Origin of the sequence: Streptosporangium sp. NPDC023963 (genome assembly GCF_040639135.1) — a bacterium.
Lineage (GTDB): Bacteria > Actinomycetota > Actinomycetes > Streptosporangiales > Streptosporangiaceae > Streptosporangium.
The window spans coordinates 668,652-726,322 of the sequence record NZ_JBEZZK010000002.1 but is presented as its reverse complement, the minus strand read 5'-3'; the positions used below and the strand labels follow the sequence as shown (position 1 = coordinate 726,322).

The following is a 57,671-nucleotide window of genomic DNA, read 5'->3' as shown; positions in this document are numbered from 1 at the left end:
CTCGTCGGCACCGACATGCGGGTGGTCGCCGAGTCCGCCACCCTCGGCCTGTTCGAGGCCCGCCGCGCCCTCTTCCCGATGGGCGGCTCCGCGATCCGCCTGCCCCGCCAGATCCCGTACGCCTTCGCCATGGACATCCTGCTCACCGGCCGCGCCGTCACCGCCCATGAGGCGCTGGCCATGGGCCTGGTCAACCGGGTCGTCCCCGACGGCGAGGCGCTGACGGCCGCCCTGGAGATCGCCGCCCAGATCGCCGAGTGCGGCCCCCTCGCCGTCCAGGCCATCCTCCGCACCTACCGCGAGACCCTGGGCCTGCCCGAGGCCGAGGCGCTGAAGGTCTCCGACGCCATCGGCTGGCCGGTCATCGGCTCCGAGGACGCCAAGGAGGGCTCCCGCGCCTTCCGCGACAAGCGCCCGGCCGCCTACCGGGGCGAATGACCCTTCACGGTCTTCCGTACGGCGCGGCTCTGGACCATCTTCCGGAACCACACGTCGAAGACGCCTGTGGGCCGCCGAGAACATCTCCTGACGACGGCACCGTTTTCAGGTCGGTTTCAACGCGTGAACGAGATCAGCCGCCAGAAGGGATATCGACAAGGCGACGGTTTCGGGTTCGCCGCCCTGCGGTCGTGCGGCGGTATGCGAGCTCCACGTGTGGCTTTCGAACCGGGCCCGGCGAAGGCTTCGGGCACCATCAGGTCGACGGGAATCCCCTCGGAATTCAGCCACGCACCAGGCTGTCCTTCGACGGGGTCACGGTAGAAACCTGCGCTGCTCATGGATTTCTCCACGAGCGGATTATCGTTGAGCCTTCTGGGGTCCAGCGCGAGATCACTGTCCTTGGTCATCTCGGCGAGCGCGACAGGACTTCCCGCGGTGCGTAGGTAAATCGCCTGTGCGCCGATCACGATAACCGCGTCCCGGTGAGCGTCCAGCGCTCCCAAGGCATCGAGGAGGGCGGAACGAGACCTGGCGAGAAAGTCGTCTCTATCGCCGCCAGGAGGATTCATGCTGAACCATCCATTTGAGAAGTTCCTCAGCTTCAGATGGGCTACGTCCAGGTCCGGTCATCAGGTCAACGACGACCTGGGCCGGCGCCGCGATCGTTAGACCGGAATCAGTGGCAAGGGTACGGGTAAAGGGAATGTCAATGTCAGGTTCTGCCAACATCACGTTCGCTCCGGCGTCGGCGGCACGAAGATCCCACAGTCGCGCGGCCTGGCCGGCATCTGCCGTGTAGATCATCGCCGAGCGTGCGGGCGCGTAGGCGGCCCACTCGGCAGCGGCCAGGGTGCCCGTCACCGCGTATTTGACAGGACTACCTACGGCGCGCCTCACGAGGTCCGGCAAGCCTCTCGGCGCGATCCACCGCGTGACGCGACTGTTCCCGACGAATCCGTAGTCGCTGCTCCAACGACGTAGTAGCGCGCTCCAGTCGAGCACGGTCACCGCGCCCGAGGCGTCCCGCGTCGCCAGATCCTCGCTCTCCAGGAATTCGATCACCCGATAGGTCGCCCCCGTGGAAACGCCGGCGACATCGATCAGCCCGCGAACCGTCCATGACCTGTCGTGGTCGAGCAACGCACGCACGATCTTCGCGGCGGGAGCACCCTTCAGGGTTCCTCTCGGTCTGCCAGGACCTCGCCACGGGTCACGATCGGCTCCCCGGTCCGCGACGTATAGTCCGGGTCTGGGCACGTTCAGAAGCATGTTCCCCGTCACGTCGACATAAGAAAGATTCGCGTCGGAGAGGCGCTTGCGCACCGGTGCCGACAGATACCTGGCGACGATCACACCGTGGCTGCCGGGAATCCGGTGCGTGAAATGCCTCAGCCGGTCTCGTATCGCGGCGACGTCGCGTCCCTCCACCAGGGTTTTGACCTCCATCACCAAAGTGACCGAGGCTCCGTCCGGTGCCGTCACCGTCAGAAGTGCGTCGCTCTCACGATCGATGTTCGCCCCGCCCTCCGATCGCCGCGCCGTCCATCCAGCGGGTAGCCGGCCGACCAGGACTTCCATTCCTGCTCTCAGAACATCCGTCTCGCTCCGAGGCTGTGGTGATGTCGACACACCCTTCCACCTTTCCCGTGTTCGTGAAATACCCTATCTCCGATGACAGCGGAAACAACTGATTTCCCGAACGAAAGATCGTGGCGCAGTACCCGACACCGCTTCAGGTCTGGGAGCACGTCTTGTCCACATGGCCCTCTTCGAGCTTCGAGGGTGTCGCTTCAGCGAGGTGAGCCGGAAAGATGCGGCTACGGCGTGTGCCCAGCGTCGACGGATCCCGCCGTGACCTCCTCCTCGTACTCTGAAGCTCCGACTTAAGACGAACCCGTCGAAAACTAATGGGCATCACGATCCTGGAGGTCATGTGACATACGACGTGGCGGCCGTACGGGCGCACTTTCCCGCGCTGGACGAGGGCGCGGCGCACTTCGACGGGCCCGGGGGCTCGCAGGTGCCCGAGGCGGTCGCGGAGGCCGTGGCCGGGGCGCTGCGGTCCGCCGTCTCCAACCGGGGGGTCGAGACCGCCGCCGAGCGGCGCGCCGACGGGATCGTGGCCGGGGCGCGCCAGGCGATGGCCGACCTGCTCGGCGCCACGCCTGGCGGCGTCGTGTTCGGCCGCAGCATGACACAGCTCACCTACGACATGGCCCGCGCGCTCGCCAAGGAGTGGGGTCCCGGTGACGAGGTCGTGGTCACCACCCTGGACCACGACGCGAACATCCGGCCCTGGGTCCAGGCCGCCGAGACGCGCGGGGTCACGGTGCGCTGGGCCGACTTCGACCCGGCGAGCGGCGAGCTGGCCGTCGACGCGATCGCGAGCCTGCTCACCGGGCGCACCCGGCTGGTGGCCGTCACGGCCGCGTCGAACCTGCTGGGCACCCGCCCGGACGTCCCGGCGATCGCCGAGCGGGTGCACGAGGCCGGGGCGCTGCTCTACGTCGACGGCGTGCACCTGACGCCGCACAGCCTGGTCGACGTCGGACGGCTGGGAGCCGACTTCTACGCCTGCTCGCCGTACAAGTTCCTCGGCCCGCACCTGGGCGTGCTCGCCGCCGACCCCGGCCTGCTGGAGAGGGTCCACCCCGACAAGCTCCTGCCCTCCAGCGACGCGGTGCCCGAACGCTTCGAGCTGGGCACGCTGCCGTACGAGCTGCTCGCCGGCACGACGGCGGCGGTCGACTTCCTCGCCGCTCTCGTACCCGGCGGGGGGACCCGGCGCGAACGCCTGGCCCGCTCGATGACCGCGCTGGAGGAGCACGAGAGGGCGATGCTCGAACGGCTCGACGCCGGTCTGGCCGGGATCGCCGGGGTGACCTTCCACGGCGCGGCGTCGCGCCGCCGTACCCCCACGACGCTGTTCTCCGTCGGCCACGTCAGGCCCGCCGACGCCTACCGCTTCCTGGCCGGGCGCGGCGTCAACGCTCCCGCGAGCAGCTTCTACGCTCTGGAGTGCTCCCGGCGACTGGGCCTCGGCGACACCGGGGCGATCCGGGCCGGGATCGCGCCGTACACCGACGAGTCCGACGTGGACAGGCTCCTCAAGGGCGTCCAGGAGCTGGCCGGTTCACCCGGCGGGTAGATCGGGCACCGGAGCATTCGCCGCGCCGGGTTCGGGGTCTAGCGCGGGACCGGGCCGCCGAAGAGGCCGCCGGTGACGCAGACCTGGGTCTCGGCCGACAGGATCTCCAGCCGTACGGAGGTGCCGGGGGCCGTGAAGGGGATGTGGATCCTGCCGGTTCCCTGCTCGAAGACGACCTCGGTCTCCTGCTCCCCGACGCGCACGTAGGCCGCCGTCCTGGCGGTGGAGCTGTAGTCCAGGCCGAGGACGACCATGCCGCCCTTGTGCGTGAGGGGGACCGAGATCAGGCCGCCCCGCTGGGGGAAGCAGCCTCCGGGGGCGGCGACGTAGGGGCCGGTGAGGCGGGCCGGGACGAGACGGCGTCCGGTGCGGTCGAGCACGAGCGGGGCGGTGGCCGGCCGGGGGTTGCGCATGAGGGCGGCCAGCTCGGGCGGGGCCAGCGGGCTGAGGGTGAGATTGCTGAGGCCCTCGTCCCCGTACCCGAAGCCGAACTGGTCGTAGGGGGTCTGCTGGGGGTAGACGTCGCTGCCCGGCGGGGCGGCGGCCAGCGTGGCCCGCACCGAGGCGAGGTAGGAGCGGATCTCGGCCCGGCCCGGCTCCGTCCCCGTCACGTATCTGTGCGCGGAGTAGACGGAGCAGGCCGCGACCCCGGCCGCCAGCAGCGCGCAGGCGGTCCTGACGGCGGCGCGGGCCGGGATCCGCCTGCGGTACGGGCGCGCCTCGCCCAGCAGCGGGAGCATCGCCAGCGCCAGGCAGAGGGCGATCACCGGGGTCACGTCCGCGAGGTAGCGGGCCTCCTCCCCCAGGGCGCGGTCCAGGGAGCGTCCGGCCAGGATCGGCACCATGAGGAGGGGCGGGTAGACGGCGAGGATCAGCCACGCCTTCCAGGCCCCGCGCCGGAAGAACAGGGTGACGGCGACGACCACCGCGACGAGCGCCCAGGCCGCGACGATCATCAGCTGCGGCGGGACCGCGTAGAACTTGTACCACCAGGGCCCGGGGCCCCCGGCCGCGAGCACCGGGAGGGTGACGCCCAGCATCCGCGCCATGGCCCGGCCCGCCACCTCCGAGGCGGGCGCCCCGACGGTCTGGCCGTGCAGACGGTCGAGCTGCAGGACGAACAGGATCGAGTACGCGCCCGCCATGGCCGCGTACGCCCCGAACACCACGGCCAGGGAGCGCAGGCGCTCGCGGACCGGGAAGTACAGGACGGTGACCAGGACGAGCAGCAGGGGGATGGCGAAGACGGCCTTGAGGTGGAAGGAGCCGAGCCCGAACAGGAACCACAATCCCGTCACGACCGCGTCCGCCCCCCGCCCCGACCGCAGGAACGTCACGTGGGAGGCGACCGCCATCGCGATGGCGACCTGCAGCGGCAGAGCCTGGACCGCCGCCGCCCACCAGTAGAAGGCGGGCAGGGCGAGCGGCGTGAACAGGTAGAGGGACAGGGGCACCAGGATCGCCCAGCGGGCCCCGAACAGCACGCGCAGCATGCGGTACACGGCGAGCGAGGCGGCGAGCTGGAAGAGCAGCAGCGCCGCCGCGGTCACCGTCCAGTTGTACGCGCCGAGCGAGGTGACGACCTTGTTGGCGATCATCCCGACCGGCATCACGTGCGCGGAGTAGACGCCGAAGAGGTAGTCGAGCCCGAACGGCTCGGCCGCGGCCCGGCCCACCATGTTGAGGTCGTCGCCGAAGAAGCCTCCCCGGTTCAGGACCACGGCCCGCCAGACCAGCTGGGCCGCGACGAGAACGAGCGCGACGCCGAACACCCGCCGGCTCCCGGGGAGGGGCCGGGAAGCCCTCGCCAGAGGATCGGGGGCACGGTCGGTGACCTGGGGCGACGCCATCGTTCTCCAAACTCATCGGCTCTGATGAGTTCTTAGCCCATTCGTCCAGGTATGAGCTACCTACTCGCCGGTAATGCGGCCCAATCGTTCCATTGCCTCGACATACTGCTCGACCATGCCGAAGACGACGTCCCTGGTGGATCTGACCTGGTTCATCGTGCCGATGATCTGCCCGGCGGGGAAGGTCGCCAGCTCGGTCGCGTCGGAGCGGCCGATCCGGCGGAGCGCGTCGGAGATCAGCATGAACTGCAGCGGCATCGGGAGCGTGCCGGGCGACTCCTGGGACTCCCAGGCGTCGGTCCACTCGTTCTTGAGCAGCCGCGCGGGCTTGCCGGTCCAGGACCGCGAGCGCACGGTGTCGCGAGAGGTGGCCGCCAGGATGCGCCGCTTGACCACCTCGGAGGTGTCGGCCTCCTCCACGGCGAGCCAGATCGACCCCGTCCACACGCCCTCGGCGCCGAGCGCGAGCCCGGCCGCCATCTGGCGGCCGTCGCCGATGCCGCCCGCGGCCAGTACGGGGACGTCGACGGCGTCCACGACCTGCGGGATGAGCACCATCGTGGAGATCTCCCCGGTGTGCCCGCCCGCCTCGGTGCCCTGGGCCACGACGATGTCCACGCCGACCTCGACCTGCTTGATCGCGTGCCGGGGGGTGGAGGCGAGCGCGGCGACCTTCACCCCCTTGGCGTGGGCCTGCTCGACCACGTCGGCCGGGGGCGGGCCCAGCGCGTTGGCGAGCAGCGCGATCGGGTGCCGCAGGGCCACCTCGACCTGCGGGCGGGCGGTGGCGTCGGTCCAGCCGAGCAGCACCCTGCCGGCGTCCGCGTCGGCCGACAGCGGCGGCACGCCGTGCTCGGCGAGCAGGCCGTCGACGAAGTCCCGGTGCCCCTGGGGGATCATCCCCTGGAGCCGTCCCACGAGATCCTCGGGGGAGTCGACGCCGAGGTCGGAGCCCGCGTACGAGGCGGGCATGACCACGTCGACGCCGTACGGCTTGCCGTCGACGTGGTCGTCGATCCACTTGAGCTCCATCTCGAGCTCCTCGGGGGTGAAGTAGAGGGCGCCGAGCACGCCCATCCCCCCCGCGCGGCTGACCTCGGCGACGACGTCACGGCAGTGACTGAACGCGAAGATCGGCAACTCTATCCCGAGCATGTCGGTAACACGTGTCCGCATACCACGACTGTACGACCGGTCGGGAACAAACTGCAACGCGTTCTATTCCAGAACATTTCTTCTCGCTACAACCTCAAGCTACTCGCGAGTAATGAAGCGGAAAAAAGGTGGAACGCGTTCCAGTATTACCCCGCCGGGGAACGCGAAAAGAGGGAGGCCGCGGGCGTGTGCCCGCGGCCTCCCTCCGTGGTCCGTCAGTGGTCCGCCAGTGGCCCGTCAGATGCCCGGCCGTCTCTCAGACGTCCCTGCGGCGCCTCATGAGCAGGAAGCCGACGACGACCAGGACCAGGCCGCCCACCAGGAGCGCCACCGGGATCGTGGTCTTGAGCAGCGTGATGGTGTTCCTGCCGTCGACCGCGTTCTTGACCAGGTCGTCCTGGGTCTGCTGGGTCATTTTCGCGGTGGCGACGAAGGCGAGCGAGCGCTCGACCCCGTCCTGGGTCTTGAGCACGTCGTGACGCTGCTGCTCCTGCCGCACCGGCGATCCGGTGACCGGCTCGATCCAGTAGGTGTTGACGCCGTCGTAGATCCGGTCCACCTGCACGTCACCGGTGTCGTCCATGCCGAGGACGGAGGCCGGGGCGGTGATGGTGTCGATCTTGGTCGCCGGGACGGACTGCTCGAACCGGTAGACCGTGAGCCCTCCGACCTGCTCCTCGCCGACGAACTTGGCGTCGAACGCCTTGCCGGTGGTCGAGTTGAACACGCTGTACGTCTTCTTCTCGACGTCGAAGGGCCACTTGTAGATCTGGCCCTGGAGCTGCACGGGGGTCTTGTCGATGTTGACGTCGCAGCAGTTGACGCCCTCGCCGGTGTACTTGTTGAAGGCGCTGCGGCGCTCGGTGAAGTTGATGAGGGGGTTCTGGTTTGTGACGTCGTTGACCGCCATCGCCTCCTCCCAGACGACCCGGTCACCCTCGGCCGCGGCGACGTCGCCCCTGGTGGTGACGGTGATGTCGAGGTCGCCCGTCATCACCTTCAGGTCCCCGGGACTGAAGTACTGGGCGTCGACGGCCTCCAGCTTGCTGATGCCGTACTGGTCGGCGGGGGCGGCGATGAGGCTGGTCGCCACCTGGAACCGCACGAGCGGTGCGAGAACAACGAGGAATGCCCCGATTCCGATCAACACCAAACCGATGACGCGACGCATCGCTCCTCCAGGGGCCGTGCGCTATACAGGCGTCCCGATCGCCCTATAACAAGTTCCATTTCGCGATATGTTAGTGCCGGGAATCATCTACGTCACCAGGGATGCCAAAAAGTGACCGAAACAGGTTCTATGCCGGTTCACCGGGGGCCGGCCGGCGGGGACGTACGGGATCTCCCGGTGGTCGGCGGGCATCTCGACGCCATGGACGGCGTCCGCGCGGTCGCCTCCTTCGGCGTCCTGGTATACCACGTGGCGAGCACGACGGGCGCCTCCCTGCGGGAGGGGTTCCTCCCCGCCCTGCTCTCCCGGGGCGACATCGCGGTGCCGATCTTCTTCCTGCTCTCCGGCTTCCTCCTCTACCGGCCCTGGGCCCGGGAGGCCATGGAGGGCACGGAGGGCAAGGAGGGCACGGCGCCACCCGGCGTCGGCGACTACCTGTGGAAGCGGGCGCTGCGCATCCTGCCCGCGTACTGGCTCGTGGTCGCCGTCGCGCTGTCGCTGTGGTCGTGGCCGCGGGCCGCCGACCCGGTCAGCTGGCTGCCCTTCCTGCTTCTGGTGCAGAACTACGTCCCCGACCCGTGGTGGGCCGGGGCGAGCCCGCCGGGGCTCGGGCAGATGTGGAGCCTCTCGGTCGAGATGACCTTCTATCTCGCCCTCCCGCTGATCGCCGTCGCGCTGCGCGCCCTGGCACGGCGCGGCACGGGCCCGGCGGCGAGGGCCCGGCTGCTGCTCACCGGCATCTGCGCGCTCGCCCTGGTCTCCCCCCTCTGGGCGGTCTTCAGCCACTTCCCGGTGCACCGGCCCGAACTCGGGCTCTGGCTCCCCCGGTCGATGCTCTACTTCGCGACGGGCATGGCACTGGCCGTCGTCTCGCTGTGGGCGCACGCCGAGACCGACCCGGACGCCCCGGTGCGGCGGCTGACCAGGGGACTGCGCGAGTCGTGGGTGACCTGCTGGATCATCGCCGCCCTCGTCTACACCGTCGCGGCCAGCCCCGTCGCGGGAGGCCGCCTCTTCGAGGTCCAGGACCTGTGGACGGACATCTTCGAGATGACCCTCTACACGTTCTTCGTGCTGGCCCTGCTGGCTCCGGTGGCCCTGCAGACCCCCGAGCCCTCGCCGCTGCGCTCGCTGCTCGGCAACCGGGTGATGCGCTATCTCGGCCGCATCTCCTACGGCGTCTTCCTGTGGCAGTTCGTGGTGATCGTGGGCTGGTACGAGCTGACCGGACGGCAGAGTTTCACCGGTGGTCTGCTGACGACGCTGGTGGTGTGCACCGCGTTCACCGTGCTGCTCGCCGACCTCAGCCACCGGCTGGTCGAGGCTCCGGCGCTGCGCCTCCACCGGCTCCACCGGCTCCGCCGCCGCTGACTCCGTCTCCCTCCCCCTCGCCGGTGTCGTCCGTACCGTCCGCGCCTCCGCTCCCGGAGCCCGCGGGGACGGAGCCTCCCGGAACGGGATCCGCGGGAGTGGCGGCCGCGGGAGTGGCGGCCGCGGGAGTGGCGGCCGTGGGAGTGGCGGCCGTGGGAGTGGCGGCCGTGGGAGTGGAGGTGCGTGCCTGCACGCGCAGGCCCGCCACCAGCAGCAGCGCGCCGAGCACGGCGCACGACAGCGGGATCACCTGATTGACGAGCGTCGTCCAGCGGCGGAACTGCTCCGCCTCCCCGGCGTTCCATCGCTCGTCCCCCTCGCTGGTGCGCATGTCGGCGGCGAGCGCGACCAGCCGCCCCCGGCCGTCGGGGGTGCGCAGGGTCTTGACCAGGTTCTCCCTGAACCCGATCACCATGCCGCTCTCCGGTTCCACCCAGAAGGTACGGGTCCCCTCGAGGTAGGCGCTGACGGGGAACGGCTTCCCGCCGCCCAGGCCGAGGACCGACCCGGGCAGCTCCATGGCCTGCTGGACGAGCCGCTCGTTGACCAGGCGCTGCGCGTAGCGGTTGACCCGGACGCCGTGCAGGGTCTCGATCCCCTCGAAGCGGGCGGCCACCGGGCGCCGGGCGAGCGGGTCGTAGACCTGGTAGGCGACCGGCCGGGCGCCGAAGGGCCAGCGGAACACCAGCCCGCGCGGGGCGGGGTTCGCGTTCTCGTCGACGTAGTTCTCGCAGCAGTTGACCGCCAGCCCCGTACGGCGGTCGAAGGCCGCGCGCCGCTCGTGGTAGTCGACGCGCCGCCCGTCGCGGGTGGCGAGAGAGACGAACTCGGTCCACACGGCGACGTCCGGCGTGGACCTGACCGTGTCCCCGTACCTGGCCACGACCGTCTCCAGCGGGACGCCCCGGTGCGTGCGCAGGGTGGCGGTGTCGAAGTAGGAGCCGGACTCGGTGGTCAGCTTGGTGATGCGGTCCTGCTCGGCGGGCAGGAGCAGGCCGCTGGGGTAGATGTGGAGGCGCACCAGCGCGGCCAGCGTGATCAGGAAGGCACCGGCGACCAGGAGCAGCACGCCGCGCGACCTCTGGTCGTTCATCGTCGCTCCGCGGGTTGGAGGGGACCGTCCTGCGCCCGTGCCCGTACCGGCAGCCACGAGCGGGGCGGCGGCGGCACGCGCGCCGCGGCGAGCAGCAGGCCGAGTGCGACCAGGCAGAGGTACTGCGCCGCCACCGCCCCGGCGTCCCCGCCGTAGCCGAGCGCGAGACCGGCCGCGCCGAGCGCCGCCGCGACCGGGAACGGCGTGAGCAGCATCCGGCCGATCCGGTAGGGCAGGCCGCCCGCGCTGTGCCCGGCCCCGGCGACGCCCCGCAGCCACAGGGCGAGCGCCGCCACCAGACCGGTCAGCGCGGCACCGGCCCAGCCCTCGGCCAGGAGGCCCAGCGCGGGGGCGAGCGGCCACAGCCAGGCCGCCCGCGGCGACGCGGGCGGCGACGCGGGAAGCCTCCCGGCCGGGCGGGGGCGGGCCAGGGCGAGCGCGACGACCAGCGCGACCAGTGCCCAGCCCGCGATCAGCGACGTCCGGTAGAGGCCGTCGGGGGCGTACGTCATCACGACGGTCCCGTTCCCGGGGGGCAGCAGCCACGCCTGCCGCCAGCCGTCCAGCCGGGCCGGTTCCAGCACGCGCCCGCCGAACGACGCCTGCCAGCCCCGGTTGAAGTTCTCGCCGAGCGCCAGGTAGGAGGGCTCCGTCGTGGAGACCCTGACCCGGCGCTCCCCGGCGTCCCACCTCTCGACGTCCGCGGGCCGCAGGGTCACCCCCGCCGCGGTCGCGGTGCTCCCGGCTGTTCCGGTGCCCGTGGTGCCCCCACCGCTCCCGGCTCCCTTGGCGCTCCCGGCTCCCTTGGCGCTCCCGCCTCCGGTGGCGCGCAGGACCATCGAGTCCACCCGGAAGCCCTGGAGCGCGGCGGCACGCACCCGCAGCGTGCCGCCCCGGGACCACACCGCCTCGCAGGCCCGGTAGCCGACCGGGCGGCCGTTGAGCAGGTCGCCCAGGGTCCCGCTGTGGATCTCGGTGGGCGTCTCGACCCCGTTGACGGTGAGCGTCGGGCCGAACCCGCAGGGCATCCTCGCCGGCTGCGTGTCCGGGGTGGGCAGCGGCGCGACGCCCGGGACGGCCACCCCGAGCACCTCCATCCGCCAGGAGCCGAGGGCGGCGAAGGTGAGCTTCACCCGGCTCGCCCTCATCGGCGCGAAGCGGATCCACCCGTCCCTCGAGGCCCAGGCGTACCGGACGCCGCCGTCGGTCTCGACGGTGACCCGGACCGGCGGGGCGCCCAGCCTGGTGTCGGGGAAGTCCACGCGCAGCCGGGACAGGGTCACCTTCCTGCCCAGCTCCGCGGAGAGCGAGGGCGCCAGGTCCTTGTCCCCGGCGTACCAGATGGTCCTGCGGTCGTCGTCGAAGGCCGCGTAGGCGCCGGTGGCCGGGATGTCGCCCGCGGTGGAGGAGGCGGTGGCGCGCGGGAAGCTCCCGGCGGGCATCAGCAGGGTCTCCGCCACCCGCTGGTCGGTGAGCACCGCCCTGCCCTCCAGCACCCGCCTGCCGGTGGCGACGGGAACCGACCGGTCGAAGGCGTAACCGTCCTCGCCCACGAAGCGCAGCCTGTCCGAGCAGGTCCAGGCGTAGGAGCCGAGCATGCAGCCGGGGGCGGTGTCCGTCCGGCTGGTCACGACCGTCTGCCCCGGCGACGCGGGGTCCGCCGAGGAGGCCGGCGAGGAGGCCGGCCCCTGGGCGGGCACCACGAGCGTGCGCCCGGGGCGGACCCCGGGGATGGCCAGCTCGGTGATGCCGACCCGGGGGTTGGGGTCGCGCAGGACCCCGGTGACCCGGATCCGGATCCGGGACGTCTTGCCCGGCGGGACGTTCAGCCGCTCCCACAGCGCGCCGAGGCCGAGCCGGGTGCGCACCCTGCCGGTGTCGGTCTCGACCATGACCTCGGAGACCGTCACCGCGTTCTCCGAGCGTTCGAAGACGGCCTGCATCGAGGGCACCGAGATCGGCTCGGTGAACCGGACCTCCAGCCACTGCTCGGTGGGCGGCTCCCAGCCGGTGGAGCGCCAGCCGGTGCGCAGGTCGAAGTCCACCGCGGCGTACGGCTGCTGCCCGCCGTCGCGGGTCCCGGGGGTCACGCCGAGCCTGGACTGCGAGGAGGAGGCGGTGACGTCCTTGATCCCGGTGAAGACGGCGACCGTCTTGGGCTCGGCCCACGCCGGGTCGGTGAGGTCGTAGGCGGGCCCCCGGCCCTCGTAGGGCTCGTCCGGCGTCATCGTCTCGCCGTACGGCCTGCGCAGGTCGCTCACCACCAGCTCGCGCCGCCGCATGGTGTCGGTGAGCACGGTGTCGGCGGCGGGGATCGCGTCCGCGCCGGGGTCGTCGCCGAGGATCACCGGCCGGTCGTCGTCGAGGACGCCCTCCTCGGCCATGGTGAGCAGCGCCTCGGGGCCGCCGGAGACGCGCAGCGGCCGTTCCGCGGCGACCGTGCCGACCACGGGACGCGCCCCGATGACCTCGTAGATCTCCAGGGACGTGTACGGCTGGTCGAGCCACCCCGCGCCGGTCGAGGATTCCTCGAACCCGACCGTGGGCCCGAAGCCGCGCACCCGCTGCAGCCCGGGAGAACGGTCCAGCGCCTCGTGCACGCGGGCGGGCCACGCGTCGCCGAAGGCGATCCTGTCGAGGTCGTTGCGGATCAGCAGGTAGCGCACGCCCATCCGGCGCAGCGTCTGTGTGAGCCCCTCCGACCCCTGCCCGTTGGCGAAGCGGTCGTCGATCGCCTTGACGAGCCGGTTGGAGCCGGCCGTGCCCCACGGCACGATCGTGTTGCTCACCCAGCGGGCCTTCTTCAGCAGCGGCTGGAACGGCTCGTCGAGCGGCCGTCCCCAGGTGTACTCGCCGCGCCTGGCTCCCGGCAGGACCAGCACGGTGCCCTGGTCGGCCCGGTCGTCCAGCCAGGAGGCCGCCTGCCGCCAGTGCTCGGGGACGTCGGCGAACGCGCCGCTCGGCGCGATGCCCGCCGAGGCGACGGGGACGAGGGTGAGCCCGACCAGCCCGGCCCCCGCCACCGCGACGGGGAGGCGGACGAGGGCCCTGCGCGCCCCCACGTACGAGACGAGCGCGGCGAGGCCGAGCACCAGCGGCAGCCGTACGAGCGCGTTGAACTTGTGCAGGTTGCGGAACGGCGCGAGCGGGCCGTCCAGCAGCGCCCTGAGGGGTTCGGCGAGCGGCCCGGCGTGTCCCGCGACGAGGATGGCGACGCCCGCGAGCGTGGTCAGCAGCAGGAAGGCCCGCTCGGGCGTGCGCGCGAGGGTGAGCCCGGCCAGCCCCAGCCCGGCGACGAGCGCGGTGACCAGCACGAGCCAGGGCGTCGTGGCGTGCTCGTAGGCGGCGGGCAGGAAGGGGCGGCCGTCCACCGGCAGGAACGCCACCCAGCTGTTCATCCCGCGCAGCACGTTGGTCAGCGAGCCCACGACCGTGGTCGTCCACGCGTTCTCGGTGAACGGCATGAACGAGAAGACGTACCTGCCCAGCATCACCAGGGGGACGATCCACCAGAACGACACCGCGGCGATCGCGGCGAGCCACCAGGCGATCAGCCGCCGCTTGCGCGGGCCGCGCGCCCGGGTCAGCAGATAGATCATCGGTACGACGAGCACGGCCAGCTCGGCGGCGGCGTTGATGCCGCCCGCGCACAGGAACGCCAGCGCCGACAGGCAGGCCGCCCTGCGCGGGCTCGTCTCGCCCCGCGCTCCCCTGACGAGGAAGAGCAGCACCCAGGGCAGGACCGCGCTGGGGGCGAACTCCACCGAGTTGAACCCCATGAGCGCCTGCGCGTGCGGGGCGAGCGCGTAGGCGAGACCGGCCAGCACCCCGGCGAGCTGCCCGCCGATCCGCAGCGCCCTGGCCACCTGGGCGACGCCGACGAAGGCCACGCACAGGATCAGCGTCACCCAGAGCCGCTGCACCACCCACGGGGGCATGCCCGCGTTGATCAGCAGGGTGTAGAAGGGGCCCATCGGGAAGATGTAGCCGTACGCCTGGTTCTGCAGGTGTCCCAGATAGTCCTGGTCCCACATGTTCAGCGCCTGGGACAGGAAGCCGATCGGGTTGATCGGCATGTCCAGCTTCGTCTCGGCGATGAGCATGCCCGGCGCCATGTTGAAGGCGACGGCCGCGAGGAAGAGGCATCCGGCGAGCAACCTGAGCCGGAGGCGCAGCCCGGTGTCGGAGGCTCCGAACGTGGCGGGGGGCGCGGCCAGGCGGGCGATCCACGCCTCAGGGATCACGGACACTTACGGCGGATCGGTCTCACCCGTGGCGAGACAGGGATCGGATACATGGAGGTGGCGACCGTTTTTAGATAGTTCTGTGGTGATTAGTCCGGTCATCGTAGCGCCCGTTCTTCCCCAGGTGAACTCGGCGGCCCAGAGCCTGCACGCCTGCTGGATCTCCTCGCGCCTGGCCGGGTCCGCCAGCTCCCGCAGCGCGCGGTCCACCACGTCGGCCAGCGCCTCGCCCTCCCTGACCAGCCAGCCCGTGACACCGTCGCGTACCGAGTCGCGCAGTCCCGCGACGTCGAAGGCGACCGTCGGGACGCCGAGCGCGGCGGCCTCGATCACGGTCAGCCCCCAGCCCTCGAACTCCGAGGCGGTGACGTTGACCCGCGCCGCCCCCAGGATCGCGTTCTTGGCGGCCTCGGGCAGGAAGCCGTGCAGGTGGACCCGGTCCTCCAGCCCGCGGCGGGCGGCGTGGGCGGCGAGCCGCTCCCGCTCGCCGCCGCGCCCGATGACGTGCACGTGGATGCCGGGCCAGGCCCCCTGGAGGTCACCGGCGAGGTCCACCACCCGCTCGACGCGCTTGTGGCCCACGAGCCTGCCGAGGTAGACCACGGCGGGATCCCCCGCCGTGTCCCCGCCGCTCGCGACCGGACGCGCCACCGGGCTGCCGTTCGGGATGACCTGGATCGGCGCGAGCCAGCCGAGCCGCTCGCGCAGCTCGTTCCTGGAGGACTCCGAGACCGTGACGGTCGCGCGACGCCGGTAGACGAGCCGGGCGACCGGCCCCTCGACGAAGCAGCCGATCCTGGCCAGCCAGCGCGGGAAGAAGGCGTGGAACTGGCGGTCGTGCACGTGGTGCACCAGGGAGACGACCGCCGTGCGCCGTCTCACGACCAGGGGGGCGAAGAAGGGGATGCCGTTCATGCAGTCGATGACGGCGTCGAAGCGCCGGCGCCGCCACAGCAGCCAGAGCGGGACCAGGAGATAGACCAGGAACGGGTTGCCCATCCGCCGCAGCGCGATGCCGTCGCGTTCCTCGGCCGCGGGCTGCCCGGGCTCCCTGGAGGTGACGAAGGTGACCGAGGCCCCCTGGCCGACCAGGTAGCGGCTGACCTGCCAGGCGTACTCCTCGGCGCCGCCCGCCACGGACTGCAGCGGCTCGCGGAAGTTCAGGACGGCGACGCGCACCCCGCGCATGGACGGCCGCTGCCGCGCCGTCGCGACCACCAGGCCCGCGGCGGGCGGCGGGCCCGAGGCCCGGGAGGTCGCCCTGGCGCCCTGTCCGGCCACGACCACTCCTATCTCCTGCATCTCCTGTAACGCCGTGCGGCATGTCCCCGCACGACGGGTGTCCACGTGAACCGTCGCCGTACGACATGCGTGAACGGCGCCGGGGGGAATCAGCGCATGCGGCGGCCAGGCCCTGTCGCGTCGGGGGTGGCTGCGCTCAGGCGGCTGCCGGGGCCGGCTCGCGGCCCCGGGCCGTCACCTGGTGCCGTAGTTGTAGAGCGGTCTGTTGGGCGGCTCGGGGGTGGGCGCCGCGACGTTCGTGACGGCCACCGAGGCTCCGACCGCCAGCACCGCCCCTACCGCCAGAGCGGCAATCACTCGCAACACTCGAGTTCTCCCTCCAACGCGTGGTCGTGCGGTCTGCCCGACAGTAGAACCTGATACAGGTCCTCAGCTAGTCAATCGGTAAAAATGTGATAAATAATGTTACCAGCTGGTAAATCACTACATAGTTGCATCTCAACGGATCACAGGCGGAAGAGAAGCAGGTCCTGACCAGCGAAGATCAACCTTGCGCCGGGGAGCCTGGCACGGAACAGGTTCTCGTTCGATCTCTGGATCAGCACGTGGCCGATCCCCTCCGCGGCCAGCGGCCCGGTCAGCGGGCCGGCCCTCGCGAGGATCGCGCCGACCCTGCGCGCCGACGGGTCCTCGGTGGCGAGGGTGAGCGTGCGGCCGTCTCCCAGCCCGACCGGCAGGCCGTCGTTCCAGACGACCCTGCGCCGGAAGAGCTTGACCGCCGGGTCGAGCACCACCCGGCCCCCGTTCCAGCCGAACGCCCGGTAGGCCCCCCACGGCAGCGTCAGCAGCGCCCCCGGCGCGGGATCCGCGTCCACGATCCGCTGCACCCTGTACCAGTCCTGGGGGTAGTCGACCGCGACCAGCCGGCCGAACGCCCCCAGCGCGAAGGTGGGCAGCACCAGCAGGGGCAGCGCGAGCATGCCGGGGCGGACCGCCGGGGACAGCCGCGCGGTCACCGCGGCCAGGCCGACCGCCTGCAGCAGCGCGAAGGGGGCGAGGTAGACCTGCCCGTCGCGGAGCGGCCCGAAGCCGGGCCACAGCCCGATCATCGCCTCCACCACCCCCGGCAGGAAGGCGCCGGCACACCCCACCGCCAGCCCCGCCGCCGACGCGGCCGCCAGCCCGCCCCAGTACGCGGGCCGCCCGCCGTTCCCCCCCTCGCCGGGGCCCCGGCCGCGCCACCCCTCCGGGGCCTGATCGCGGTGATCGTGCCCCGCGACCGGCCACCCCCCTCCGAGCAGGGCGTACCCCGCCACCGCCGCCACGGCCACCGCCAGCCTGACCAGGGCCGACCACCAGGTCTCCTGCCCCGGTACGGCGGCTCCGGAGTTCCACACGCCGCCGAGGGTGAGCAGGCTGCCGAGGGTGCCCAGCGGCCCGTCCGCGCGTGGCGCGAAGGCCCGCACCCCGGCGGGGTCGGTGACGGCGGCACTGCCCAGCGCCGGGACCAGCCACGGCAGGCTCAGCACGGCGACGACCAGCAGGGTGCGCGGGGCCCGGCGGCCCGCCACGGGCAGCACGGTCATCGCCGAGACGAGCATCGCCTGGAAGCCCCCGATCGCCGCGGGGAGCAGGGCGAGGGCCGTCCTCCAGATCCCCTCGCGGGTGACCGCGCGCACCGCCCACGGCAGGCCCGCGTACCCGAGCAGCAGCGCCCACTGGCCGAGCAGCAGCCGCTGGGCGAGGTAGACGTTCCAGGCGTAGAACGCCGCGGCGGCCAGCCGGGCGACCCTGCGCTCCCCGGGCACCAGGGCCGCGGCGCCCGTCGCGGCGAGCACGAAGATCCCCAGCAGGATCGCCTTCTGCGTGATCTGGGCGGGAAGGACCGACGAGAGCAGGGCCACCGCGAGGTCGCTCGGCACCGCGCGGGGAAAACCGCCGCCGTCCGGCGGGAGCGGCGGGTCGGGCACGAACACCATGTCGTAGCGGAGCACGAAACCGGGACCGAGCGCGGGCCAGAGCGCGAGCACCCCGAGGACCAGCCCCACCAGGGCGGGAGCCAGGAGCGGGGCGAGAGCCGGGCGCGGGGTGGGAGCGCGAGGAGGACGCACTAGCGGGTCGCGGGGCGGAACAGCACCATGTTCACGTACTCGCCGCCGGGTCTGAGAAGGCGGGAGACGAAGCTCCGCTCCACCTCGCCGACCGCCGCCTTCTGGTGAGCGGCCAGGTCGAAGCCGTCCAGCGGCACCCAGGTTCCGCCGGTGAGCACGGAACCGGTGTAGCCCCACTCGGCGAGCTGGTCGACGACCAGCTCGATGTCCTGGTGCCGGGTCTCCAGCTCGACGAGCAGGACGGGCCGGTCCCGGCGGACGGTCCGCTCGGCGCCGCGCAGGGCGGCGAGCTCGTGGCCCTCCACGTCGACCTTGATGAACCGGACGTCCCTCAGGTCCAGCTCGTCGATGGTGACGGTCGGGACGTCCACCGGGACGCCCTTCCCCTCCCCGTGGACGAGCGAGGCCGTGGCCTCCGCCCCCCGCCCGCCGCCGGGTATCCACAGCCGCGCCGTGCCCGAGCGGTCCGAGGCACCGGCCGCGATCACCCGTACGTCGGGAAAGGTCCGCCCGAGCATGGCGGCCAGGCGGGGGTTGGCCTCGATCGAGACGACGTCGCAGCCGAGCCGTCGCAGCTTCGCGGTCCACGGCCCGTACCAGACGCCCACGTCGACGGCGGTGCCGCCGCGCGGCGCGAACTCCTCGGCACGGGCCAGCTCGGCGTCCAGCCGGGGGTAGACACGGCGGATCGCGGCGCCGAACCAGCGCAACGGGATCGCGCCGGCGACGGCGCTCCGCACGGCCACACCGGGCCGGAACCGCATCGACATGCGCGAAGCCTAACCGAAGGGTCAAAACCCGCCCGTACCAGACGTAGCGGGCTCTGACCGGCGGCGCCCGCCCGCGGGGACACGGGCGGGCGGGAAAACACGCCTCACGACGGCGCGGGGAGAGCGGGCCCCTACGGGGAAAGGCGGCTCACTTACCCGGCTCGGGGTCGCGGGGCAGTCCGAGCATGCGCTCGGCGATGATGTTGAGCTGCACCTCGGTGGTGCCGCCGTAGATCGTCATGGCCCGGGTGGAGAGCACCGCGCGGTTCCAGTAGCCCGCGTCGCCGAGCTTCATGTCGGCGGCGATGACGGCCGAGGAACCGAGCAGCGAGACCGCGCACTCCGAGACGTGCTGGGCGTGCGAGGTGGACAGCAGCTTGCGGACCGAGGCGTCGGCACCGGGCTCCAGGCCGGTCAGCTGCTTCAGGGTCACCCGCAGCCCGAGCGCGGCGATCGAGTGGCCCTCGCAGACGACGCGCGCCAGCTCCTGACGCTCGGCGGGGGTGAGCTCGCGGCCCAGGCGCCCGGCCAGGCCGAGCAGGTCGGGGACGGACGAGCCGGTGCCGCCGGAACCCGACGAGAGCGAGACCCGCTCGTTGGACAGCGTGTTCCTGGCGACCTTCCAGCCCTGGCCCACCTCGCCGACGACCAGGTCGTCCGGGACGAACACGTCGTCGAGGAAGACCTCGTTGAACAGGTTCTCCCCGGTCATCTCGGTGAGCGGCCGGACCGTGACGCCGGCGCCCTTCATGTCGACCAGGAAGTAGGTGATGCCCTCGTGCTTGGAGCCCTCGGAGGAGTTGCGGGCGATGCAGATGCCCCACTCGGCGAAGTGCGCCACGGAGGTCCAGATCTTCTGGCCGTTGAGCCGCCAGCCGCCCTCGACCTTCTCGGCCTTCATCTGCACGTTCGCCAGGTCGGAGCCCGCGCCGGGCTCGGAGAAGAGCTGGCACCAGATCATCTCGCCGCTCAGCGTGGGCGGCAGGAAGCGCTCCTGCTGCTCGGGGGTGCCGTACGAGACGAGCGAGGGCACCACCCAGGCACCGATGATCATCTGGGGCAGCCTGACCTTGGCGGCCTTGAGCTCCTGGAAGATGAGGACCTGCTCCAGCGGCTTGGCGTCGCGGCCCCAGGGCCTGGACAGGTGCGGCATGACGTATCCGGCGCCCGCCAGCGCCCGCTTCTGCTCCTTGCCCTCCAGCGCGGCGAACCCGGCGATCTCGGCGCGGATGCCCTCGCGCAGCTCGGCGGCCTCCTCCGGCAGCTCGATCTCCAGCTCCCGGCTCACCCCGTTCAGGGCCAGCTCCGCGACCGACTCGGCCCACTCCCCCGAGGAACCGAGCAGGGCGCGCAGGGTCAGCGCGCGGCGGTAGTACAGGTGGGCGTCGTGCTCGTAGGTGTAGCCGATGCCGCCGAAGATCTGGATGGCGTCCTTGGCGCAGAGCACGGCCGCGTCGGGGGCGACCACGCCCGCGATCGCGGCGGCGTAGGCGAGCTCGTCGGCCGACACCTCGGTATCGGTGCCGGTCCCGTCCGCGGCGCGGGCGGCGTCCCACACGGTCGCGCGGGCCTGCTCCAGGGCGACGAGCATCCGGGAGGCCTTGTGCTTGACGCCCTGGAACTGCCCGATCGGGCGGCCGAACTGCACGCGGACCTTGGCGTATCCGGCGGCCGCGGTCACGCACCACGACGCGAGGCCCGCGGCCTCCGCGCCGAGCAGGATCGCGGCCAGGTTGAGGACCCCGGGCCCCTGCAGCCCGTCGAGGACCCGTCCCGCCGGTACGGTGACCGCGTCCAGCTCGACCCTGGCCACCCCCCGGGTGAGGTCGAGCGCCCTGACCGGGGTGACGGTCGCCGCGGAGGCGTCCACCGCGACCCACTCCTCACCGCGGTCGGTGCTCACCGGGAGCACCAGGATGTCGGCCGACGCGCCGCCCAGGACCAGGTCGGCGGTGCCGCCGATCGTCAGGGCGCCGTCCTCGCCCCTGCTGCCGGTGATCGAGGCGCCCAGCGCGACCGCGCCGGTCAGCGTGCCGTCCGCGAGGCCGGGCAGGAGCTCGGCGTGGGCCTTGCCGTCGGAGGCGAGGATCACGGCGCTGGCGAGCACCGTGGGAACGTACGGGCCGGGAGCGACGCGCTCGCCGAGGGCCTCGACGGCGACGGCGGTCTCCAGCAGGCCGTAGCCGCTGCCGCCGTGCTCCTCGGGGACGTGCAGGCCGAGCAGCCCCTGGTCGGCCAGCGCCGCCCAGAAACCGGGGCGCTCCGCACCCTCGGCCGCGACGGCGGCGCGCACGACCTCGGACGGGACGTTGCGCTCCGCCCACCTGGTCACCGACTCCCGGAGCGCCTCGTGCTCCTCGCTCAACCCGATCGCCATGACAGCCTCCAGACAGGATTCAATGCCAGAACCATATTCTAGAAGGTGCTTCCATCACAACGCGCGAGCCCTCATCACCGGGCACGCCACCCCCTGCCGCCCCGCCCCGGCCCGCTCCGTGGACGGCCGGGGAGAACCCGATCGGCGGGGATCCCGGCCCCGGCGAGCCGGGCGGGCGCCGGAGAACGTCAGAGGGCGCGGACGCTCGCCATCAGGGGGGCGATGTCGGCCCAGAGCCGCTTGCGTGTGTCGGGCACGGTCACGAAGAGCACGGAGGGCTTGCGGCGGCCGACGTCGACCACCGCGAGCGCCGCCTGCGAGGTGTGCCTCACGCCCTTGACCTGGTAGGTGACCCGGTAGCCGAGCATCCACCCCTTGCCTCCGGCGGGCCGCTGCGAGGCGGTCCAGGCGACCTTCCCGCCCGCGGGGTGGTGGTTGCGGATCGTCCAGCGCACCGCGTTCAGCGCCGCCCTGCGGTAGTCGGCGTCGCTCTTGAGGGCCTTGGCCGGGGTGGCGCCGGGAAGCGGCCCCGAGGCGATGACCGTACGCGGCAACCTGGCCGTGCCGACCTGCTGGCCGACGGAGAACGACGGCACGGCCTTGGTCTCCCACGGCGCGCCCAGGCTGGCGTAGGTCAGCGCGGACCTGGTGTCGGTCACCGCGCCCAGCACCACGCTCGGCCTGCCCGGCAGAACCCGCAGGGCGGTCGCGCCCGGCAGGGCGGGCAGCGTGATCGGCGAGACGGTCGGCGAGGGCTTCGCGGTGGGCAGCACGGCCCGGCCGACCCCGGCCGGATCACCGGGCTCGTCCCCGGAGAACAGCACGAAGATCAGGACCACGATGACACCGGTGAGGACGGCGGCGCCCAGGCTGTAGGCGACCCGGATCGGGATGTCGCCGATCCGCGTCAGCAGGCCGCCGGACCTCTTCGCCCCGCTCCTCGCCTCCGGGCCGCCCTGCGCGCCGCCGGGCCGGCTCTGGAGACCGGGCTCCGCGAACACCTCGGGCCGCTGCGCCGCGCCGGGCCACCCCGCCGCCACTCCGTCGCGTCCGTCGCCGCGCCCATCACCGAGCCCGCCACCGGCGCCCGCCGAGGCGCCCGTGCCCGGCCGGCCGGGCATCCCGTTCCTGTCGGGCCGCCAGGGGCCCGCGGATCCGCCTACCTGCCTGACCGGGATCGTCCCGAGCGCACCCGAGTCGTGCGCCTGACCGGCGTCCGCCTCCGGCTCCTCCCGCCGGTCGCCGGGCGCGGCCACGGGGCGAGGGAACGATCCAGGGGGCCTGGAGACCAGAGCGGTCTCCTCGCCGTCGCCGATGGGGAACCTCCGGGGCACCCGGGGGCTGATGATCGAACCGTCCTCGGCGGGAATGGCGGGTATGGGAGCCGTGGGCGCGTCATATGAGGGGATGAATCTCTCGTGAGAGCGCCCGGAGGAGTTGCCGCCGACGTCCGCCATACGCGCCAGGTTATGTCACCTCGGAAAGATTCGACGCATCGTCCTTTATTACGCTTCGGCCACGAGGTGTGCATCAGCCCAGGTAACCGTCCTTCCCCTTCCATGAACAGAATGTCGTTCTGTATGGTCGCGCCATGAGGGCTACGAGGGGCTTCTACGAGATCGCGGCGGCCGATCCCGGACGCGTCGCCGTCGTCGCGGACGCGACCACGACCACCGCCGCGGACGCGACCGGGGACGCGACCGCGACGGCGAGCACGACCTACGGCGAGCTGCACGAGCGGGTCAACCAGGTCTCGCACGGCCTCCTGGCGCGCGGCACCCGGCCCGGCGACACCGTCGTGACGGTCCTGCCCAACGGGGTCGACGCGATCACGATGATGCTGGCGACGTACCAGATCGGCGCCTATCACGTACCGGTCAACTGGCACTACACCGCCGACGAGGTCGGCTACATCGTCACCGACTGCGCGGCACGGGTGGTGGTGAGCTCCGAGCGGTACGGGCACGCGGTCCCGGGCGGGTTCGTGGAGACCGGCGCCCTCGCCGAGGGGCGGCCGGCCACACCGCCCGAGGGGCGCAGGGCCGGGTCGATGATGCTCTACACCTCGGGGACCACCGGCAGGCCCAAGGGCGTGCGGCGGCGGCTGATCGAGCTGAGTCCCGAGGACCTCTACCCGATCCTGATGCGCAAGGGCTGGCGGCACTTCGGGCTGCCGCCCGACGGGGTGCACCTGCTCCTTTCGCAGCTCTACCACTCGGCGCCGTACGGGCAGGCGATGATGGCCCTGCAGTTCGGGCACACCCTCGTGGTGACCGAGCGGTTCGACGCCGCGGAGACGCTGGAGCTGGTCGAGCGGCACCGGGTGACCAACGCGTTCATGGTGCCGACCATGTTCCACCGGCTGCTGGCCCTGCCCGCCTCCATCAGGACAAAGTACGATTTATCGTCACTAACGCACCTCTATCACGGTGCCGCCCCCTGCCCGCCCGCCACCAAGCAGGCGATGATCGAATGGCTCGGCCCCGTGCTGTGGGAGTACTACGGCTCGACCGAGGCCGCCGTGGCCACGATGGTCTCCTCGGCGGAGTGGCTGGAGCGGCCGGGCACCGTCGGCCGGGCGATCGACGGCATCACGTTCACGATCATCGGCGACGACGGCGCGGAGCTCCCGCCCGGCGAGCCCGGCATGGTCTACATCGGCGGCATCAACCGCTTCGAGTACCACCGCGACCCGTCCAAGACCGCCTCCACGATGCTCGGCTCCCTCTACACTCCCGGCGACATCGGCTATCTGGACGAGGACGGATACCTGTTCCTCTGTGACCGGCGCACAGACCTGATCATCTCCGGCGGGGTCAACATCTACCCGGCCGAGATCGAGGCCGTGCTCCAGGAACACCCCTCGGTCGCGGACGTGGCGGTGATCGGCGTCCCCGACCCGGAGTGGGGCCAGCGCGTCGTCGCGCTGGTCCAGCCCGCGGCGGGCGTCACCCCCGGAGCGGAGCTCACCGGAGAGCTGCTGGCCCACTGCGACTCCCGGCTGGCCCGCCTCAAGCACCCACGGGTGATCGAGTACCGCGACCCGCTGCCGCGCACTCCCACGGGCAAGCTCAGCCGGAGCAACCTTCGCAATACGTATCTTCCTTCCTGAGCTGGGCAAATACCCTTGCATGGGGGGATCAACGACAGGCGCCGCGCTACTGGCGGCCGCCGTCATGACGCTCGCGGGCTGCGGTCAGGGCCTGCAAATGCAAACACCCGGGACGGCCGGCTCGCCGGGCGCCCCCACACCCGGCGCGTCGGCGAGCACCTCCGCCGAAGCCTCCCCGAGGGGCTCCCCCACCACCCCCGGCCCCGTCCCGGACGCCCTGGAGGCCGCGTACGAGCGGACCATCACCAGGGTGCTGCCGTCCATCGTGCAGATCACCACGGGGGAAGGCCTCGGCTCGGGGATCGTGTACGACACCGCCGGGCACATCATCACCAACGCCCACGTGGTCGGGAGCGCCAGGAGTTTCAAGGTCACGCTCGCCAACGGCGGCACCCCGCGTACGGCGAGGCTGGTCGACTCGTTCGAGCTGGGCGACCTGGCGGTGATCAAGGTGGACGACCCCGCCGGGCTGAAACCCGCCGTCTTCGGCGACTCCTCCAAGCTGAGGGTCGGCGAGATCGTGATGGCCATGGGAAACCCGCTGGGCCTGTCGGGCAGCGTCACCGAGGGGATCATCTCGGCGCTGGGCCGCACGGTCACCGAGCCCGGGGGCGAGGGCTCGCCGGGCGCGACGATCAGCGGGGCCATCCAGACCTCCGCGCCCATCAACCCGGGCAACAGCGGAGGCGCCCTGGTCAACCTCAGGGGCGAGGTCGTCGGCGTGCCGACCCTGACCGCCGTCAACCCCGAGCTCGGCAACGCCCAGGCCCCGGGCATCGGCTTCGCGATCCCGGCCAACACCGTCAAGGACGTCGCCACGCAGATCATCAAGGACGGCAGGGTCACCAACACCCGCAGGGCCGCGCTCGGCGTCGTCGTACGGACCGTGATCGACATGAACGGGCAACCCGCGGGCGTCAGCGTCGTACGGGTGCAGCGCAACAGCGGCGCGGAGCGGGCGGGGCTCAAGTCCGGGGACCTGATCGTCTCGGTCGACGGCATGCCCACCCCGTCGACCCAGGAGCTGGCGGCGGTCCTCGCCCAGCTCAGGCCCGGCCAGGACGCGAAGGTCGAGGTCCTGCGCCCCGACGGCTCGACGACCACCGTGGTCGTTCCCCTCGAGGAGCTCTCCGGCGGCTGACGCCGGGACCGCCCGGCCGGCCAGGACCGGGCGGCCGGGCCGGTCCCGGGCCGGGCGGCCGCGTCGGTTCCGGGCCGGTTCCGGGCCGGTGACGGGTCAGTAGGGCAGGACGCGGCCGGCGAAGGGCTTGGCCACGAAGGGCGCCTTGAACTTGGGGAAGGCGACCGTCTTCACGTCGCCGTCGGAGGTGTAGCGCTCGTCGGCGTTCGTCTTCAGCCAGTCGAGCCAGGCCACGGAGCAGAACTTGGCGCAGTCGCCCTTCTTGTCCATCGAGCGGATGCGCGGGATGCCGAGCGGGTCGAACTTCTTGTTGAACGGGGACAGCGCCGGGGTGTAACCGGCGAGGAACACGCCGCCGTAGTCGTAGGAGACGTCTCCCGAGGAGCCCTTGCGACCCCACGCTTTGCCGTCGGGCTGGATGCCGTACGGCAGGGCCAGCGTGACCGGCGGCACCTTGATCAGGCCGGTGATGAGCCGGTGGCCCGCCGCCACCTCCGCGTTGACCGCCTTCTTCGGCTTGCCGCCCAGGCTGAGGTGGTCGCGGGTGTGGTTGCCGATGTCGAAGCCCTTGTCGGTGAGCCAGAGGAGCATCTGCGCCCCCTCCTCGGGCGTCGCCTTGCCGAACATGTCGCGCGTGACGTAGAACGTTCCAACGCCGCGGAAGCCCGGGTAGGTCTTGGCGACGTCCTGGAGGATCGCGACGGCGGTGTTCGGCTTGGGCAGCCCCATCCCGTCCAGTTCGAACTGCGAGGGCGAGGAGTCGTCGAAGGTGAGGACGACGGGATGCTTGCCCGCCGGGATGTCCATGCGTCCGGTGACGAACTCGGCCGCGGTGACCGCGACGTAGTCCTCCTTGGCCAGCCGCTCAAGCTCGGTGCGGAACTGCTTGGGGGTGCGGTCGTCCTGGGTGGAGGGCTTGTCGACCACCCGGTGGTACATGAGGACGGGCACCTGCCCGAGCTCGTTGGCCTTGACCTTGGCGGCGGCCTGCGTCTTGGCCTTGAGGAGGTTGGCCTGCGAGGCGGCGGCGGCCGACGCCTTCGCCGAGGCCGCCACCTTGGCCTTCTGTACGTCGCCCTCGTCCGAACCCGTCGATCCACATCCGGCCAGCACGGCTCCTGTCGCGACGACGACCACACCGGCCCTGCCCACTCTGAGACGGCCCATCGAATTCCTCCAAAGCGCACTGACGATACGCTTCTCATCCCCCTCTGACCTGCGGGTTGACCTCCACGCCCGGCAAAGGTTCCCGCCGGAGCGGCTCTTGGCGGCGCCGCGCGACTCCGCCGGCCACGAGGGCCTCCACATCCGGACACGCCGGACGGTGACGGGGTTCTCACCGTGCGGAGACCCCGCAAGTGCGGACGTCGGACCATATTCCGGTCTCGTTACCGATGACTTAGATTGTTGACCAAAATTCGACAATTTCGTCACGTTACCGTTGACTGCCGTGAAATTCGCGCTTACCGTCCGGGCATCCGAATGGCGGCGGCGAGGGGGAAAGATGGCGGAGCGCCTGAAGGGGCGGGGGCTTGTCGGCGAGCTGGCGGCCGAGTTCGCGGGCACCATGATCTTGATCCTGTTCGGGGTGGCGGTGGTGGCCCAGGTCGTGGCGGCCGAGATCGGCGACCACGACAGCATCGCGTGGGCGTGGGGACTCGGAGTGACCCTGGGCGTCTACGTCGCCGCCCGCACCAGCGGGGCCCACCTCAACCCCGCCGTCACCATCGCGCTCGCCGCCTTCAAGGGGTTCTCCTGGCGCAAGGTCCTGCCGTACTCCCTGGCACAGACCGCGGGCGCGTTCGTGGCGGCGCTCATCGTGCGCTTCAACTACAGCGAGGTGCTGCAGAAGGCCGACCCCGGGCTCACGATCAAGACCCAGGGCGTCTTCTCGACCCTGCCCGGCAACGGGAGCCTGCCCATCGGCACCTGGGGCGCCTTCCGCGACCAGGTGATCGGCACCGCGATCCTGCTCCTGCTCATCCTCGCCGTCTCCGACGCGCGCAACTCGGCGCCCATGGCCAACCTGGCCCCCTTCGTGGTCGGCCTGATCGTGGTGGCCATCGGGATGGCCTGGGGCACCAACGCCGGGTACGCCATCAACCCCGCCCGCGACTTCGGTCCGCGACTCGCCTCGTACCTCACCGGATACGAGACCGCCTGGCAGGATCAGTACGGCCAGCTCTACTTCTGGGTGCCGATCGTGGCACCCGTCATCGGGGCCCTGATCGGGGCGTTCCTGTACCAGGTCCTGATCGCCAGGTTCCTTCCCCCCGAGGATGCCGAGCCCGAGGTGGGGCGGGTGCCGTCCGACGAGGGGGCCACCCCCGCCTGAACAAGGGCGGGTGACGGCCCTCGTCCAGGCGGGGGCGGGAACCGTTAGGGGGAGAGCGGCAGATCTCCCGGAGAGTCTCACAGAGGAGGCACCATCCATGCCTGACTTCGTCGGAGCGATCGACCAGGGAACGACGAGCACCCGATTCATGATCTTCGATCATGGCGGTAACGAGATAGGCCGCCACCAGCTCGAACACGAGCAGATCCTGCCCCGGGCCGGATGGGTGGAGCACAACCCCACGGAGATCTGGGAGCGCACGAGGGCGGTGATCGAGACCGCGATGAACAGGGCGGGCCTGGCCGCCTCCGACCTGGCCGCGCTCGGCGTCACCAACCAGCGCGAGACCGCGGTGGTCTGGAACCGGAAGACCGGGCGCCCGTACCACAACGCGATCGTCTGGCAGGACACCCGCACCGACCGGATCGCCTCCGCCCTGGACCGCGACGGCAGGGGCGACGTCATCCGCCGCAAGGCGGGCCTGCCCCCGGCGACGTATTTCTCCGGCGGCAAGATCCAGTGGATCCTGGAGAACGTCGACGGCGTGCGCGAGGCGGCCGAGGCGGGAGACGCGATCTTCGGCAACACCGACACGTGGCTGCTGTGGAACCTGACCGGCGGCACCGACGGCGGCGTGCACGTCACCGACCCGACCAACGCCAGCCGCACGATGCTGATGGACCTGGAGACCCTCGACTGGGACGACGAGCTGCTGTCGTTCTTCGGCATCCCCCGTCAGATGCTGCCGTCCATCGCCCCCTCCTCCCACCCCGGCCTGTACGGCACCACCCGGGCGACCGGCCCGCTGAAGGGGGAGGTCCCGCTCTCCGGCGACCTCGGCGACCAGCAGGCCGCCACCGTGGGGCAGGTCTGCTTCGGCGTCGGCGAGGCCAAGAACACCTACGGCACCGGCAACTTCCTGCTGCTCAACACCGGCACCGAGCTCGTACGCTCCCAGAACGGCCTGCTCACCACCGTCTGCTACCGCTTCGGCGAGGAGCCGCCGGTGTACGCGCTGGAGGGCTCCATCGCGGTGACCGGCTCCGCCGTGCAGTGGCTGCGCGACCAGCTCGGCATCATCTCGGGAGCGGCGCAGAGCGAGGCCCTCGCCCGGCAGGTCGAGGACAACGGCGGCGTCTACTTCGTGCCCGCCTTCTCCGGCCTCTTCGCCCCGTACTGGCGGTCCGACGCCCGGGGCGCCATCGTCGGCCTGTCGCGCTTCAACAACAACGCCCACCTCGCGCGGGCCACCCTGGAGTCCATCTGCTACCAGAGCCGCGACGTGGTCGAGGCGATGCGGCAGGACTCCGGCGTCGCCCTCGACGTGCTGCGCGTCGACGGCGGCGTCACCGCGAACGACCTGTGCATGCAGATCCAGGCCGACGTGCTCGGCGTGCCCGTCTCCCGGCCCGTCGTGGCCGAGACGACCGCCCTGGGGGCCGCGTACGCGGCGGGGCTCGCCGTCGGCTTCTGGAAGTCGACCGACGAGCTCAAGCAGAACTGGCAGGAGGGCCGCCGCTGGGAGCCGCAGTGGTCGGACGAGCAGCGGGCGACCGGCTACGCGGGCTGGAAGAAGGCGGTCGAACGCACCCTCGACTGGGTCGACGTGTCCTGACCTGCGGGAATCACACCGGAGAGGGTCCGCGGAAAACGAAAGGGCGGCCGGGGCGGCACGGGGCCGGCCCGACCGCCCTTCGGCGATCTGTTCCGCACGGTTCGATGCGGAACGGGGGTGGAGGTGGCGGGAATCGAACCCGCGTCCTTCAACTCCAAGACAGGGCTTCTCCGGGTGGAGCCTGCTGTGCTTTTCTCAGCCCCGGCAATCACGCAGGCAAGTCGCCGACGGGCTCAGCCACTGTAAGATTTCCCGATCTTCCCCGTGGCCGGGTCGATCGGTTGAGCCTCCTAGCGATGCCGGATCCGGGCCGGAGGCGCTCCCGGGCCGGCAGAAGTCACTCGCTGCTTAGGCGGCGAGTGCCAGGTTGCCCTGGCTGACTTCGGAGTGCGTCTTATTGGCACTTGTTGGTCGCGGTCACAGTGTTAACGAGGTTATGTCCGCAGTCCTCGACCCGCTTCACCTGACTTGAAAAGCCAAAGTCGAAACCAGTCACCCCCTGTTGAGTTTTCAACGCGACCCCGAGGGGCCGAGCTATCCGAAGATACCCCTTACAACACGGCCGGCGCGAATCGAATTCCCGCCGGGCGCGCCGGAGCCCCGAACGCCGAAACCCCGGGGACACCCGCGAATCGCGAGTGTCCCCGGGGTTGACCGGCAGGGTCGAGCCGGTCCTGACGGCAGGGCCTCCCCCGAGATGAAGCCCTGATCTCATCACAGCGACCGGGTCCGCAACCCCCCAAGCGGAGCCCGGTCACTTAGAAGGACGCAAACAAGACACTCCACGGTTGCTCAGGGTGAAAAGAATATTCCGTAGCGTCACAGTCCGGCGTGCAGCCCCTGGAAGAAGCGCCCGGCGACGGTCGCCCCCGCCGCGGCGTCCGGGCTCTGCGTCAGCACGGCGACGGCCACGTCCCCCTGCCACCCGACGAACCAGGAGAGCGGCTTGCGGTTCTGCATGACGGAGGCGGTGATGCCGTGGACGGGGTCGCCGGGGGCCGCGGCGGCCCGCGCGGAGCCCCCGGTCACCCCGCTGCGCATGAAGGCGCGGAGGGTCTCGACCGTCTTGTCGTCCAGCTTGACCGGGTCGGGAACCTTCGTCGGCTTGGTGTCGGTCGTGGGGTCGGCCGTCTTGGGCTCGGTGACCAGGACCGGCGGGCGCCAGGTACCGGAGGCGACGGCCCCCGCGACCAGCGCCATGGACAGCGGGCTGACCCGGACGTTCTGCCCGGTGATGGCCTTGGCCGTGGCCGCGTCGTTCTTCAGCGGCTTCCTGGAGTTCACCGAACCGCTGAACGACTTCAGCGGGAGGCTCCAGGGCACCCCGATGCCGAACTTCGCGGCGTCGGCCGCCAGCTCCGAGCCGTTGATCCTGCGGGCCAGCGAGGCGAGCGCGGTCACGCAGCCGGTGGCGAAACTGGTCTGCAGGGTCGGAGAGCCCCCCGCGGGCCCGCCCTCCTGGTGGAACGCCGCCCCCCCGACGGACCTGTCGGCCGGGCAGGCCACCTTCTGCTTGGGGTCGATCTTCGCCCTGAGCATGCCCTCGACGGTCATGATCGAGAACGCGGTCCCGGCGGGGAACCTCCCGGCGAGGGCGGGCCTGTCCTGGTCGTTGTACTGCTCGGTGCTCGACACCGCCAGGATGTCGCCGGTCGAGGCCTGGACCGCGACCAGCATGCCGGGAGTCCCGCCCAGCAGCGCGCCGTCGGCCGCCTTCTGGTGGGAGCGGTCGAGCGTGGTCCGGACCGGCGAGGTGGCGCGGTCGGGCCGCCACTTCTTGAGCTCGGTCACCTTGAGCGTCTTGAGGTCGACGGTGATCACACGGGTGTCGGTCGAGCCGGTCAGATGCTCCTGGTACGCCCTCTGCAGGCCACCCCTGCCGACCGTGTCGCCGGCCCGCTGCGGGCCGCCGAGCTGCTGCTCGCTCTCCGCGGTGACGGCGGTGACGGTGCCGACGATCTGGGTGGGTGAGGCGGGGGCCACCGCCTGGTCCTGCGCGGACAGGGTGATGCCGGGGATCGCCTCCAGCTGCCCCTGCAGCTGCCGGAACTTCGTACGGCTGAAGGTGACCAGCGGCACCTGGAGGTTGGGCGGCGCGGAGCGGATCCGGCTCAGCAGGCGGTCCTGCGGGAAACCGGTCATCTTGGAGAGCTTCTCGCAGAGCTCGTCCGCCTCGCCGCCCTTCAGGTTGGACGGCACCACGCTCGCCACGTGCAGGACGGCCTTCTCCTGCAGCGGGTCACCGTTGCGGTCGAGGATCGGCTGGCGGCCCTCGGGGGTGACCTTCACCGCGAACCGCTCACCCTCGCGCAGCTGAGGGTGCAGGACGCTGGGCGACCAGCGCACCCGCCACTGGCCGTCGACCAGGTGGAGCGGCAGCTTGCCCTCGTACTCCCACAGGGGATTGTTCTCCCCCAGGTCGACCTCGGCGTCGAAGTCGGCCTCGACCTCGTCCGCCGCGCGCCGCATGCTCTTGACGTTGAAGCGGAACGAGGCCGCGTCGAGCTGGAGCTTGGCGTCCTCCAGCGCCCGGCTGACCACCTTCTGGTCGCCGTCCGTGCGCCTGGCCGCGGCGGCGTAGTCGCCCGTCTGCCAGCCGATCAGGAAGTCGCGCACCGCCTCGTGGGCCGAGGGCTCCTCGAAGCACGCGGACAGCATGGGAGCCGTCGCCACCAGCGCGAGCGCGGCGGCGGCGGTTCGCCGGGCCCTGCCCCTCACGATCACCTGTTCCTGTGCCTGAGCGCGCGCGCCATCTCCCGCTTGGCCTGGTTCTCGGCCAGCGTCTGCCGCTTGTCCCAGTCTTTCTTTCCCTTGGCGAGGCCGATCTCTATCTTGGCCTTGCCGTCCTTGAAGTAGATGGCGAGCGGCACCAGGGTCAGGCCGCCCTCCTTGGTCTTGGAGACCAGCTTGTCGATCTCCTTGCGGTGCAGCAGGAGCTTGCGGGTGCGGCGCGCGGCGTGGTTGGTCCAGGTCCCCATGGTGTATTCGGGGATGTGGACGTTGATCAGCCAGGCCTCGCCGTCCTTGATGACGGCGTACCCGTCGAGGAGGGAGGCACGGCCGAGCCGCAGCGACTTGACCTCCGTGCCCTGGAGCACGAGACCAGCCTCGTAGGTGTCCTCGATGTGGTAGTCGTGCCAGGCACGCTTGTTCTGGGCGATTACCTTACGCCCGGTCTCACGTGGCATGCCTGGAGCCTACCGGTGACCGGAGCCGCGGGCCGCGCCCGCGAGCGCGGGCGGGACCTGGATCGGCGCGCGGACGCGCCGCGCTCGCGGGACTGTCACAGCCGACGGGGCCACGGGATCGTCACACCCGCAGGTAGCGGCGGAGGGTGACGAAGGAGGCCAGCACACAGATGAGCACGCCGAAGACCATGGTGACACTGATCACCGAGGCGACCGTCTCCCAGGACAGCTGGCTGTTGGGAGAGAGGTAGAGCTGCACCCCGTCGAAGAGGAAGACCTTGCTGACGATCAGCAGCATCGCGGCCAGCACACCGCCGATCAGGCCGGCGATGACGCCCTCCATCACGAACGGGAGCTGGATGTAGAGGTTGGAGGCACCCACCAGCCGCATGATGCCGGTCTCCCGCCTGCGGTTGTACGCCGACAGCCTGACCGTGTTGCCGATCAGCAGCGTGGCCGCGAAGACCAGGATGATCGCCACCACCAGGGCCGCCCAGCGGAGCTTCTCCAGCAACCCGAAGAACTTCTCCAGCAGCTCCTTCTGGTTGACCACGTTGGAGACCCCCGGGGCGCCCTTGACCGCCTCGATCACCGGCCCGTACGCCTCGGGGTCCTTGAGCTTGACCCGCAGCGACTCGGGCATGTCCTCGACCTGGATGGCCGAGAGCAGCACGGTGTTGTTGGCGTTCTGGTCCCGGAAGTTCTTGTAGGCCTCGGTCGCGTTCTCCACGGTGACCGTCTCGACCTGGGACATGCCCTCGATGGTCGACTTCAGCTCGGCCTGCTCCTGGGCGTTCACGCCGCCGCTGCCCTTGCACTGCGGGAAGGGATCGTTCTTCTTGCACAGGAAGACCGAGACCTCGACCTTGTCCGCCCAGAAGTCCTTCATGCTGTTGATCTGGGAGTTGATCATCAGACCGACGCCCAGCAACGCCATGCCGATCGCCACGGTCACGATGACCGCGATGGTCATCGTGAGGTTGCGGCGGAGGCCGATCCAGACCTCGGAGAAGATGAAGTTTGCCCGCATGCTCTTCCTGTCGCTCTATCCGGTCCTGGTGTCAGTACGCCTGGCCGTACACGCCTCGCGACTGGTCACGGACGATCTTTCCGTCCTCCAGTTCCACCACCCGCTTGCGCATGGAGTCGACGATGGCCGCGTCGTGCGTGGCCATGACGACCGTGGTGCCGGTCCGGTTGATCCGGTCGAGCACCTTCATGATGCCGATGCTCGTCGCGGGGTCGATGTTTCCGGTCGGCTCGTCGGCCAGCAGGATCATCGGCCGGTTGACGAACGCCCGGGCCATCGCGACCCGCTGCTGCTCGCCACCGGACAACTCGTCGGGCATCCGATGTGCCTTGCCCTCGAGGCCGACCAGCTCGACGACCTCCGGGACCACCTTACGGATGAAACGCCGGGGCTTGCCGATGACCTCCAGAGCGAACGCGACGTTCTCGTACACGTTCTTGTTCGGGAGCAGCCGGAAGTCCTGGAAGACACATCCGATCCGGCGGCGCAGGTGCGGGATCTTGAAGTTGGACAGTCGGGCGAGGTCCTTGCCGGCCACGTGGATCGCACCCGAGTTGGGGCGCTCCTCCTTCAGGACCAGCCGGAGAAAGGTCGACTTCCCGGACCCCGAGGGGCCGACGAGGAACACGAACTCGCCCTTGTCGACGTCGACGCTGACGTGGTCCAGCGCGGGCCGGTTCTGGTTCGCGTAGACCTTGGTGACATTATCAAAATGGATCACGGGCGCATCACGGCATGCCAGTCTAGGGGTTAGGACGGTCGCAGGAGTGGCAGAGGGCCACTTCCGCCTCTCGCCGGCCGGGGGGCGCCGGTCTTTTACTCTCGATCGACGTTCCGGTTGGCCGGAGCCCAGTCTAGGGGGAAGACTGGCATGGAAAGCCCATAACGGAAACAAAACGATTCGGCGCCCGGTAACGACCGCATAAAGTAGTTCTGACCTCGAAGAGGGAGGACGTCATGAGCTGTGAAGACCTGGTCTGCGCGGGGTGCGCTCACCCTGTGGCCGAAGGCCGCTGCCCCCGCTGCCGCGCGTACCGCGACCGGATGCACCAGAACGGCTTCGGAGGCATGACCCCCGCGCTCCTGTCACTGGTGCTCCTCGCGCTCTTCTTTCTCACCCTGGCCCTGAAGCACCTCAGCGGCGCCTGACCGCCCTCCCGGAGGGCTCCCCGGGCCTCGCCGGGCGGAGATCGCTTCACGGGCGCTCAGGGGCGCCCGTGAGCGGGCTCCTCGACGGGCCGGGGGAATGGGGAATAGGGACCCTGGGACGAGACGAAGGCGTCGGGAGAAGAGGGTCTCCCCGCTCCTCGCCGGTCCCGGCTTCACGCGTCGGGCTCCCGGCTCCCGGTTTCCGGGGACGGGAGAGAACGCCCTACCCGTCTCCCGGAGGCGAGAGCGGACGCCTCACTCGTCGACGCCCGACTCCTGGCGGCGGGTCCAGCGGATCTCGGCCTCGATGAAGGCGTCCAGGTCGCCGTCGAGCACCCCGCTCGGGTTGCCCTCCTCGGCGCCCGTCCGCAGGTCCTTGACGATCTGGTACGGGTGGAGCACGTAGTTGCGGATCTGGGTGCCCCACGACGTGGTCGACTCGCCCCGGATCTCGTTCAGCGCCGCCTTCTCCTCCTGGCGCTTGCGCTCCAGCAGCTTGGCCTGCAGGACCGCCATCGCGGTCGCCTTGTTCTGCAGCTGCGAGCGCTCGTTCTGGCAGGAGACCACGATGCCGGTGGGCAGGTGGGTCAGGCGGACCGCGGAGTCGGTCGTGTTGACGCCCTGGCCGCCGGGGCCCGAGGAACGGTAGACGTCGACGCGCAGGTCGTCCTCGTTGATGTCGATGTGGTCGGTCGTCTCCACGACCGGCACCACGTCGACGCCCGCGAAGGAGGTCTGGCGGCGCCCCTGGTTGTCGAACGGGCTGATGCGGACCAGGCGGTGGGTGCCGTGCTCGCCGCGGAGCGTGCCGTAGGCGTAGGGGGCCTTGACCGTGAAGGTCGTCGACTTGATCCCGGCCTCCTCCGCGTAGGAGGTCTCGTAGACGTCGGTCGGGTAGCCCTTGCGCTCGGCCCACCGCAGGTACATCCGCTGGAGCATCTGGGCCCAGTCGGCGGCGTCCACGCCACCCGCCTGGGACTGGATCGTGACGACCGCCTCGCGGGCGTCGTACTCGCCGGACAGGAGGGTGCGGACCTCCAGGGCGCCGATGTCGCTCTTCAGGGACTCCAGCTCGCGGTCGGCCTCCTCCCGCGTGTCGTCGTCCTCCTCGTCGGCCGCCAGCTCGTACAGGACGGAGAGGTCGTCCAGCCGCTGCCCCAGCGACTCGATCCTGTTGACCTCGCCCTGGAGGTAGGAGAGCCTGCTGGTGACCTTCTGGGCGCGATCCTGGTCGTTCCACAGATCGGGCGCGGCGGCCTGATCCTCCAGCTCCTCGATCTGCTTGCGCATCGCGCCGAGGTCGAGCACGTCCTGGATGCTGTTCAGCGTCCCGGTAAGCTCGTTGATCTGTTCTGCCGGATCGATGAGTGCCACGTCTGTAAAGGGTACGCGACCTCCGAACCCCATCGTGTACGGCGCGCTCCCCCACCATGGCTAGCATGGCCCGCATCGGGGGAGCATCGGGGAGCATCGGGAGGTGGACGTGCGCGAACACGGGCGACGGGGTGCGCTCGCACTCGCGCTGGCGTTGATCGCCGTGACCGCCGCGACCGCGGCGTGCTCCGGTCCCGGCGAAGCCCCGCCGGAGCGGAGCCCCTCGGCCGGCGACGGTGGCACGCCGGCCACTTCGGCCGCGTCCGTCCCCTCGCCGCCCCCGGTCACGCTCGCCGAGGCGGCGAAGGCGCTGGCGGGCGTCGTGGGCGCCGACGGGGTGCTGGGAGCGGCGGTGCCGCACCTGGACGCCGACCGCAGGCTCATGCAGGAGCAGACCCGCGACGGGCAGAGGGCCCTCACCTCGGCTGCCTTCAACGGCTCCGCCGAGGCCCTCCCCCACTACACGTGGGGCACCCCCAGACTGCTGGTCCCGCGCAACCAGCGGGGCCCGCTCTGGTTCGCCGCGATCGTGGACCGTGAGGAGCCCTCGGGCCGGGTCCGCACCGCCGTGCTGACCCTGATGCGGGATGACGTGGAGGACTGGCAGGTCAGCTCGACCTCGCTGCTCGACGAGGGCGTCCGGCCCCCGGTGGTCGTCACGGACGCGGAGGGGTACGCGACGGCGCTGGGCGAGGAGGACGCGACGCTGGCCATCAGCCCGCGGCTGATGGCCCCGCTGCACGCGACCTCGGCCGAGGAGGGCGAGCGGGGGTTCGCGGCGGGGCTCATCGAGGAGGGCCCGCACACCACCGGCTTCGCCGACGAGATCACGAAACGGCGGACGGACGGGAAGACGGACGACTGCCTGAGCTACGACTCGATCTTCGCCGCGAGCGAATACCCGGTGCACGCGCTGCGCACCGCCGACGGCGGCGCGCTCGTCCTCTACTCCCTGATCAGGACGACGACGCGGACGATCAAGATCACGCCGTGCGGGTCGGACATCCAGATACCGCCCGAGGCCCGGAGGCTGACGAAGGAGCGGTTCATCCCCAAGGAGCTGCGCACGGTGGAGACGCAGCTGTACGTGAGCACGGTCCCGGCCAAGAGCAGCGGCCGGCCGGCCAAGGTCATCGGCTATCTCGGAGGCCTCACCAAGGTGACCGTCGCGTAGCCCGCGCGCCGGACCCGCCCGGCCGTCCTTCCCGCCCCTCCCGCGACCGGACCCGCCGCACTGCCTCTTTCGCGACCGGACCCGCCGCACTGCCTCTTTCGCGACCGGACCCGCCCGGCCGTCCTTCCCCGCCTCTTTCGCGACCGGACCCGCCGCGCCGGGGACGTGACGCGCGGCCGGGCCCGGTGAGGGGCCCGGCCGCGCGCCGGGCGGGTCAGGCGTCGGCGTGCGGGAGGTTGATGGTGGCCACCAGCGTGCGGATCGCGCGCAGCGCCACCGACAGCGTCGCGAGGTCGAAGTTGTCGCTCTCCCAGATCTCCGACAGGGTCTGCCGCGCCCGCGAGACCGCCGCCGAGTTGGCCTCGGTCCAGCGCGCAAGGCGCTCCTCGGGGGACAGCCCGGGCGTGCTGTGCGTCAGGACGTTGTGGGTGAGCGCGGCGTGCGCGGCGTAGAGGTCGTCGCGGAGCGCGGCCCGCGCCATGGAGTTCCAGCGGCTGTCCCTGGGCAGCGCGACGACGCGCTCGCGCAGCCTGGAGAGCTGGAGCCGGTCGGCGAGGTCGAAGTAGACCTCGGCGACGTCGTGCACGGGACGGCCGGTGCGCCAGGCCACCTCGACCAGGTCGAACGTGGAGTAGGCGGGCACCATGGCGGCGACCCGCTCGGCCAGCTCGGACGGGACGCCCCTGGAGACGAAGGCGTCGCGTCGCTCCTCGAACGCGGACAGGTCGGACCCGGTCAGCAGCTTGGGCAGGTGCGGCAGCAGGCCGTTCATGCCCTTGGCGAAGAAGCCGACGGTGGAGGCCAGGTCGAGCGGCGGGCGCCGGTTGCCCAGCAGCCAGCGGGTGCCCCGCTCGACGAGCTTGCGGGCCTCCAGCTCCATCGCGATCTGGGTGGAGGTGTCGACCTTGTTGTCCAGCTCCTCGATCTGGCGCCAGAGGCTGGGCATGTCGAAGACCTCCCGCGTGACCAGGTAGGCGCGGGCGATGTCCGGGGTGGACGCGCCGCTCTCCTCGCCGAGGCGGAACATGAAGGTGGTCCCGCTGGAGTTGACCAGGTCGTTCACCACGCCGGTGGTGATGATCTCCTTGCGGAGCGGGTGGGTGCCCATGTAGGCGCGGAGCCCGGGGTCGCGCAGCGCCGACGGGAAGTAGGACACCAGCCAGGACTCCAGGTAGGGGTCGTCGGGCAGGTCGGAGGCGAGGATCTCGGCGTCGGCCACCAGCTTGGTGTAGGCGAGCAGCACCGAGAACTCCGGCGCGGTCAGCCCGAGCCGTGCCTGGCGGCGCTCGGCGAGCATCTTGTCCGACGGCAGGAACTCCAGCTGCCGGTTGAGCAGCCCGGCCCGCTCCAGCCTGCGCAGCTGGCGCGAGTGGATGTGCAGCATCTCGGGAGCCTGCTCGCGGGCGGCGGCCAGCACCACGTTCTGGTCGTAGTTGTCGCGCAGGACCAGCCCGGCCACCTCGTCGGTCATGTCGAGGAAGAGCTGGTTGCGCTGCTTGTCGGTGAGCTCCCCGTCGCGGACGGCCCGGTCCAGCAGGATCTTGATGTTGACCTCGTGGTCGGAGGTGTCCACCCCGGCGGAGTTGTCGATGAAGTCGGTGTTGACCAGGCCGCCGTTGAGCGCGAACTCTATCCGGGCGAGCTGGGTGAAGCCCAGGTTGCCGCCCTCGCCGATCACCTTGCAGCGCAGCTCGGCGGCGGTGACCCGCAGGCCGTCGTTGGCCTTGTCGCCGACGTCGGCGTTGGACTCGCTCGACGCCCTGACGTAGGTGCCGATGCCGCCGTTCCACAGCAGGTCGACCGGGGCCCGCAGGATGGCGCTGATCAGGTCGCCGGGAGCCAGCGACGTCACGTCGCCGTCGATGCCGAGCGCGGCGCGCATCTGCGCGGAGACGGGGACCGACTTGGCCGTACGGGGCCAGACGCCGCCCCCCTTCGAGATGAGCGAGGCGTCGTAGTCCTCCCAGGAGCTGCGGGGCAGCGCGAACAGCCTGGCGCGCTCGGCGTAGCTCCTGGCGACGTCCGGCTGGGGGTCGACGAAGATGTGCCGGTGGTCGAACGCCGCGACCAGCCGGATGTGCTGGGAGAGCAGCATGCCGTTGCCGAACACGTCACCGGACATGTCGCCGACTCCGACCACGGTGAAGTCGGTGCTCTGGATGTCGACGCCGGTCGTGCGGAAGTGGTACTTGACCGACTCCCAGGCGCCCCTGGCGGTGATGCCCATGGCCTTGTGGTCGTAGCCGATCGAGCCGCCGGAGGCGAAGGCGTCGCCCAGCCAGAAGCCGTACTCCTTGGCCACCGCGTTGGCGATGTCGGAGAACGTGGCGGTGCCCTTGTCGGCGGCGACCACCAGGTAGGTGTCGTCGCCGTCGTGCCTGACGACGTCGGCGGGCGGGACCACCTCGCCGTCGACGAGGTTGTCGGTGAGGTCGAGCAGGCCGGAGATGAACATCCGGTAGCAGGCGATGCCCTCGACCAGGGTGTCCTCCCGCGACCCCGACTTTGGCGGATTTTTTACGACAAAGCCGCCCTTGGAGCCGGTGGGGACGATGACGGTGTTTTTCACCATCTGCGCCTTCACCAGGCCGAGCACCTCCGTACGGAAGTCCTCCATCCGGTCCGACCAGCGCAGCCCGCCCCGCGCGACCTTGCCGAAGCGCAGGTGCACGCCCTCGACCCGGGGCGAGTAGACGAACACCTCGAACTTGGGCCGGGGCAGCGGCAGCACGCTGATCGACGGCGAGTCGAGCTTCAGGCTGACGTACGGCTTGCGCTCGCCGTCGACCCGCTGGAAGTAGTTGGTCCGCAGGGTGGCGCGGATCATCTCCAGGTAGGCCCGCAGGATCCGGTCCTCGTCCAGCGAGGCCACGTCGTCCAGGGCGCCGAGGATCTCCTCGTGCAGCGCGTCGGACAGGTCGGAGCGGACCTCGGCCGGGCGCCGGGGGTTGAGCCTGGCCTCGAACAGGCGCACCAGCAGCCGGGCGAGCCGCACGTTGCCCATCAGCACCCGCTCGATGTACTCCTGGCTGAACGTGGTGCCCGCCTGGCGCAGATACTTGGCGTAGACGCGCAGGATCTCGGCCTGCTCCCAGGTCAGCCCGGCGGCCAGGACGAGCCCGTTGAACCCGTCGCTCTCCACCCGCCCGGCCCACAGGGCGCCGAACGCGTCCTGGAAGAGCCGCTTGAACTCGTCCCTGTCGACCTCGGGCGAGGGCGTGTAGCGCAGGCCGAAGTCGTAGATCCAGGCGTCCTTGGTCGCCGGGTCGTTGTCGCGGTCGATCTCGTACGGCCGCTCGTCGACCACCTCCACGCCCATCCGCTGGAGCAGCGGGAGCACGCGCGACAGGGAGACGGGCGCGCCGAGGCGGTAGAGCTTGAAGCGGCGCTCGCCCTCCGAGGCGTCGTGCGGCTCGTAGAGGTTCATCCCGATCTCGTCGGAGGAGGAGGCCAGCACCTCCAGGCGGCGCAGGTCGGCGACCGCCATCCGGGCGGGGAAGTCGGCCTTGTAGCCCTCGGGGAACGCCGTGGCGTAGCGGCGGATGAGCTTGGGCGCCTCTTCCTCGGGGCTCAGCTCGGTGATCGCGGAGGCCAGGTCGTCCTCCCAGGACCTGGTGGCGGCGGCCAGCCTCGCCTCCAGCTCCTCGACGTTCACCGCGTCGGCGCGCAGCGGCCTGCCGCGCTCGCCGCGCACCACCACGTGCAGCCTGGCGAGGGCCGACTCGCCGATCATCGCGCTGTAGTCGAAGGAGGTGCCGCCGAGCGCCTTGAGCAGGATCTCCTGCATCTGGATTCGGATCTTGGTGGTGTAGCGGTCGCGCGGGAGGTAGACCAGGCACGAGACGTAGCGGCCGTAGTCGTCCGGGCGCAGGAAGAGCTTCACCTGCTTGCGCTCGCGGAGCCTGAGCACGCCGAGGGCGATCGGCAGCAGCTGGTCCACGGAGGTCTGGAAGAGCTCGTCGCGGGGGAAGGTCTCCAGGATCTCGATGAGGTCCCCGCCGTCGTGGCTGTCGGCGGTCAGCCCGGCGAGCGCCATCACCTCGGCCAGCTTCCGCCTGAGCACCGGGACGCGAGAGATCGACTCGCTGTAGGCGACGTGGGTGAAGAGGCCGAGGAAACGCCGCTCGCCCACGACCTCGCCCGAGGCGTCGAAGAGCTTGACGCCCACGTAGTCGAGGTAGGCGGGGCGGTGGACGGTGGCCCGGGTGTTGGCCTTGGTGATGATCAGCATCTGCTGCTTCTCGCGGGCCTTGGCGCGCAGCTCCGGGGGGAGCGCGGCGAAGCTGCCGGAGTCGGCGCTGTCGTTGCGGAGGATGCCCAGCCCGGTCCCGGGCATCGGGTGCAGCCTGTCACCCTCCTCGCCCTCCTCCAGGCGGTACTCGCGGTAGCCGAGGAAGGTGAAGTGCCCGTCGGCCAGCCAGCGCAGCAGCTCCAGGCTGTCCTCCACCCCGGCGGGATCGAGGGGCGGCGGGTTGGCCGAGACGTCCTCGGCGGTCCGCAGGGCGAGGGCCCGCATCTTGACGAAGTCCTCGACGGCGCCGCGCACGTCCTCCAGGACGCGCTGCAGGTCGATCTCGATCGTCTTGAGCACGGCCGGGTCGGCCTGCCTGTCGATCTCGAAGTGCATCCAGGACTCGGCCAGCACCTGCCCGGTGACGTCCTCCTCGCCGGCCCCGAGCAGCTTGCCCGTCATGTCCCTGCGCACCCGCATCTGCGGGTGGACGACCAGGTGGGTGCCGATGTGGTGCCGGTCGAGCTCCATCGTCACCGAGTCGACGAGGAAGGGCATGTCGTCGGTGACGATCTCCACGACGGAGAACCCGGGATCCCAGCCGTGCTCCTCCGCGGTGGGAGTGTAGGCCCGCACCAGGGCGCGGCCCTGGGGACGCCTCTCGGCGAGCCGGCGCTGGGCCGTCGCCGGGCCGTACACGTCCGTCAGGTCGCGGCCGAGCAGGTCCTCCGGGGCGACATGCCGGTAGTAGAGCCGCAGGAAGGCGAGCGCCTCCTCCACGCTCACGTGATCGCCGCCCGGTGTGTGCGCGCACGTCTCCGCGGCACTCCTCAGCAGCTCGTCCTTGGCCTCGTCGAGCGGCATGTCGCTCTCACTCCTTTGTGAGGGGTTGTGCATAGATGAACGGGAATCCATGGCGAAAGTCATGATTCCCGGAGAAATGTTGCCCAGCGGAGCGGAAGTGATGTCGCGCGCGCCCGCCAGGATGGGGTGCCCTCGCCCGGCCACCGGCTCCGCTCCCGGGAGATCCGGGCCCGGAACGCCCGCCGCGGGGCGGTCGTCTCGTCACGGATGATCGGGATCTCGGCCAGGCGCCACGGCTCGTCATGGGAGCCACGGTCTCTCGCCGCTGCCGGCGGGGAACGTAAGGGCTCCTGGTCGGAGACGGCGGGTTCTCCCTGCGAGGTGGCGGTAGGGCAATCATCCCACAGGGTCGCCTCGGAACGGCTACGGCGCCGCCGGGCGAGTCCGACCTCGCTCCGGGCGCCTCGCCCGGCGGGCGGGGCCGGTCGGCCCGCACTCCGCCCATCGGGCATGGCCCGTGGCACGACACCTCCAGTGGTCGTCTGTCCCGATCCTCGTTGACCGGTACAAACCACCGCTTCTGATATCACCCCAAAACCGGCTAAACGTCAATGTGACGTCCGATCATCGTCCAGGGCATTGGAGCGGTCCCGTTTGACCCCATCGAGGAATCCGGGAACCTCGCTGAGTTCCCGGAGCTCGACCTGGCACTCCTCGCACGTCATGAGGTGACGTTGGAACACCTCGTGATCCTCTTCGTCGAGAACCCCGAGCGCGTAAGCCGCCACGTCATGATGCGGGGAGGGGACCATCAGCTCGCGACACCTCTCTCCTTCAGGACCTTTCGGAGAGCCCGGATCCCGTAGTAGAGCCGGGACTTGACCGTACCCGGCGGTATCCCGAGGATTTCCGCCGCTTCGTTAATCGTACGGTCCCGTAGGTAAGTCTGCTCGATGACTTCGCGGTGTTCTGGGGACAGTTCTCGCAACGCCTCGGCGACGATCATCGCCTCCAGCGCGCGATCGGCCCCGTCGGGAACGGGCACAGCGTTCGCGTCGGCGGGTTCGACCTCCTGTGGTCTGGTCCCTCGCCTGCGACGACCGTCGATGACGATACGCCGGGCGACGGTCAGGAGCCAGGCCCACAAAAGGCCGGGCTCTCGTTGCAACCTTCCTGCATTGCGCCAGGCTCGGACGAGCGTCTCCTGGACGACGTCCTCCGCCCATTGCAGATCGTTACCGGTGGCCTTACGCACGTGGCGGAGCAGGGGTACACCGAACTCCCGGTACAGATCTTCTACCAAGAGGACATCGGTGTCCGCGCTCTCGAACCGACTGTCGAGTTGACGCACGGGCACATCTTTACACCTTCGTTATGAGTCCCGTCTGCAACTCTGGCAACTCCAGTCATTTCTAACTATCTCATCACTTCTTCTGAACCACCCCGGGCGACACCGCGTACCTCCCACCAAGTGCGCCCGCACCGGCGGGCCTCGGGGAAAGGAAACGACATGGCAGTGCGGCACATTCCGTGGCCGGTCGGAGCTGTCCTCCTCCTCACGCACCCGGTCCCCCACGGGCCGGGCGGCACGTTCGCCACCACGCCGGGCGCCGAGAAGGCCCTGGTAGCGGCCAGTCTCTGAGAGCGGAACCGGGCCCATGTTCAGATCACTGTTCCGCCGCTTCAAGAACGGCGAGCCCCTGCTGTTCGGGGTCTTCATCGCGATCGCCGCCGTGGCGGTCGTCCTGATCACCCCGCCCGGCGGCGGGGCGGCCGCGCAGGGCTGGGTCCAGACCCCGCAGGGGCCGCTGGGCGCGGCCGACCGCGACCTGCTGGTCAAGGTCCGGCTGGCCGGTCTCTGGGAGATTCCCAGCGGTCAGCAGGCCCAGCAGAAGGCGGCGAGCAAGCGGGTGAAGGAGGTCGGCATGCACCTGATGACCGACCACCTCAAGCTCGACGAGGAGGTCCGCGCCCTCGCGGCGAAGCTGAACGTGCCGCTGCCCGACCAGCCCAACGCCGACCAGCAGGGCTGGATGGCGCAGCTGGCGGCGGTGAAGCCGGGCGCCGAGTACGACCTCCTGTTCGCCCAGCTGCTGCGGGCGGCCCACGGAAAGGTCTTCGGGGTGGTCGCCGGCGTACGGTCCGGCACCCGAAACGACCTGGTCAGGACATTCGCCCAGCGGGCGGTCGAGGTGGTCATGAAGCACATGACCCTGCTGGAGAGCACGGGGCTGGTCGACTACTCGGACCTGCCCGAGCCTCCGATGCCCTCCCCGGCGCCGCCCGTCTCCGCTCTCGACACACCTGTGAGGAGAGAAAACGCTTGAAAATCATGAAACGCTCGCTCGTCTCCCTGTCGGCGCTGGCGCTGGCCGCCAGCACGCTCACCACCGTCACGTTCACCGTGGCGGCCACGGCCCCCGCCTACGGTGACCACTGCGACCCCGCCGAGCAGGGCCAGAACCAGCAGAACCAGCAGAACCAGCGCAGCCAGCAGAACCAGCAGGGCCAGAACCAAGACCAGCAGAACCAGCAGAACCAGCAGAACCAGGACCAGGCACCCCCCGCGCAGGACGCTCCCGCGCAGGACCAGCCCCCTCAGGACCAGCCTCCTCAGGACCAACCGGCCCAGGACCAGCCCGCGCAGGACCAGCCCGCCGACGCGCCACTCGCGGGCGGAAGCCTGATCCAGGCGTCTCCCACGGAGCCGCCCGCCCCCGACGAGTCGGCCGACCAGCAGCAGGCCCCGGAGCAGGAGAACGCCGACAACGGCAACGCCCGCCGCAGGCCCACCCAGGCGCCCTCGCAGAACCCCACCGACGCTCCGCCGACCGACGCCCCGGACAACCCGCCCGCGGAGACGCCGGCTCCCGGCGAGACCCCCGCTCCCCCGCAGGACGACGAGGAGGCCGAGTGCGCCGACCTCGGGCCGTTCCCCGAGGACTTCATCGACATCCGGCAGGTCCCGCGTAACTTCCAGGAGGTCCGTACGCGGCGCGGCGGCTCCGCCGGCCTCTTCACCTCCCGGTGCGGCACGAACAGGAACGGCCACCGCAACTCCGACAACTTCATCGTGGCCCCCGGCGTGACCAACGGCGCCCACCACGTCCACGACTACGTCGGCAACCTGTCGACCGACGGGTTCTCCACGGACCAGTCCCTGGCCGCCGCGGGCACCACGTGCGCGCTCAACGACCGCTCGGTCTACTTCTGGCCGGTCCTTCGCGACCGTACGAGTGACGCCAACGCCGACGACCCGGACGGCAACGTCGGCACCATCATGCAGGCGCGCCAGGTGAACCTGCAGTTCCGCGGGAACCCGGTCTCCAGGGTGAGCCCGATGCCGCGCTTCATCAGGATGATCACCGGTGACGCCAAGGCCGCCACCAACGGCGGCGCGAACGCCCTCGCCAAGTGGAGCTGCACCGGCTTCACCAACCGGATCACCACCAAGTACCCGCTCTGCCCCCGCGGCAGCCAGCTCGTCCGGATCCTGGACTTCCCCAGCTGCTGGGACGGCCAGAACACCGACAGCGCCAACCACCGCACGCACGTGCTGTTCCCCGACGCGAACGGCGCCTGCCCGTCCGGCACCAGGGCCATCCCGCAGCTGCGGATGACCCTGGTCTACTCCACGCCGCGCACGCCGTCCTTCGCCCTGGACGCCTTCCCCGAGCAACGGCACAACCCCGTCACCGACCACGCCGACTTCGCCAACCTGATGCCCGACCGGCTCATGAGGTTCGCGGTCGACTGCATCAACAGGAACCGTCGCTGCTGACGGCTTCCCTTCGAGACCGCCGCCCCCCGTCTCCGCGCCTCTTCCACACCCCGCGGAGACGGGGGGCGGCATCTCGCGATGTCAGAGTCCATCACCCTCGGACGCGGACGTCCGAGCCGCTTCGCAGACAGGAGCCATAGGTGGGTAACAGACGGACTCCGAGACACACCCGGGCCGAAGCCGGGATGAGTCTCGACCAGAGGCCCGCCAGGATCGGCCTCGGCGTCACGATCACGATCTCCGTGGTCGGCCTCCTCGTGCTCGGGCGGACAGCGCCCGGCATGGAGGTGGCAGCCGCCGTCCGTGGCGTCTTCTCGTTCTTCTCGGGCGTGATCGCCCTCGTTTCGCTCACCGCGACGGTGGCACTCGGCCTGCTCTCCGCCGACCGGATCGTGCTGCCGGTCCTGGGCAGGATCCGTTCGCAGCTCGCCCACCGGGCCGCCGCCATGCTCGGCATGGGCTTCCTCGCCATCCACGTCATCATGAAGATCATCGAAAGCAGGACCTCTCTCGCCTCCGTCGTGGTCCCGCTGGGCGCGAGCGGCCAGAGCCTGTACGTCGGCTTCGGCGCCGTCGCCTCCGACCTGATGATCCTCGTCTTCCTCACCGGGGTCGCCCGGGCCAGGTTCGCGGAGAACCGCAGGCCGTGGCTCTGGCGCATGCTGCACGGCTCCGCCTACCTGGCGTGGCCGATGGCGGTCCTGCACGGGCTGACCGCGGGCCGCGCACCCGCGGAGTGGGTGACCTGGAGTTACGTGGTCTGCCTGGTCGCGGTGGGAGCCGCCCTGCTGATCAGGGTGATCTCCGAGCTGCAGCCCCAGCCGATCGTCGTGCGCGAGGAGATGCCGGTGGAGGTGCCCGTCGCCGCCGACCTGACGCCGCCCACGAGCCTCACCCCGCCCACGAGCATCGTCGGCCGCATCCCGCGCATCGTCCGTGAGGACCCGTCGGAGCTTCGTCGTATCGGAGATGTCGGATGATTCCCTACCGCGTTCCCCCCGTCCGCCAGTTAGGGCCCGCCCGGCTGACCGCCGGGCTCGAGGACTGCCGCAGGATGGACCTCGCCGAACACCGCGACATGCACGGCACGGCGCCGAGCATGTCCGGCGAGGAGCTGGCGGCGCTCGCCGACGAGGTGGACATGCGCGGGCGGGGCGGGGCCGCGTTCCCCTTCGCCCGCAAGGTCCGCGCGGTGATGGACAAGAAGGCGGACAAGGTCGTCCTGGTCAACGCGGCCGAGGGCGAGCCCGCGAGCAGCAAGGACACGATGCTGCTCACCAGGACCCCCCATCTGGTGATCGAGGGCGCGCTGCTCGCGGCGGGCGCGATCGGCGCCAAGCAGGTCGTGATCGCGACCGTCGAGGGCGGCATGGGCCAGGCGTCCGTGGCCGCCGCGGTCGAGGAGCGGGGCATCAGCGGCCAGGTCCGGGTGGTGGGCATCGTCGAGAGGTTCATCTCCGGAGAGGGCGGCGCGCTGGTCCGTTCGGTGAACGGCCTGGTCGGTGAGCCGCCGGGCCGCAAGGTCAGGGCCGTGGAGAGCGGCGTGAACGGGCTGCCCACCCTGCTGTCCAACGCCGAGACGTACGCCCAGCTCGCGGTCCTCGCGACCCTGGGCGCGGAGCGGTACGCCGACGTCGGCACGGCGCGCGAGCCGGGGACGGTCCTGCTCACGGTGGGAGGCTCCGCCAAGGCCCCGGCCGTGGTCGAGGTCGCGACCGGCACCCCGCTGTACGCCGTCCTGGACGCCTGCCAGGCCTCCACCGGCGACGGGGTGCTGGTCGGCGGCTACCACGGAGCGTGGCTGCACGCGGACGCGGCGGCCGTGGCGACCGTCTCCCGCCAGGGCATCGCGGAGGCGGGCGGCCAGCTCGGCGCCGGGATCATCGTGCCGCTCGGCGGGGAGACCTGCCCGCTGGGCGAGACGGTCAGGGTCGCGAAGTACCTGGCCGCCCAGTCGTCGGGACAGTGCGGTCCCTGCCGTCTGGGACTCCCGGACGTCGCGCAGTCGATGGCCGAGCTCGTGAACGGGTCGGCCTCCGCCCTGGACGAGCTGCGGAGCAGGGCCGCGAGCGTCAGGGGCAGGGGCGCGTGCTTCCACCCCGACGGAACGTCCAGGTTCGTGCTGTCGGCGCTGGACGCCTTCCCCGAGGACATCGAGGAACACCTGCTGCGCGGCAGCTGCGGGCGCCCGGTACTCGGCGTGCTTCCCCTGCCCCCGCAGGAGAACGAGCCCGAGGTGAAGCTCACCGTGGACTGGACCCGCTGCCAGGGCCACGGCCTGTGCGCCCAGCTCGCCCCCGACCTCGTCCACCTCGACGAGCACGGCTACCCGGTGTTCGGCCGCGACACCGTGCCCGCCCAGTTCCGGCGGATGGCCCGCAGGGCCGTCGAGATGTGCCCGGCCCTCGCGCTGCGCGTGGCGCAGGGGGCGTGAGCCGCTTCCGTCACCTCAGGAGTGACACGAATGTGACCAACCGGAAGGGCGGTGCGGTCGTCCTATCGGGAAGGTGACAACGAACCTCGGGGAGTGACGATATGCGGACCCCTCCGGACAGGCGGGCATTCCTTCGGACCGGCGGCCTGGCCGCCCTCGCGCTGGGCGCCCAGGGCACACCCGCCCTGGGCGCCGCAGGCATGACCGGCCACGACGCCACCGGCGCCACCGGCACGACCGGCCGGGGCACCGCGAGCGCGCCGCGGCCCGCCGACTGGCGGGCGCTGGCCGGCGGGCTGGAGGGCAGGCTCGTCCGGCCGGGCGACGCCGCGTACGACGGCGCCAGGAAGCTGTTCAACCCCGCCTTCGACGCGGTCCGGCCCTCGGGGGTGGCCTACTGCGCCAACCCCTCCGACGTCGCCGAGTGCGTCGCCTTCGCGCGCCGGCTGAAGCTGCCGCTGGCCGTACGGTCCGGCGGCCACTCCTACGCGGGCTGGTCCACCGGGACCGGCCTGGTCCTGGACGTCTCCCGGATGAGCAAGGTGAGCCACGCCTCGGGGCGGGCGACCGTCGGGGCGGGCGCCAAGCTGATCGACGTCTACGACAGGCTGGCCGCGAGCGGGGTCAGCATCCCCGCCGGGACCTGCGCCACGGTCGGGGTGAGCGGGCTGGCCCTGGGCGGCGGGATCGGCGTGGTCTCCAGGAAGTACGGCCTGACCTGCGACGTGATGGAGTCGGTCCAGATCGTCACGGCCGACGGGCGGCTGCTGACCTGCGACGCGAACCACAACGCCGACCTGTACTGGGCCTCGCGGGGCGGCGGCGGGGGCAACCTCGGCGTGGCGGTCTCCTTCGGGTTCCGCACCCACCCCGCCCGCGAGGTCACGGTGTTCTTCCTGCACTGGCCGTGGTCGAGGGCGGTCAGGGCGCTGCGCGCCTGGCAGGCGTGGGGGCCCTCGGCCCCCGACGCCATGTGGTCGGGCATGCACCTGAGCCGCGACGGCGGGACGGACGTGGAGGTCGTCGGGCTCTACCTCGGCGGCAGGGCCGGTTGCGAGCGGCTGCTCGACCGGCTGGCCGACGCGGCCGGGTCGCCGTCGTCGAGCTCCGTCCGGCAGACCTCCTACCGCCAGGCCATGCTGACCATGGCGGGCTGCGGCTCTCTCTCGGTCACCCAGTGCCACCTGGGCGGCTCCCTGCCGGGGCAGACCAGAGGCGGGCGGCTGTCCAGGGACACCTTCAGGGCCAAGTCGCACATGGCCTACCGCCCGCTGTCCGAGGCCGGCGCCAGGGCCCTGGTCGCCCAGGTCGCCCGGCCCGGCGAGCACACCGTGCTGCTGGACGCCCTCGGCGGCGCCGTCGCCAGGGTCCGCCCCGACGCCACGGCCTTCCCCCACCGGGCCGCCCTCTACAGCGTGCAGTACTACGCCCACCGCTCCGGAGCGGCCGGCTGGGCCAGGACCGCGCACGCGGCGATGCGGCCCCACTTCGGCGACCACGCGTACGTCAACTACGTCGACCCGGAGCTCGGCGGCTGGCGCGCGGCCTACTACGGGGACAACGCCGCCAGGCTCGCCCAGATCAAGGCCGCCCGCGATCCCGGCCGCCTGTTCCGCCTCCCCCAGGGGATCTGACCCCGGAGGCCGCGGGCCGCAGGGGTCCTCGGGACGCCGTTTCCCGGTGGTTCCCCGGGACGGCGGTTCCCGGGACGGGGCCGCCTCGGGGCCGGCGCCGTGTGACGCCGGCCCCGAGGGGTCAGTGCCGCGTGACGTCGGCTCCCGGGGCGAAGTGGGACAGGACCTCGGGGTTGGCCATGGCGTCGAGGTTGGCGGCCTTGTCCGGGGCGACCCCGAGGAGGATCTTGCGGACGGGGACCTCCAGCTTCTTGCCGCTGAGGGTGCGGGGGATGCCCGGGACCTCGATGATCTCGTTCGGCACGTGGCGCGGGGAGAGACCTTCCCGCAGCTCCCGGCGCAGGCGCGCGACGAGGTCGTCGTCCAGGGTCGCCGCCTCGGCCATGGTGACGTACAGCAGCAGGCGACCCTCCTGCCCGAGCTGGCCGGTGTCGATCACCAGGCTGTCGGCGATCTCCTCGAAGCGCTCCACCACGCGGTAGAACTCGCTGGTGCCCATCCGGACGCCGCCCCGGTTCAGGGTCGAGTCGGAGCGGCCGTAGATCACGCAGCCGCCGTCGGGAAGGATCTTGATCCAGTCGCCGTGCCGCCAGACGCCGGGATACTCGGAGAAGTAACTGTCGCGGTAGCGGGACCCGTCGGGGTCGTTCCAGAACATCACCGGCATCGACGGCATCGGCAGGGTCAGCACCAGCTCGCCCACCTCGCCGACCACCGGCGCGCCCGACGGGTCGAAGGACTCGACCCGCGCGCCCAGGCAGCGGCACGGGATCACCCCCGCCCGGACCGGGAGCAGCGGTACGGCGCCCACGAAACCGGTGCACACGTCGGTGCCGCCGGAGAACGAGCCGAGCTGGACCTCCGGCAGCGCGTCGTGCACCCAGGCGAACCCCTCCGGCGGCAGCGGCGAGCCGGTGGACCCGAGCCCCCGCAGCCGGTCGAGGCCGGACGGCTCGAGACCGGCCTTCATGGACGCGATCACGTACGGAGCCCCCGTGCCGAAGTAGGTGACCCCCTCCTCGGCGGCCAGCCGCCAGAGCGCACCGGTCTCCGGGTAGGTCGCCGCCCCGTCGTGGAGCACCACCGTCGAGCCGACCAGCAGGCCGCCGACGAGGTAGTTCCACATCATCCAGCCGGTGGTGGTGTACCAGAAGAAGACGTCGTCCTCGCCCAGGTCCTGGTGGAAGGAGAGCGCCTTGAGGTGCTCCAGCACCACGCCGCCGTGACCGTGCACGATCGGCTTGGGCAGCCCGGTGGTGCCCGAGGAGTAGACGATCCAGAGCGGGTGCCCGAAAGGCACCGGCTCGAAGGCGAGCGGCTCCGCGACGGCGCGCACCTCCGCCCAGCTCACCGTACGGACCCCGTCACCGGTCACGGCCGCGTCCCCAGGCTCCGGGGCGTCCGCCGCGCCGGGCGCGTCCCGGGCCGGGATGCGGACCCGTGCCACCAGGGTCGGCAGCTTGGCGGCGATGTCCCGGACGACCTCGCTCCGGTCGAAGCGCCTGCCGTTGTAGCCGTAGCCGTCGACCGCGACGAGCACCTTCGGCTCGATCTGGGTGAAACGGTCGATGACGCTGGGCGCGCCGAAGTCGGGCGAGCAGGAGGACCAGATGGCGCCCAGGGAGGCGGTCGCCAGGAAGGCGATCAGCGCCTCGGGGACGTTCGGCACGTAGGCCGCGACCCGGTCGCCGCGCCCGACGCCCAGCGCGGCCAGCCCGGCGCGGACCCGCGCCACCTCCTCGGCCAGCTCTCCCAGGGTGAGCGTCCGGCGCCCGCCCGCCTCGTCGCGGGAGACCACCGCGAGCCGCCCGGGGTCGGCGGCGGCCCGGCGTAGCGCGTTGGCCGCGTAGTTCAGCGTCGACCCGGCGAACCACTCGGTGCCGGGCATCTCCCCCGACATGACGGGCCCGTCACCGCGCTCTCCCACCACCTCGAAGTAGTCCCAGATCGACGTCCAGAACTCCTCCGGGGCGTCGACCGACCACTGCCACAGGGACTCGTAGTCACCGGCCCTGTCACCGGCCCTGTCACCAGCCCTGCCCAGCCACTCCGCGTAACGGGTGACCTTGGCGTTCCTCACGATCTCCGGGGACGGTTCCCAGAGCGGCGCACCTTCCTCAACCATGGCCCCATCCTCTCGGCGCCCCACTCGAATGTCATCCCCCGTGGCCACACACCCTCCGGCCGTCCCGTGTGGGACGGCCACGTACGCGCCCCTCGCCGGGAACGAGCGGCGGCCGGCCACGGACATGAAACCCGGCCGGACATGTGGGACCGGCAAGCGACGACAAGCCCGGCTCGCCTCGCGCGATTCACCTCGTACGGCTCACCTCGCGCGGCTCACCTCGTACGGCTCACCCCGCAGGGCCGTCGAGGGCCGGAGGTCAGCGGCCCGCCGGGGAACGGCCGGCGCGCCGTGCCGGGGAGGTGAGGCCGGCGACGGCGGCGACGACCTCGGAGGGGTTGGAGAGGTCGGGCAGGACCACGTCGGCTCCCGCCTCGTGCAACTCGGCCGGGAGGGATCGTCCCGAGGCGACCCCGATGATCGCGGCCCCGGCGATCCTGGCGGCCTGGACGTCCCTGGCCGAGTCGCCGATCAGCACGGTGTTGTGCCCGTCGAAGACCGCTCCGTACTTCCGTTTGGCGCGGCCCTGCGCGACCTGCAGGAGGGTGGCCTTGGGGTAGACCTCCTCGCCGTAACCGCCGACCTCGAAGTCGATGTGCTTGTCGAGGCTGAACGCGGTCAGCTTGTGCACCGCGTTGCTCTTGATCGTGCCGGTGAGCACCGACTGGACCACGCCGTCAAGCCTCGCCACGGCCTTCAGCGCGTCGCGGGCACCGGGCATCATCCGGCCGTCCTTGGCCAGGCGTTTGCGCCGCGCCCCGAAGGACCCGGCCAGCGCGTCGAGGAACCGGGGAAGGTGGTCGTCCCCGGCGACGATCCCGTTGATGGCGAGCATCTCGAAGACGATCTCCGAGTCGGGACGTCCGTTGGCCTGGGTCAGTTTGACCAGGGGCCTTCCGGTGACGCTGCGGAAGGCGTCCGCGTATGCCTCGCGGGTGACGATCGACACGTCGACCAGCGTGAGGTCGATGTTCCAGAGGACGAGGCGATTGATCGGGGGCCTCCCGGAATGGGTGCGGATGCCCAGGGTAAGGCCCTGAGCGCACGGCGACCGCCTTCGATACCGAAAGGATCCGTTTGCCGGTTCTCACGAGGCCGCGCGACGGGCCATTCCCCGTGGAGTCGTGCGACGGATCGCGCTCACGGAGTCGCGTGACGGGCCGTGCTCACGAGGTCTCGTGACGGGGCCTCAGGCGTGGTCGAGCGCGTTCTCCAGGGTGTCGACGACGGGGACCCCGCAGGCCAGCAGATCGGCGCGGCTGGTCATGCCACCGGTGTAGAGGACCGCGCGTGCCCCGACGTGCTGGGCGGCGTGCGCGTCGTCCAGGCTGTCGCCGATCACCAGGACGTCGGCCGGGTCGACGCCGAGCGCGGCGAGGTGGGCCACCATCGACTCGGCCTTGTGCCCGCCGGAGGCGCTGCGCAGGCCGTCGATCCGGGTGAAGTGGTGGTCGATGCCGAATTCCGCGATCTTGGGAACCAGCCGCTCGTGCGCCCACATGGACAGCAGCGACTGCTTGCCCCCCGCGCGCTCCCAGCTCTGCAGGGTGGAGAGGGCGTCGGCGGCCAGCCCGCACTCCAGCATCAGCCGGTGGTAGCTCTCGTGGAAGCCGAGGTCGAGCCTCTCCCACTCGCCGTCCTCGAGGGCACGGCCGAGCATGCGCTCGTAGGCGGCCCAGATCGGGCGCGTGTAGACCGCGCGGAAGCGGTCGGCGTCATAGGAACCCAGTCCGTACGGCTCGAACACCGCGTTCGTCGCACCGACGACGGCGTCGATGTCGTGAAACAGCGTGCCGTTCCAATCCCAAACAATGTGTCTCATATTGCCATCCAGAATAGCGAAAATCCCCGCCGGGACGGCGCCGCGACAGGGGACCGGCCCGCGCGGGGCGCTCGCGGCGCGGGGAGTCCCGCCCCAGGCCGGGGGCACGGACACCGGGCGGCCGGGGGGCACGGACGCCGGGCTCCGGACGCGGCGCGGAGGTCAGCCGACCAGGTCGGGGATCTCCTGGGTGGCGTACCACAGGAGCTCGTTGGCCTCGGCGCCGTCCACGGTGAAGCGGGCGTCGTCGTCGCCGCCGTCGGCCGCGGGCAGCGCGGCGAGAGCGGCCTCGACGTCCTTCACCGCCGACGGGTCGTCCACGTGGACCGCGGCGATCAGCTCCAGCGGGACCGCCGCGGCGAGCCGCACCCGGGCGCGTTCCTCCAGGTCGGCGCTCGCGCTCACGTCACCCTCCGGCACGTCGACGGCGACGACCACCCGCCGCGCGGCGACCTCCACCCCGTCGGCACGGTCCGCGGCCAGCATCCGCAGGGAATCCCTGGCGGCCTCGGTCAGGGCGACGTACTCCAGTTCCTCGGTGTCACCCGAGACGTACCACTCGATCAACGCGGGGGTCACCGCGTAGCCGGTCAGCGGGGCCGGGCCGAGCTCCCCCACGGTGGCCACGCGGGCCAGCGCCGGGAGCGTACACGGCAGGTAGACGCGCATCCATGCCTCGATCTGTCTCTCCGACATCGGCGCCGCTCCGGCGCCTATTCACGCATCGAGTGTGCCAGTACCCGCGACCCCCGGTGATACCGCCCGCGCGGAGCGGCACGATCCGGGGGCCGGCCTCGCTCCGTCCACCGGGCGGCACCCGGTGGACGGAGCGAGGAAGCGGGGACGGAGAGAGGAAGCGGGGACGGAGAGAGGAAGCGGGGACGGAGCGGGGAGACGGGCGGACGGGCCGGGTCAGCGGAGCGTGACCTGGAACAGGGTCTCCAGTTCGGTGATGGTCAGCTCGGGGTCGCGGTGGTGCACGCCGACGATGCCGAGCCGCCGGGCGGCCTCGATGTTGGCCTCGATGTCGTCGACGAACACGCACTCCTCCCCGGCCAGGCCGATCCTGCCGAGCGCGTGCTCGAAGATCCTCGGCTCGGGCTTGCGCATGCCGATCTCTCCCGAGATGACGACCGCGTCGAAGAAGTCCTCCCAGCCCTCGCGGGGGTACTCGTTCGCCCAGGAGTTGGAGAGCAGGCAGGTGCGCAGCCCCGCGGCACGCGCCTCACGGAGCATCTCGTACATCGGCTCGACCCGGTGGAAGCGGGAGAACATCCTGGTCAGCAGCCCCTCGGCGACCAGCGGTACGCCGTCCGTCGTGATCAGCCTGGCCGCCAGGTCGCGTTCGAAGTCCGGGCCGGATATCTCTCCGCGCTCCAGGGCGTGGATCGCGTTCTCGCCGTTCGCAGCGTTCTCGCCGTTCTCGCCGTTCTCGCCGTTCTCGTACGCGTGCACGACGAGCTCGCGCATCACCTTCCGGTAGTGGGCCTCGTCGAGATTCTCGGCGACGATCCACTCGGCGATCGCCTCGGCGAGACCGACGGTGAGCACGCCACCCCAGTCGATCAGCACGCCCTTCAGCATCTGTCCTCCTCGATGGAACGGGTTCCAGGTTAGGCGTGGACCAATGGACGGCCGAAGAAGGGGTGGTGCCAAACTGGCCGCCATGGACTTCGCGCTCAGCGACACGGCGCAGGAATACCTCGCCAATCTGACCGATTTTATGGCTACCCACGTCTATCCGGCGGAGCCGGCCTACCACGCGTGGCGCCGGGCCAGAGGGCACGACAACCACGAGCTGCCGCCGGTGGTGGAGGAGCTCAAGTCCGAGGCACGCTCACGCGGCCTCTGGAACCTGTTCCTGCCCGCCGAGTCGGGCCTGTCGGTGCTCGACTACGCCGGCCTGGCCGAGGTCACCGGCCGCTCCATCGACCTCGCCCCCGAGGCACTGAACTGCGCGGCCCCCGACACCGGGAACATGGAGGTCCTGCACATGTTCGGCTCGCCCGAGCAGCGGGACCGGTGGCTCAAGCCCCTGCTCTCCGGCGAGATCCGTTCGGCGTTCGCGATGACCGAGCCCGCGGTGGCCTCCAGCGACGCCACCAACATCGCCACCTCCATCACGCGCGACGGCTCCGAGTACGTCGTCAACGGCCGCAAGTGGTTCATCACCGGGGTGGCCGACCCGCGCTGCGAGATCCTGATCGTGATGGGCAAGACCGACCCCGACGGCCCCCCGCACCGCCAGCAGTCGATGATCCTGGTCCCGATGGACACCCCGGGCGTCGAGGTCGTACGTCACCTGCCGCTCTTCGGCTACCAGGAGCAGCACGGCCATTCGGAAATCGTCTTCACCGACGCCCGGGTGCCCGCGGCGAACCTCGTCGCGGAGGAGGGGGACGGCTTCCGTATCGCCCAGGCCCGGCTCGGTCCCGGCCGCATCCACCACTGCATGCGCGCCATCGGGATGGCCGAGCGCGCTCTGGAACTGATGTGCGCCCGCGCCGCCAACCGGGTGGCCTTCGGCCAGACGCTGGCGCAGCAGGGTGTGGTGCAGCAGCAGATCGCCGAGTCGCGGCTCGCCATCGAGCAGGCCAGGCTGCTCACCCTGAAGGCCGCCTGGATGATCGACACGGTCGGCGTGAAGGCGGCCGCCTCGGAGATATCCGCCATCAAGGTGGTCGCCCCGAGGATGGCGTGCGACGTCATCGACCGCGCCATCCAGGTTCACGGCGGCATGGGACTGTCCGACGACGTCCCGCTCGCGACGATGTACGCGCAGGCCCGCGCGATGCGCATCTTCGACGGTCCGGACGAGGTTCACCTCCGCACGGTGGCCCGTCGCGAGCTCAAGCCGTACCTCTCCTAAACCATCCCCAAACGGACATCGAGCGCTCCGGTTGGTCGGAGATTCATCCCCTAACATCCGATTCAACGGCCGTTACGCGTTTCGCGGCCACAATACGAGGAAGATTACGAGAATGGCACTCGGGCCATATAACCGCACGTAGAAGGCATGATCGACCTCCTGCGGGCTCCATTTGCACCTTCCCTCGGTTCCCATGAGGAGGGATCATGGCAGTAGCTCAGACGAGCCGGTCACGCGCCCGCACGGCGCAGAGACCGACCACACCCGCAACGTCCACCACGCATGCCCAGGCAAGCAGGAAACAGGACGGCAACTCGCTAACGCTCAAACTTCCGATGCTGACCGTGCAGCTGCGACCGCCGCATGTTCACATGCCGCACGTCAGCAGGCAGGAGGCGGGACAGGCCGTTGACACGGCCAAGTCGTTCCTTCCTCCGGCCGAGCGCATCGTCTACTACGGGGGGCTCGGCGCGCTCGCGGTGGCGGGGTTGCTCGAATGGCCGGTAGCGGCGGCCATCGGGGTCGGGACGTTGATCGCGCAGCGTGCGCGCGGAAAGAACCGGTCGTCGAGTCCGGTCTCCAGGCCCGCGAGCTCCGCTTCCGGGTCTTCGACGGGCACCTCCGCGTCCGGAGGCTCCACGTCCCGGACGAAGGGTTCGACATCCAGGTCCCGGACGGGAGGCACCACCTCACGGACCACACCCGCGTCCCGTACGGCGGCGTCCGCGTCACGCACCGCCTCCAAGGCCGCGGGCACCGTGTCCCGGGCCGCGGGCACCGCCGCGTCACGCACCGCGGGTGCCGCGACCCGCGCGGCCGGCACCGCGTCGCGCACCGTGGGCGCCGCCACCCGCGCGGCCGGCACCGCCGCCTCCCGGGC

At 71.1% G+C, this 57,671-nt stretch carries 43 protein-coding genes and 1 other RNA gene (1 of these 44 only partly in view); 15 read left to right on the top strand and 29 right to left on the bottom strand.

What is annotated here, in order from left to right; all coding sequences use genetic code 11:
- A protein-coding gene (locus tag AB0F88_RS09230) for a crotonase/enoyl-CoA hydratase family protein (protein WP_362679428.1) crosses the window boundary here: on the top strand, positions 1-438 show its 3' portion. 378 nt of this gene lie to the left of the window's left edge; 438 of the gene's 816 nt are visible here — the last part of the coding sequence; the start codon falls outside the window, past its left edge; it ends in the stop codon at positions 436-438.
- A gap of 116 nt (positions 439-554) precedes the next feature.
- On the opposite strand, the gene AB0F88_RS09225 is transcribed toward AB0F88_RS09230, so the two are convergent.
- Complete coding sequence (locus tag AB0F88_RS09225) at positions 555-1,010, bottom strand: hypothetical protein (RefSeq protein ID WP_362679425.1); 456 nt, start codon at positions 1,008-1,010, stop codon at positions 555-557.
- Positions 988-2,019, bottom strand: a complete 1,032-nt coding sequence (locus AB0F88_RS09220; protein ID WP_362679422.1) for a hypothetical protein — start codon at positions 2,017-2,019, stop codon at positions 988-990. The genes AB0F88_RS09225 and AB0F88_RS09220 overlap by 23 nt, the downstream gene beginning before the upstream one ends.
- Before the next feature lie 355 nt (positions 2,020-2,374).
- On the opposite strand from AB0F88_RS09220, the gene AB0F88_RS09215 reads away from it, so the two are divergent.
- Positions 2,375-3,589 (top strand): cysteine desulfurase-like protein, encoded by a 1,215-nt coding sequence (locus AB0F88_RS09215; protein ID WP_362679420.1) that lies wholly within the window; start codon positions 2,375-2,377, stop codon positions 3,587-3,589.
- 38 nt (positions 3,590-3,627) lie between these two features.
- Here AB0F88_RS09215 and AB0F88_RS09210 read toward each other — a convergent pair whose 3' ends face one another.
- The 3 genes from AB0F88_RS09210 to AB0F88_RS09200 form a co-directional block, all read right to left on the bottom strand.
- A complete protein-coding gene (locus AB0F88_RS09210) occupies positions 3,628-5,361 on the bottom strand; it encodes a hypothetical protein (RefSeq protein WP_362679417.1) in 1,734 nt (577 codons plus the stop codon).
- Between the two features lie 138 nt (positions 5,362-5,499).
- On the bottom strand, positions 5,500-6,615 hold the full coding sequence (locus AB0F88_RS09205) for a nitronate monooxygenase family protein (RefSeq protein WP_362679414.1): 1,116 nt from the start codon (positions 6,613-6,615) through the stop codon (positions 5,500-5,502).
- Positions 6,616-6,850: 235 nt separating this feature from the next.
- On the bottom strand, positions 6,851-7,744 hold the full coding sequence (locus AB0F88_RS09200; RefSeq protein WP_362679411.1) for a DUF3068 domain-containing protein: 894 nt from the start codon (positions 7,742-7,744) through the stop codon (positions 6,851-6,853).
- A gap of 150 nt (positions 7,745-7,894) precedes the next feature.
- Here AB0F88_RS09200 and AB0F88_RS09195 point away from each other — a divergent pair, with 150 nt between their 5' ends.
- Positions 7,895-9,136 carry an acyltransferase gene (locus AB0F88_RS09195; RefSeq protein ID WP_362679408.1) on the top strand — a complete coding sequence of 414 codons (1,242 nt, stop codon included), beginning with the start codon at positions 7,895-7,897 and terminating at the stop codon, positions 9,134-9,136.
- On the opposite strand, the gene AB0F88_RS09190 is transcribed toward AB0F88_RS09195, so the two are convergent.
- From AB0F88_RS09190 to AB0F88_RS09155, 8 genes are all read right to left on the bottom strand, one after another.
- Complete coding sequence (locus tag AB0F88_RS09190) at positions 9,069-10,229, bottom strand: DUF3068 domain-containing protein (protein WP_362679405.1); 1,161 nt, start codon at positions 10,227-10,229, stop codon at positions 9,069-9,071. The two genes, AB0F88_RS09195 and AB0F88_RS09190, sit on opposite strands and share 68 nt — an antisense overlap.
- Entirely contained in the window at positions 10,226-14,479 is a 4,254-nt protein-coding gene (locus AB0F88_RS09185) for an alpha-(1->3)-arabinofuranosyltransferase family protein (RefSeq protein ID WP_362679402.1), read from the bottom strand. Before AB0F88_RS09185 ends, AB0F88_RS09190 begins: the two co-directional genes overlap by 4 nt.
- Complete coding sequence (locus AB0F88_RS09180) at positions 14,480-15,775, bottom strand: glycosyltransferase family 4 protein (protein WP_362679399.1); 1,296 nt, start codon at positions 15,773-15,775, stop codon at positions 14,480-14,482.
- A gap of 174 nt (positions 15,776-15,949) precedes the next feature.
- Positions 15,950-16,081, bottom strand: a complete 132-nt coding sequence (locus AB0F88_RS09175) for a hypothetical protein (protein WP_344745256.1) — start codon at positions 16,079-16,081, stop codon at positions 15,950-15,952.
- A gap of 140 nt (positions 16,082-16,221) precedes the next feature.
- Complete coding sequence (locus tag AB0F88_RS09170; RefSeq protein ID WP_362679395.1) at positions 16,222-17,826, bottom strand: hypothetical protein; 1,605 nt, start codon at positions 17,824-17,826, stop codon at positions 16,222-16,224.
- Positions 17,826-18,596, bottom strand: coding sequence for an FkbM family methyltransferase (locus AB0F88_RS09165; RefSeq protein WP_362679392.1), 771 nt, complete (start codon positions 18,594-18,596; stop codon positions 17,826-17,828). The genes AB0F88_RS09170 and AB0F88_RS09165 overlap by 1 nt, the downstream gene beginning before the upstream one ends.
- 148 nt (positions 18,597-18,744) lie before the next feature.
- Positions 18,745-20,973 (bottom strand): acyl-CoA dehydrogenase, encoded by a 2,229-nt coding sequence (locus AB0F88_RS09160; RefSeq protein ID WP_362679389.1) that lies wholly within the window; start codon positions 20,971-20,973, stop codon positions 18,745-18,747.
- Between the two features lie 188 nt (positions 20,974-21,161).
- Entirely contained in the window at positions 21,162-22,430 is a 1,269-nt protein-coding gene (locus tag AB0F88_RS09155; RefSeq protein WP_362679386.1) for a hypothetical protein, read from the bottom strand.
- A gap of 134 nt (positions 22,431-22,564) precedes the next feature.
- On the opposite strand from AB0F88_RS09155, the gene AB0F88_RS09150 reads away from it, so the two are divergent.
- Both AB0F88_RS09150 and AB0F88_RS09145 read left to right on the top strand, forming a co-directional pair.
- Positions 22,565-24,085 (top strand): AMP-binding protein, encoded by a 1,521-nt coding sequence (locus AB0F88_RS09150; protein ID WP_362679383.1) that lies wholly within the window; start codon positions 22,565-22,567, stop codon positions 24,083-24,085.
- 97 nt (positions 24,086-24,182) lie between these two features.
- Complete coding sequence (locus AB0F88_RS09145) at positions 24,183-25,226, top strand: trypsin-like peptidase domain-containing protein (RefSeq protein ID WP_362679380.1); 1,044 nt, start codon at positions 24,183-24,185, stop codon at positions 25,224-25,226.
- A gap of 96 nt (positions 25,227-25,322) precedes the next feature.
- Here AB0F88_RS09145 and AB0F88_RS09140 read toward each other — a convergent pair whose 3' ends face one another.
- Positions 25,323-26,393: a polysaccharide deacetylase family protein gene (locus AB0F88_RS09140; protein ID WP_362679376.1), complete on the bottom strand. Its 1,071-nt coding sequence runs from the start codon at positions 26,391-26,393 to the stop codon at positions 25,323-25,325.
- A 337-nt stretch (positions 26,394-26,730) separates the two neighbouring features.
- Here AB0F88_RS09140 and AB0F88_RS09135 point away from each other — a divergent pair, with 337 nt between their 5' ends.
- Positions 26,731-27,561: an MIP/aquaporin family protein gene (locus AB0F88_RS09135; protein WP_362679373.1), complete on the top strand. Its 831-nt coding sequence runs from the start codon at positions 26,731-26,733 to the stop codon at positions 27,559-27,561.
- A 97-nt stretch (positions 27,562-27,658) separates the two neighbouring features.
- Positions 27,659-29,176 (top strand): glycerol kinase GlpK, encoded by a 1,518-nt coding sequence (glpK, locus tag AB0F88_RS09130; RefSeq protein ID WP_362679370.1) that lies wholly within the window; start codon positions 27,659-27,661, stop codon positions 29,174-29,176.
- A 115-nt stretch (positions 29,177-29,291) separates the two neighbouring features.
- Here glpK and ssrA read toward each other — a convergent pair.
- From ssrA to ftsE, 5 genes are all read right to left on the bottom strand, one after another.
- Positions 29,292-29,676, bottom strand: a transfer-messenger RNA (tmRNA) gene (ssrA, locus tag AB0F88_RS09125).
- Positions 29,677-29,995: 319 nt separating this feature from the next.
- On the bottom strand, positions 29,996-31,894 hold the full coding sequence (locus AB0F88_RS09120) for a penicillin-binding transpeptidase domain-containing protein (RefSeq protein ID WP_362679367.1): 1,899 nt from the start codon (positions 31,892-31,894) through the stop codon (positions 29,996-29,998).
- A 2-nt stretch (positions 31,895-31,896) separates the two neighbouring features.
- A complete protein-coding gene (gene smpB, locus AB0F88_RS09115; RefSeq protein WP_362679364.1) occupies positions 31,897-32,364 on the bottom strand; it encodes an SsrA-binding protein SmpB in 468 nt (155 codons plus the stop codon).
- 121 nt (positions 32,365-32,485) lie between these two features.
- Positions 32,486-33,394 carry a permease-like cell division protein FtsX gene (gene ftsX, locus AB0F88_RS09110; protein ID WP_362679361.1) on the bottom strand — a complete coding sequence of 303 codons (909 nt, stop codon included), beginning with the start codon at positions 33,392-33,394 and terminating at the stop codon, positions 32,486-32,488.
- Positions 33,395-33,425: 31 nt separating this feature from the next.
- Positions 33,426-34,115 (bottom strand): cell division ATP-binding protein FtsE, encoded by a 690-nt coding sequence (ftsE, locus tag AB0F88_RS09105; RefSeq protein WP_012888192.1) that lies wholly within the window; start codon positions 34,113-34,115, stop codon positions 33,426-33,428.
- Between the two features lie 236 nt (positions 34,116-34,351).
- Between ftsE and AB0F88_RS09100 the strand changes: the two genes are divergently transcribed.
- Positions 34,352-34,543 (top strand): hypothetical protein, encoded by a 192-nt coding sequence (locus AB0F88_RS09100; protein WP_362679358.1) that lies wholly within the window; start codon positions 34,352-34,354, stop codon positions 34,541-34,543.
- 255 nt (positions 34,544-34,798) lie between these two features.
- Here the strand turns inward: AB0F88_RS09100 and prfB are convergent, their stop codons facing one another.
- A complete protein-coding gene (gene prfB / locus AB0F88_RS09095) occupies positions 34,799-35,917 on the bottom strand; it encodes a peptide chain release factor 2 (RefSeq protein ID WP_362679354.1) in 1,119 nt (372 codons plus the stop codon).
- Positions 35,918-36,020: 103 nt separating this feature from the next.
- On the opposite strand from prfB, the gene AB0F88_RS09090 reads away from it, so the two are divergent.
- Positions 36,021-37,091: a hypothetical protein gene (locus AB0F88_RS09090; protein ID WP_362679351.1), complete on the top strand. Its 1,071-nt coding sequence runs from the start codon at positions 36,021-36,023 to the stop codon at positions 37,089-37,091.
- A 214-nt stretch (positions 37,092-37,305) separates the two neighbouring features.
- Here AB0F88_RS09090 and AB0F88_RS09085 read toward each other — a convergent pair whose 3' ends face one another.
- The 3 genes from AB0F88_RS09085 to AB0F88_RS09075 all read right to left on the bottom strand — a co-directional run bounded on the left by AB0F88_RS09085 (position 37,306) and on the right by AB0F88_RS09075 (position 43,477).
- The gene (locus tag AB0F88_RS09085; RefSeq protein ID WP_362679348.1) at positions 37,306-42,186 is read right to left on the bottom strand and encodes an NAD-glutamate dehydrogenase; all 4,881 of its coding nucleotides are present in this window, start codon (positions 42,184-42,186) and stop codon (positions 37,306-37,308) included.
- Positions 42,187-42,734: 548 nt separating this feature from the next.
- On the bottom strand, positions 42,735-42,938 hold the full coding sequence (locus AB0F88_RS09080; RefSeq protein ID WP_362679345.1) for a zf-HC2 domain-containing protein: 204 nt from the start codon (positions 42,936-42,938) through the stop codon (positions 42,735-42,737).
- Entirely contained in the window at positions 42,938-43,477 is a 540-nt protein-coding gene (locus AB0F88_RS09075; RefSeq protein ID WP_329090583.1) for a sigma-70 family RNA polymerase sigma factor, read from the bottom strand. Before AB0F88_RS09075 ends, AB0F88_RS09080 begins: the two co-directional genes overlap by 1 nt.
- Before the next feature lie 307 nt (positions 43,478-43,784).
- On the opposite strand from AB0F88_RS09075, the gene AB0F88_RS09070 reads away from it, so the two are divergent.
- From AB0F88_RS09070 to AB0F88_RS09050, 5 genes are all read left to right on the top strand, one after another.
- Positions 43,785-44,453, top strand: a complete 669-nt coding sequence (locus tag AB0F88_RS09070; protein WP_362679342.1) for a DUF4142 domain-containing protein — start codon at positions 43,785-43,787, stop codon at positions 44,451-44,453.
- A 5-nt stretch (positions 44,454-44,458) separates the two neighbouring features.
- The gene (locus AB0F88_RS09065; protein WP_362680606.1) at positions 44,459-45,907 is read left to right on the top strand and encodes a DUF1996 domain-containing protein; all 1,449 of its coding nucleotides are present in this window, start codon (positions 44,459-44,461) and stop codon (positions 45,905-45,907) included.
- Between the two features lie 185 nt (positions 45,908-46,092).
- A complete protein-coding gene (locus AB0F88_RS09060) occupies positions 46,093-46,887 on the top strand; it encodes a hypothetical protein (protein WP_362679339.1) in 795 nt (264 codons plus the stop codon).
- A 74-nt stretch (positions 46,888-46,961) separates the two neighbouring features.
- Positions 46,962-48,341, top strand: a complete 1,380-nt coding sequence (locus AB0F88_RS09055; RefSeq protein WP_362679336.1) for an NADH-ubiquinone oxidoreductase-F iron-sulfur binding region domain-containing protein — start codon at positions 46,962-46,964, stop codon at positions 48,339-48,341.
- Between the two features lie 101 nt (positions 48,342-48,442).
- Positions 48,443-49,975, top strand: coding sequence for an FAD-binding oxidoreductase (locus AB0F88_RS09050; RefSeq protein ID WP_362679333.1), 1,533 nt, complete (start codon positions 48,443-48,445; stop codon positions 49,973-49,975).
- Positions 49,976-50,096: 121 nt separating this feature from the next.
- Here AB0F88_RS09050 and AB0F88_RS09045 read toward each other — a convergent pair whose 3' ends face one another.
- From AB0F88_RS09045 to AB0F88_RS09025, 5 genes are all read right to left on the bottom strand, one after another.
- Positions 50,097-52,100, bottom strand: a complete 2,004-nt coding sequence (locus tag AB0F88_RS09045) for an acetoacetate--CoA ligase (RefSeq protein WP_362679330.1) — start codon at positions 52,098-52,100, stop codon at positions 50,097-50,099.
- 259 nt (positions 52,101-52,359) lie between these two features.
- On the bottom strand, positions 52,360-53,094 hold the full coding sequence (locus tag AB0F88_RS09040) for a haloacid dehalogenase-like hydrolase (protein ID WP_362680603.1): 735 nt from the start codon (positions 53,092-53,094) through the stop codon (positions 52,360-52,362).
- Positions 53,095-53,289: 195 nt separating this feature from the next.
- On the bottom strand, positions 53,290-53,922 hold the full coding sequence (locus tag AB0F88_RS09035; RefSeq protein WP_362679327.1) for an HAD hydrolase-like protein: 633 nt from the start codon (positions 53,920-53,922) through the stop codon (positions 53,290-53,292).
- A 162-nt stretch (positions 53,923-54,084) separates the two neighbouring features.
- On the bottom strand, positions 54,085-54,591 hold the full coding sequence (locus AB0F88_RS09030) for a hypothetical protein (protein WP_362680600.1): 507 nt from the start codon (positions 54,589-54,591) through the stop codon (positions 54,085-54,087).
- Between the two features lie 243 nt (positions 54,592-54,834).
- Positions 54,835-55,506 carry an HAD family phosphatase gene (locus tag AB0F88_RS09025; RefSeq protein ID WP_362679324.1) on the bottom strand — a complete coding sequence of 224 codons (672 nt, stop codon included), beginning with the start codon at positions 55,504-55,506 and terminating at the stop codon, positions 54,835-54,837.
- An 82-nt stretch (positions 55,507-55,588) separates the two neighbouring features.
- Here AB0F88_RS09025 and AB0F88_RS09020 point away from each other — a divergent pair, with 82 nt between their 5' ends.
- On the top strand, positions 55,589-56,791 hold the full coding sequence (locus AB0F88_RS09020; protein WP_362679321.1) for an acyl-CoA dehydrogenase family protein: 1,203 nt from the start codon (positions 55,589-55,591) through the stop codon (positions 56,789-56,791).
- A gap of 454 nt (positions 56,792-57,245) precedes the next feature.
- On the opposite strand, the gene AB0F88_RS09015 is transcribed toward AB0F88_RS09020, so the two are convergent.
- Positions 57,246-57,671: hypothetical protein (locus AB0F88_RS09015; protein WP_362679318.1), on the bottom strand; the 426-nt coding region annotated here is incomplete at its 5' end.

Coding starts and splice junctions, on each gene's coding strand:
- AB0F88_RS09225 (WP_362679425.1), bottom strand. CDS start 1,010: ATGAATCCTCCTGGCGGCGATAGAGACGACTTTCTCGCCAGGTCTCGT.
- AB0F88_RS09220 (WP_362679422.1), bottom strand. CDS start 2,019: ATGGAAGTCCTGGTCGGCCGGCTACCCGCTGGATGGACGGCGCGGCGA.
- AB0F88_RS09205 (WP_362679414.1), bottom strand. CDS start 6,615: ATGCGGACACGTGTTACCGACATGCTCGGGATAGAGTTGCCGATCTTC.
- AB0F88_RS09195 (WP_362679408.1), top strand. CDS start 7,895: ATGCCGGTTCACCGGGGGCCGGCCGGCGGGGACGTACGGGATCTCCCG.
- AB0F88_RS09190 (WP_362679405.1), bottom strand. CDS start 10,229: ATGAACGACCAGAGGTCGCGCGGCGTGCTGCTCCTGGTCGCCGGTGCC.
- AB0F88_RS09180 (WP_362679399.1), bottom strand. CDS start 15,775: ATGCAGGAGATAGGAGTGGTCGTGGCCGGACAGGGCGCCAGGGCGACC.
- AB0F88_RS09165 (WP_362679392.1), bottom strand. CDS start 18,596: ATGTCGATGCGGTTCCGGCCCGGTGTGGCCGTGCGGAGCGCCGTCGCC.
- AB0F88_RS09160 (WP_362679389.1), bottom strand. CDS start 20,973: ATGGCGATCGGGTTGAGCGAGGAGCACGAGGCGCTCCGGGAGTCGGTG.
- AB0F88_RS09155 (WP_362679386.1), bottom strand. CDS start 22,430: ATGGCGGACGTCGGCGGCAACTCCTCCGGGCGCTCTCACGAGAGATTC.
- AB0F88_RS09150 (WP_362679383.1), top strand. CDS start 22,565: ATGAGGGCTACGAGGGGCTTCTACGAGATCGCGGCGGCCGATCCCGGA.
- AB0F88_RS09145 (WP_362679380.1), top strand. CDS start 24,183: ATGCAAACACCCGGGACGGCCGGCTCGCCGGGCGCCCCCACACCCGGC.
- AB0F88_RS09140 (WP_362679376.1), bottom strand. CDS start 26,393: ATGGGCCGTCTCAGAGTGGGCAGGGCCGGTGTGGTCGTCGTCGCGACA.
- AB0F88_RS09135 (WP_362679373.1), top strand. CDS start 26,731: ATGGCGGAGCGCCTGAAGGGGCGGGGGCTTGTCGGCGAGCTGGCGGCC.
- glpK (WP_362679370.1), top strand. CDS start 27,659: ATGCCTGACTTCGTCGGAGCGATCGACCAGGGAACGACGAGCACCCGA.
- smpB (WP_362679364.1), bottom strand. CDS start 32,364: ATGCCACGTGAGACCGGGCGTAAGGTAATCGCCCAGAACAAGCGTGCC.
- ftsX (WP_362679361.1), bottom strand. CDS start 33,394: ATGCGGGCAAACTTCATCTTCTCCGAGGTCTGGATCGGCCTCCGCCGC.
- AB0F88_RS09100 (WP_362679358.1), top strand. CDS start 34,352: ATGAGCTGTGAAGACCTGGTCTGCGCGGGGTGCGCTCACCCTGTGGCC.
- AB0F88_RS09085 (WP_362679348.1), bottom strand. CDS start 42,186: ATGCCGCTCGACGAGGCCAAGGACGAGCTGCTGAGGAGTGCCGCGGAG.
- AB0F88_RS09080 (WP_362679345.1), bottom strand. CDS start 42,938: ATGGTCCCCTCCCCGCATCATGACGTGGCGGCTTACGCGCTCGGGGTT.
- AB0F88_RS09070 (WP_362679342.1), top strand. CDS start 43,785: ATGTTCAGATCACTGTTCCGCCGCTTCAAGAACGGCGAGCCCCTGCTG.
- AB0F88_RS09065 (WP_362680606.1), top strand. CDS start 44,459: ATGAAACGCTCGCTCGTCTCCCTGTCGGCGCTGGCGCTGGCCGCCAGC.
- AB0F88_RS09060 (WP_362679339.1), top strand. CDS start 46,093: ATGAGTCTCGACCAGAGGCCCGCCAGGATCGGCCTCGGCGTCACGATC.
- AB0F88_RS09055 (WP_362679336.1), top strand. CDS start 46,962: ATGGACCTCGCCGAACACCGCGACATGCACGGCACGGCGCCGAGCATG.
- AB0F88_RS09050 (WP_362679333.1), top strand. CDS start 48,443: ATGCGGACCCCTCCGGACAGGCGGGCATTCCTTCGGACCGGCGGCCTG.
- AB0F88_RS09045 (WP_362679330.1), bottom strand. CDS start 52,100: ATGGTTGAGGAAGGTGCGCCGCTCTGGGAACCGTCCCCGGAGATCGTG.
- AB0F88_RS09035 (WP_362679327.1), bottom strand. CDS start 53,922: ATGAGACACATTGTTTGGGATTGGAACGGCACGCTGTTTCACGACATC.
- AB0F88_RS09030 (WP_362680600.1), bottom strand. CDS start 54,591: ATGCGCGTCTACCTGCCGTGTACGCTCCCGGCGCTGGCCCGCGTGGCC.
- AB0F88_RS09025 (WP_362679324.1), bottom strand. CDS start 55,506: ATGCTGAAGGGCGTGCTGATCGACTGGGGTGGCGTGCTCACCGTCGGT.
- AB0F88_RS09020 (WP_362679321.1), top strand. CDS start 55,589: ATGGACTTCGCGCTCAGCGACACGGCGCAGGAATACCTCGCCAATCTG.